General features: G+C 72.1%; 53 protein-coding genes and 1 pseudogene (1 of these 54 cut by a window edge). 29 read left to right on the plus strand and 25 right to left on the minus strand.

Annotated features, from left to right (window positions below; genetic code table 11):
* The 4 genes and pseudogenes from AB0D85_RS18320 to AB0D85_RS18335 all read right to left on the minus strand — a co-directional run.
* A pseudogene (locus AB0D85_RS18320) lies at window positions 1-412 on the minus strand (hypothetical protein); the annotation flags it as partial.
* Window positions 409-1,134 (minus strand): hypothetical protein, encoded by a 726-nt coding sequence (locus AB0D85_RS18325; protein ID WP_362321043.1) that lies wholly within the window; start codon window positions 1,132-1,134, stop codon window positions 409-411. The gene AB0D85_RS18325 and the pseudogene AB0D85_RS18320, both read right to left, overlap by 4 nt.
* A gap of 5 nt (window positions 1,135-1,139) precedes the next feature.
* A complete protein-coding gene (locus tag AB0D85_RS18330) occupies window positions 1,140-1,667 on the minus strand; it encodes a phage tail protein (RefSeq protein ID WP_362321046.1) in 528 nt (175 codons plus the stop codon).
* A 27-nt stretch (window positions 1,668-1,694) separates the two neighbouring features.
* Window positions 1,695-3,308, minus strand: coding sequence for a phage tail sheath subtilisin-like domain-containing protein (locus tag AB0D85_RS18335; protein ID WP_362321049.1), 1,614 nt, complete (start codon window positions 3,306-3,308; stop codon window positions 1,695-1,697).
* Window positions 3,309-3,543: 235 nt separating this feature from the next.
* Here AB0D85_RS18335 and AB0D85_RS18340 point away from each other — a divergent pair, with 235 nt between their 5' ends.
* Together AB0D85_RS18340 and AB0D85_RS18345 are read left to right on the plus strand one after the other, a co-directional pair.
* Window positions 3,544-4,449 carry a BTAD domain-containing putative transcriptional regulator gene (locus tag AB0D85_RS18340; protein WP_362321052.1) on the plus strand — a complete coding sequence of 302 codons (906 nt, stop codon included), beginning with the start codon at window positions 3,544-3,546 and terminating at the stop codon, window positions 4,447-4,449.
* A gap of 416 nt (window positions 4,450-4,865) precedes the next feature.
* Entirely contained in the window at window positions 4,866-5,789 is a 924-nt protein-coding gene (locus AB0D85_RS18345; protein ID WP_362321055.1) for an undecaprenyl-diphosphate phosphatase, read from the plus strand.
* Between the two features lie 54 nt (window positions 5,790-5,843).
* On the opposite strand, the gene AB0D85_RS18350 is transcribed toward AB0D85_RS18345, so the two are convergent.
* Window positions 5,844-7,277 (minus strand): FtsW/RodA/SpoVE family cell cycle protein, encoded by a 1,434-nt coding sequence (locus AB0D85_RS18350; protein ID WP_362321058.1) that lies wholly within the window; start codon window positions 7,275-7,277, stop codon window positions 5,844-5,846.
* Between the two features lie 121 nt (window positions 7,278-7,398).
* Here AB0D85_RS18350 and AB0D85_RS18355 point away from each other — a divergent pair, with 121 nt between their 5' ends.
* The 4 genes from AB0D85_RS18355 (at window position 7,399) to AB0D85_RS18370 (ending at window position 15,379) form a co-directional block, all read left to right on the plus strand.
* The gene (locus AB0D85_RS18355) at window positions 7,399-8,358 is read left to right on the plus strand and encodes a heavy metal transporter (RefSeq protein ID WP_362321061.1); all 960 of its coding nucleotides are present in this window, start codon (window positions 7,399-7,401) and stop codon (window positions 8,356-8,358) included.
* Window positions 8,359-8,482: 124 nt separating this feature from the next.
* The gene (rodA, locus tag AB0D85_RS18360) at window positions 8,483-9,679 is read left to right on the plus strand and encodes a rod shape-determining protein RodA (RefSeq protein ID WP_362321064.1); all 1,197 of its coding nucleotides are present in this window, start codon (window positions 8,483-8,485) and stop codon (window positions 9,677-9,679) included.
* A 325-nt stretch (window positions 9,680-10,004) separates the two neighbouring features.
* Window positions 10,005-13,976: a Pls/PosA family non-ribosomal peptide synthetase gene (locus AB0D85_RS18365; RefSeq protein ID WP_362321067.1), complete on the plus strand. Its 3,972-nt coding sequence runs from the start codon at window positions 10,005-10,007 to the stop codon at window positions 13,974-13,976.
* The gene (locus AB0D85_RS18370) at window positions 13,973-15,379 is read left to right on the plus strand and encodes a M1 family metallopeptidase (RefSeq protein ID WP_362321070.1); all 1,407 of its coding nucleotides are present in this window, start codon (window positions 13,973-13,975) and stop codon (window positions 15,377-15,379) included. The genes AB0D85_RS18365 and AB0D85_RS18370 overlap by 4 nt, the downstream gene beginning before the upstream one ends.
* A gap of 55 nt (window positions 15,380-15,434) precedes the next feature.
* On the opposite strand, the gene AB0D85_RS18375 is transcribed toward AB0D85_RS18370, so the two are convergent.
* Together AB0D85_RS18375 and AB0D85_RS18380 are read right to left on the minus strand one after the other, a co-directional pair.
* A complete protein-coding gene (locus AB0D85_RS18375; protein ID WP_362321073.1) occupies window positions 15,435-15,662 on the minus strand; it encodes a hypothetical protein in 228 nt (75 codons plus the stop codon).
* 201 nt (window positions 15,663-15,863) lie between these two features.
* Window positions 15,864-16,253, minus strand: a complete 390-nt coding sequence (locus tag AB0D85_RS18380; protein WP_362321076.1) for a helix-turn-helix transcriptional regulator — start codon at window positions 16,251-16,253, stop codon at window positions 15,864-15,866.
* A 229-nt stretch (window positions 16,254-16,482) separates the two neighbouring features.
* On the opposite strand from AB0D85_RS18380, the gene AB0D85_RS18385 reads away from it, so the two are divergent.
* The 6 genes from AB0D85_RS18385 (at window position 16,483) to AB0D85_RS18410 (ending at window position 22,214) form a co-directional block, all read left to right on the plus strand.
* Entirely contained in the window at window positions 16,483-16,698 is a 216-nt protein-coding gene (locus AB0D85_RS18385) for a hypothetical protein (protein ID WP_362321079.1), read from the plus strand.
* A 78-nt stretch (window positions 16,699-16,776) separates the two neighbouring features.
* A complete protein-coding gene (locus AB0D85_RS18390) occupies window positions 16,777-16,995 on the plus strand; it encodes a hypothetical protein (protein WP_362321082.1) in 219 nt (72 codons plus the stop codon).
* Between the two features lie 124 nt (window positions 16,996-17,119).
* Window positions 17,120-19,027, plus strand: a complete 1,908-nt coding sequence (locus AB0D85_RS18395) for a hypothetical protein (RefSeq protein WP_362321084.1) — start codon at window positions 17,120-17,122, stop codon at window positions 19,025-19,027.
* Window positions 19,028-19,120: 93 nt separating this feature from the next.
* Entirely contained in the window at window positions 19,121-19,795 is a 675-nt protein-coding gene (locus tag AB0D85_RS18400) for a hypothetical protein (protein WP_362321087.1), read from the plus strand.
* A 181-nt stretch (window positions 19,796-19,976) separates the two neighbouring features.
* Window positions 19,977-21,155 (plus strand): 4-hydroxybenzoate 3-monooxygenase, encoded by a 1,179-nt coding sequence (locus AB0D85_RS18405; protein ID WP_362321089.1) that lies wholly within the window; start codon window positions 19,977-19,979, stop codon window positions 21,153-21,155.
* Between the two features lie 195 nt (window positions 21,156-21,350).
* Window positions 21,351-22,214 carry a Bax inhibitor-1/YccA family protein gene (locus AB0D85_RS18410; protein ID WP_362321092.1) on the plus strand — a complete coding sequence of 288 codons (864 nt, stop codon included), beginning with the start codon at window positions 21,351-21,353 and terminating at the stop codon, window positions 22,212-22,214.
* A gap of 87 nt (window positions 22,215-22,301) precedes the next feature.
* On the opposite strand, the gene AB0D85_RS18415 is transcribed toward AB0D85_RS18410, so the two are convergent.
* Window positions 22,302-22,532 carry a DUF4287 domain-containing protein gene (locus tag AB0D85_RS18415; RefSeq protein ID WP_362321094.1) on the minus strand — a complete coding sequence of 77 codons (231 nt, stop codon included), beginning with the start codon at window positions 22,530-22,532 and terminating at the stop codon, window positions 22,302-22,304.
* 137 nt (window positions 22,533-22,669) lie between these two features.
* On the opposite strand from AB0D85_RS18415, the gene AB0D85_RS18420 reads away from it, so the two are divergent.
* Complete coding sequence (locus tag AB0D85_RS18420; protein ID WP_362321097.1) at window positions 22,670-22,981, plus strand: hypothetical protein; 312 nt, start codon at window positions 22,670-22,672, stop codon at window positions 22,979-22,981.
* A gap of 134 nt (window positions 22,982-23,115) precedes the next feature.
* Here the strand turns inward: AB0D85_RS18420 and AB0D85_RS18425 are convergent, their stop codons facing one another.
* Both AB0D85_RS18425 and AB0D85_RS18430 read right to left on the minus strand, forming a co-directional pair.
* Window positions 23,116-23,913: a hypothetical protein gene (locus tag AB0D85_RS18425; protein ID WP_362321100.1), complete on the minus strand. Its 798-nt coding sequence runs from the start codon at window positions 23,911-23,913 to the stop codon at window positions 23,116-23,118.
* Window positions 23,914-24,207: 294 nt separating this feature from the next.
* The gene (locus AB0D85_RS18430) at window positions 24,208-25,428 is read right to left on the minus strand and encodes an acetyl-CoA C-acetyltransferase (protein WP_362321102.1); all 1,221 of its coding nucleotides are present in this window, start codon (window positions 25,426-25,428) and stop codon (window positions 24,208-24,210) included.
* A gap of 411 nt (window positions 25,429-25,839) precedes the next feature.
* Here AB0D85_RS18430 and AB0D85_RS18435 point away from each other — a divergent pair, with 411 nt between their 5' ends.
* On the plus strand, window positions 25,840-26,949 hold the full coding sequence (locus AB0D85_RS18435; protein ID WP_362321105.1) for a C1 family peptidase: 1,110 nt from the start codon (window positions 25,840-25,842) through the stop codon (window positions 26,947-26,949).
* Window positions 26,950-26,995: 46 nt separating this feature from the next.
* Complete coding sequence (locus AB0D85_RS18440; protein WP_362321107.1) at window positions 26,996-27,514, plus strand: hypothetical protein; 519 nt, start codon at window positions 26,996-26,998, stop codon at window positions 27,512-27,514.
* A 55-nt stretch (window positions 27,515-27,569) separates the two neighbouring features.
* Here the strand turns inward: AB0D85_RS18440 and AB0D85_RS18445 are convergent, their stop codons facing one another.
* Both AB0D85_RS18445 and AB0D85_RS18450 read right to left on the minus strand, forming a co-directional pair.
* Entirely contained in the window at window positions 27,570-27,914 is a 345-nt protein-coding gene (locus tag AB0D85_RS18445) for a protease inhibitor I42 family protein (protein WP_362321110.1), read from the minus strand.
* Window positions 27,915-27,929: 15 nt separating this feature from the next.
* Window positions 27,930-28,994 (minus strand): SGNH/GDSL hydrolase family protein, encoded by a 1,065-nt coding sequence (locus AB0D85_RS18450; RefSeq protein WP_362321113.1) that lies wholly within the window; start codon window positions 28,992-28,994, stop codon window positions 27,930-27,932.
* 149 nt (window positions 28,995-29,143) lie between these two features.
* Here AB0D85_RS18450 and AB0D85_RS18455 point away from each other — a divergent pair, with 149 nt between their 5' ends.
* Window positions 29,144-30,535 carry a cystathionine beta-synthase gene (locus AB0D85_RS18455; protein WP_362321117.1) on the plus strand — a complete coding sequence of 464 codons (1,392 nt, stop codon included), beginning with the start codon at window positions 29,144-29,146 and terminating at the stop codon, window positions 30,533-30,535.
* Window positions 30,536-30,893: 358 nt separating this feature from the next.
* On the opposite strand, the gene AB0D85_RS18460 is transcribed toward AB0D85_RS18455, so the two are convergent.
* From AB0D85_RS18460 to AB0D85_RS18485, 6 genes are all read right to left on the minus strand, one after another.
* Window positions 30,894-31,307, minus strand: coding sequence for a hypothetical protein (locus AB0D85_RS18460; RefSeq protein WP_362321120.1), 414 nt, complete (start codon window positions 31,305-31,307; stop codon window positions 30,894-30,896).
* 112 nt (window positions 31,308-31,419) lie between these two features.
* A complete protein-coding gene (locus AB0D85_RS18465) occupies window positions 31,420-32,043 on the minus strand; it encodes a carbonic anhydrase (RefSeq protein ID WP_362321123.1) in 624 nt (207 codons plus the stop codon).
* 127 nt (window positions 32,044-32,170) lie between these two features.
* Window positions 32,171-33,100: an ABC transporter substrate-binding protein gene (locus AB0D85_RS18470; protein ID WP_362321126.1), complete on the minus strand. Its 930-nt coding sequence runs from the start codon at window positions 33,098-33,100 to the stop codon at window positions 32,171-32,173.
* Window positions 33,101-33,111: 11 nt separating this feature from the next.
* Window positions 33,112-33,774 (minus strand): ABC transporter permease, encoded by a 663-nt coding sequence (locus tag AB0D85_RS18475; RefSeq protein WP_362321129.1) that lies wholly within the window; start codon window positions 33,772-33,774, stop codon window positions 33,112-33,114.
* A gap of 1 nt (window position 33,775) precedes the next feature.
* Entirely contained in the window at window positions 33,776-34,417 is a 642-nt protein-coding gene (locus AB0D85_RS18480; protein WP_355717305.1) for an ABC transporter permease, read from the minus strand.
* The gene (locus AB0D85_RS18485; protein ID WP_362321133.1) at window positions 34,414-35,451 is read right to left on the minus strand and encodes an ABC transporter ATP-binding protein; all 1,038 of its coding nucleotides are present in this window, start codon (window positions 35,449-35,451) and stop codon (window positions 34,414-34,416) included. Before AB0D85_RS18485 ends, AB0D85_RS18480 begins: the two co-directional genes overlap by 4 nt.
* Before the next feature lie 141 nt (window positions 35,452-35,592).
* On the opposite strand from AB0D85_RS18485, the gene AB0D85_RS18490 reads away from it, so the two are divergent.
* The 3 genes from AB0D85_RS18490 to AB0D85_RS18500 all read left to right on the plus strand — a co-directional run bounded on the left by AB0D85_RS18490 (window position 35,593) and on the right by AB0D85_RS18500 (window position 38,649).
* Complete coding sequence (locus tag AB0D85_RS18490; protein WP_362321136.1) at window positions 35,593-37,101, plus strand: aromatic amino acid ammonia-lyase; 1,509 nt, start codon at window positions 35,593-35,595, stop codon at window positions 37,099-37,101.
* A complete protein-coding gene (locus AB0D85_RS18495; protein ID WP_362321138.1) occupies window positions 37,098-37,940 on the plus strand; it encodes a MurR/RpiR family transcriptional regulator in 843 nt (280 codons plus the stop codon). Before AB0D85_RS18490 ends, AB0D85_RS18495 begins: the two co-directional genes overlap by 4 nt.
* Before the next feature lie 97 nt (window positions 37,941-38,037).
* Window positions 38,038-38,649, plus strand: coding sequence for a hypothetical protein (locus AB0D85_RS18500; RefSeq protein ID WP_362321141.1), 612 nt, complete (start codon window positions 38,038-38,040; stop codon window positions 38,647-38,649).
* Window positions 38,650-38,658: 9 nt separating this feature from the next.
* Here the strand turns inward: AB0D85_RS18500 and AB0D85_RS18505 are convergent, their stop codons facing one another.
* The 5 genes from AB0D85_RS18505 to AB0D85_RS18525 form a co-directional block, all read right to left on the minus strand.
* Window positions 38,659-39,033 carry a hypothetical protein gene (locus AB0D85_RS18505; protein WP_362321144.1) on the minus strand — a complete coding sequence of 125 codons (375 nt, stop codon included), beginning with the start codon at window positions 39,031-39,033 and terminating at the stop codon, window positions 38,659-38,661.
* A gap of 16 nt (window positions 39,034-39,049) precedes the next feature.
* Window positions 39,050-39,550, minus strand: a complete 501-nt coding sequence (locus tag AB0D85_RS18510; RefSeq protein ID WP_362321147.1) for a roadblock/LC7 domain-containing protein — start codon at window positions 39,548-39,550, stop codon at window positions 39,050-39,052.
* 34 nt (window positions 39,551-39,584) lie between these two features.
* Window positions 39,585-40,376 carry a transcriptional regulator gene (locus AB0D85_RS18515; RefSeq protein ID WP_362321150.1) on the minus strand — a complete coding sequence of 264 codons (792 nt, stop codon included), beginning with the start codon at window positions 40,374-40,376 and terminating at the stop codon, window positions 39,585-39,587.
* Window positions 40,373-40,762 (minus strand): hypothetical protein, encoded by a 390-nt coding sequence (locus tag AB0D85_RS18520; RefSeq protein WP_362321153.1) that lies wholly within the window; start codon window positions 40,760-40,762, stop codon window positions 40,373-40,375. Before AB0D85_RS18520 ends, AB0D85_RS18515 begins: the two co-directional genes overlap by 4 nt.
* 182 nt (window positions 40,763-40,944) lie before the next feature.
* The gene (locus AB0D85_RS18525; RefSeq protein WP_362321355.1) at window positions 40,945-42,354 is read right to left on the minus strand and encodes a diaminopimelate decarboxylase; all 1,410 of its coding nucleotides are present in this window, start codon (window positions 42,352-42,354) and stop codon (window positions 40,945-40,947) included.
* A gap of 152 nt (window positions 42,355-42,506) precedes the next feature.
* Between AB0D85_RS18525 and hutU the strand changes: the two genes are divergently transcribed.
* From hutU to hutI, 4 genes are all read left to right on the plus strand, one after another.
* The gene (gene hutU, locus AB0D85_RS18530; protein ID WP_362321156.1) at window positions 42,507-44,171 is read left to right on the plus strand and encodes a urocanate hydratase; all 1,665 of its coding nucleotides are present in this window, start codon (window positions 42,507-42,509) and stop codon (window positions 44,169-44,171) included.
* 206 nt (window positions 44,172-44,377) lie between these two features.
* Window positions 44,378-45,580, plus strand: a complete 1,203-nt coding sequence (locus tag AB0D85_RS18535) for an allantoate amidohydrolase (RefSeq protein ID WP_362321159.1) — start codon at window positions 44,378-44,380, stop codon at window positions 45,578-45,580.
* Window positions 45,571-46,920 carry a formimidoylglutamate deiminase gene (locus AB0D85_RS18540; protein WP_362321358.1) on the plus strand — a complete coding sequence of 450 codons (1,350 nt, stop codon included), beginning with the start codon at window positions 45,571-45,573 and terminating at the stop codon, window positions 46,918-46,920. Before AB0D85_RS18535 ends, AB0D85_RS18540 begins: the two co-directional genes overlap by 10 nt.
* A gap of 20 nt (window positions 46,921-46,940) precedes the next feature.
* Complete coding sequence (gene hutI / locus AB0D85_RS18545) at window positions 46,941-48,128, plus strand: imidazolonepropionase (protein WP_362321162.1); 1,188 nt, start codon at window positions 46,941-46,943, stop codon at window positions 48,126-48,128.
* Between the two features lies 1 nt (window position 48,129).
* On the opposite strand, the gene AB0D85_RS18550 is transcribed toward hutI, so the two are convergent.
* Both AB0D85_RS18550 and AB0D85_RS18555 read right to left on the minus strand, forming a co-directional pair.
* Complete coding sequence (locus AB0D85_RS18550) at window positions 48,130-49,614, minus strand: RICIN domain-containing protein (RefSeq protein WP_362321165.1); 1,485 nt, start codon at window positions 49,612-49,614, stop codon at window positions 48,130-48,132.
* Between the two features lie 172 nt (window positions 49,615-49,786).
* Window positions 49,787-50,680 (minus strand): RNA polymerase sigma factor SigF, encoded by an 894-nt coding sequence (locus AB0D85_RS18555; protein ID WP_362321168.1) that lies wholly within the window; start codon window positions 50,678-50,680, stop codon window positions 49,787-49,789.
* 306 nt (window positions 50,681-50,986) lie between these two features.
* Here AB0D85_RS18555 and AB0D85_RS18560 point away from each other — a divergent pair, with 306 nt between their 5' ends.
* The 6 genes from AB0D85_RS18560 to AB0D85_RS18585 all read left to right on the plus strand — a co-directional run.
* Window positions 50,987-51,385 (plus strand): STAS domain-containing protein, encoded by a 399-nt coding sequence (locus tag AB0D85_RS18560; RefSeq protein WP_362321171.1) that lies wholly within the window; start codon window positions 50,987-50,989, stop codon window positions 51,383-51,385.
* A 182-nt stretch (window positions 51,386-51,567) separates the two neighbouring features.
* Window positions 51,568-52,086 carry an ATP-binding protein gene (locus AB0D85_RS18565; RefSeq protein WP_362321174.1) on the plus strand — a complete coding sequence of 173 codons (519 nt, stop codon included), beginning with the start codon at window positions 51,568-51,570 and terminating at the stop codon, window positions 52,084-52,086.
* Between the two features lie 234 nt (window positions 52,087-52,320).
* Window positions 52,321-53,022 carry an LPXTG cell wall anchor domain-containing protein gene (locus tag AB0D85_RS18570; protein WP_362321177.1) on the plus strand — a complete coding sequence of 234 codons (702 nt, stop codon included), beginning with the start codon at window positions 52,321-52,323 and terminating at the stop codon, window positions 53,020-53,022.
* Window positions 53,023-53,579: 557 nt separating this feature from the next.
* Complete coding sequence (locus AB0D85_RS18575) at window positions 53,580-53,933, plus strand: hypothetical protein (RefSeq protein ID WP_362321180.1); 354 nt, start codon at window positions 53,580-53,582, stop codon at window positions 53,931-53,933.
* Between the two features lie 47 nt (window positions 53,934-53,980).
* On the plus strand, window positions 53,981-55,003 hold the full coding sequence (locus AB0D85_RS18580; protein WP_362321361.1) for a hypothetical protein: 1,023 nt from the start codon (window positions 53,981-53,983) through the stop codon (window positions 55,001-55,003).
* Between the two features lie 2 nt (window positions 55,004-55,005).
* A protein-coding gene (locus AB0D85_RS18585; protein WP_362321182.1) for a hypothetical protein crosses the window boundary here: on the plus strand, window positions 55,006-55,672 show its 5' portion. The gene runs 626 nt beyond the window's last position; the window shows 667 of its 1,293 coding nt (coding positions 1-667); the start codon lies at window positions 55,006-55,008; the stop codon falls past the right edge of the window.

Consider the following 55,672-nt stretch of genomic DNA (forward strand, 5'->3'; position numbering starts at 1 on the left):
GACGCTCGGCCTGTTGTGCCGGCTGTGGGGTGTGCGCGGGTGTTGCGTCGTCGTCGGGGGTTCCCCGTACCGGCAGGATCCCCGGTACGGGTCGCTCGGCCTGTTGTGCCGGCTGTGGGGTGTGCGCGGGTGTTGCGTCGTCGTCGGGGGTTCCCCGTACCGGCAGGATCCCCGGTACGGGTCGCTCCGCCTGCTGTCCCCGCTGCGGCGCCTGCACGGATGCCGCGTCGGCGCCGGGCGGGCGCGTGTCCAGGGGCGCCCTGTCCGCCCGCGGGAGGCCGTCCACGGGCTTGGGCGCCACAACCTCGAAACCGTCCTCTGCCACGGGTTCGAACCGCGATCTCGGCCGCGGTTCCAGCACCGGTACGAGGCCCAGGGTGCGCTCGACGAGGTCCGTCAGGAGCCCGCTCATCCGCCCGCCAGTTCCAGGTACGCGGCGCGCCGCGCCGGGCTGAGGGCGAGGACGTCCGGCTCGGTCCAGCCGTAGGCGCGGGCCAGCACATGCACCTCGTGGAGCAGTGCCAGAGCCCGGGTCTGGACCTGGTCCCACAGCAGAGCGGGGACGTCCAGGGCCGCGACGGTCGACGCCGCGCACACCGGGCAGTCCACGGCGAGGGTCACCGCGGCGCCCGGCGAAGCATCCTCCATCGCGGCCTCGATCAGCGCCGCGGCCTCCTCGTCGACGCCGTCCGCGCCGTCCGGCAGGCAGCGCGCGAGCAGCAGCCACCGGCCGGCCCCCGGATCGTCGGTGCCGGCCAGCGCCCGCAGGTCACCGGTGTCGGGCAGCCGGAAGGCGATCCGGACGCCGGCGACCTCCACCTCCAGCGGCCGCGCCGGGTCGTACCGCGGCCCGCGGGGCAGGGCCGCCGGATGGACCGGCACGTCGAGCTGCTCGCCGCACCCGACGCAGTGCACGCAGCCCCATACGGCGGTACCCGCGGCGAGCCGCTCCAGTGCCGTCGCCAAGACCGCGTCCCGGTCACCCAGTTCGGTGTGCTCGGCCTCCTCGCGCCCCAGCCCGGCGACCGCGGACAGCAGCGTCACGGCCCGGTCCAGCGGACCTTCGCGCAGCCCGCGCTCCCAGGCCGCGAGCGTCCACGACGGGTCCGCCGCGTCGACCGCTCGCCGAGTCACGGGCGTCACGCGCCGGGCGGGGTGAAGCTGGGCTCGGTCGGCTCGGGCACGTCGAGGTCGCGTTCCCAGCCCTCGTTCTCCAGCTTGAGGTGCTGGATGGCGACCGCGTTGGCGTTGGCGTCGAGCTCGGGCAGCGCCTGGTACTCCGAGACCCAGCAGCGGAACACCTTGTAGGCGAGGGCGAGTTGGCCGGCCTCGTTGTAGATCTCGATCACGATGTCCTTGCGGAAGTCGCGCAGGGAGACCTCGGAGCCGAGACCGGAACCGTGCGTCCAGACCTTGTTCGCCCACGTCTCGAAGTCCGTGTCGTGGGTGACGCCCCGCTCCAGCGTGATGGCCTGGTACTCGGTCCTGCCCGGCGACTTGCGGCTGCTGCTGGGATCCCCGCCGTCCCGGTGGGTGACCACCTCGGTGGTGCGGTTGAGCGCTCCGACCTTGCTGACGCCCGCGACGTAGCGGCCGTCCCAACGCACCCGGAACTTGAAGTTCTTGTACGGATCGAAGCGCTGTGCGTTCACGCTGAACTGGGCCATTGGTCTGCTCCTCGCGCCCGGTGCGGCCTACGCCTGGGCGATCTGCTGGATCTGCAGGATCACGAACTCCGCCGGGCGCAGCGGCGCGAAGCCGACGACGATGTTGACGCGCCCGAGGTTCACGTCGTCCGCCGTGGTGGTCTCGCGGTCGCACTTGACGAAGTAGGCGTCAGGGGCGGTGGTGCCCTGGAAGGCCCCCTGCCGGAACAGGCCCTGCATGAACGCCCCCAGGTTGAGCCGGATCTGCGCCCACAGCGGCTCGTCGTTGGGCTCGAAGACCGCCCACTGCGTGCCCCGGTACAGGCTCTCCTCGATGTGGAGGGCCAGCCGTCGCACGGGCAGGTACTTGTACTCGTCGGCCAGCTGGTCCGCACCCCGCAGTGTCCGCGCGCCCCAGACCACCAGCCCGGCGCCGGGGAACGACCGCAGGCAGTTGACGCCCAGCGGATTGAGCTCGCCGGTCTCCGCGTCGGTGAGGCCGACCGCGAGATCGGCCGTTCCGGCGAGGGACGCGTCCAGCCCGGCGGGAGCCTTCCACACTCCGCGCGAGGCGTCGGTACGGGCGATGACCCCGGCGATCGCCCCGCACGCGGGGAACGTGCCGAGCCGCCCGCCGGCTGCCGGGTCGGCCTGGAGGATGCGGGGGTAGTACAGCGCCGCGTTGCGCGCGTCCGGGCCGGTGAGCTGGAGGCCGGACAGAGTTGTGGCGGCGGTCGCCACGGTCATCCCGCCCGGCGGGTCGACGATGAGCACCGCCCGGCGCCGCACGCAGTAGGCGAGCGCCGCCTGGTAGACGCCCGGCGGGGTGTCGCCTCCGGGGACGGGCGGCGGGATGCACAGCAGGTTGAACAGGTCGGCCTGGTCCAGGGCGTACAGTCCGCCGTGGGTGGCCTGCAACGCGGGGGCGGTGTAGTCGTCCTCCGTCAGATCGCCGCCGTCCGTGCCGGCGTCGGCCTCGGCCACGGCCAGCGGCTGACCGGCGGCCGTCTCCCGGGGGCGCTGCGTGGGCAGGCCCGCCGGGTCGGGCACGCGCACCAGCCGCGACTCGGCCTGCAGCACCTGGTCCAGCCGCCGAGCGCTGGCGGTGACGGTGACGTTGCGGATGGTCTCCTGCTGCCCGGTGGCGCCGTCCGTGACGGCGAGGTTGAACAGTTCGTCGGGCGTCGTGCCGAGCCTCGTGGCCACCTCGGTCAGGTCCACTGTGCTGTCGTAGACGACGGCGGCGGTCAACTGGTTGGCCCACGAACCGGGCTCGGCGGCCACCAGCACCAGGCCCGTGCTGACGGCGATGTCATTGCCGGTGTCATTGCCGGTGTCCTTGCCGCCCAGCGTCGCCGCCGGGCGGGTGAGACGGGCGAAGGTCGCCTTGACGGTGCCGGGAGTCACCCGGACCACCAGAGCCTGACCGCCGCCGTTGGCGAAGAAGTCGCGTACCGCGGAGCTCACCGTACTGTCCGGCGACAGCCCGCCGAAGATCCGCTGGTAATCGGCGAAGCTGTTGACGACCGTGGCCTGGTCCACCGGGCCACGGCGGGTCCTGCCGAGGAACGCCGTGATGGAGGTCGCGACGCCGGTGATGGTCCGCACCCCGCTGGCGACCTCCTGGACGTAGACGCCGGGGTAGGGAGTGCTGGTGGTCACGGTGCTCCCTTCTGGGGCCCGTCGGCGCGGCGGGCCGCGCGCGAAGGCCGGACGGTCAGGCGGCCGGTGGCTCGCCGGTCGCGAGGCTACGACCGCCTCCGTCACAGGACCGTCACGTTCGTTGCACCAGGTGTTCGACACGTGATGAAGGCAGTGCGAAACCTGCACTCCGCCGACACACGCGTCTATATATTTCTTGCGCAATTAAACAAGTGACGAGGGGGGAGCAAGTGGCATGAGTGTCGTGCCCGAGCAGCCCGAGCCGCCGATGACCACGCGCGGACACCTGAAGCTGTTCGACGGTTTCCGTCTGGAGATAGGGGATGACGGGGTTCACCTGGCCGACAGCGCCCAGCGGCTGCTGGCCTATCTGGCCATCCAGGGGCCCGCGCCGCGCACGGTCGTCGCAGGCACTCTGTGGGGGGATGTGTCCGAGGAGCGTGCGCTCGGCAGTCTCCGGACGACTGTGTGGCGGATCAACCAGGTGGTTCCGGGGCTGGTCACCGGAGAGCACCGCCGGTTGGCGCTGGCGAGCTTCGTCAGCGCCGACGTGACCGAGTTCGCCCACCGGGTCGCCGCCCGGTCGGCCGACTCCGGCACCGCGGGGCCTGCCCTGCTGAATCTGCGGATACGCGAGTTATTACCCGGATGGTACGAGGACTGGGTGGTCTTCGAGCGCGACCGGCTGCGTCAACTCCACCTCCACGCGCTGGAGGCAGCCGCCACCGCGCTGTGCACGGGCGGAGAGTACGCGGCTGCCTTGGACACGGCGCTCGCGGCCGTCCGCGGCGACCCGCTGCGGGAAAGCGCACGGCGTGCGGTCATCCTGGTGCACCTGGCGGAGGGCAACGTTGTCGAGGCGCACCGCGAGTACCAGCGCTTTCGCGTCCTGCTGGCCGGCGAACTCGGCCTGGAGCCCTCCGACCGCCTCTCCGGCCTGGTGACGGGGCGGAACGGCGACCGGCAGTACGGTGCGCCGGCACCCGCCGTTCCCGTACCGCTGTTGGGCCACCTTGGGGGAGGCGAGTACAACAGCGGTGTGCGGGACCAATGCGGTCAGGAAGGCCCGTTGCCTGCGGATTTCGACAGCGGCCTGCCCGCGCCGGGCCTCCGCCCGCACGGCACGCAGACGCGCCCCTGACAGCGCGACTCCCGCTTCGGCCGGGTGGGCCTCCATCAGGGCCTGCTCGGCCCTGCGGTGAACGCGGCGACCCTGTGGCTGGCTGGATTCGGTGAAATCCTTGAAGATCCGGGACCACCGATCCGGGGCGTGCAGTGGGCGGTGACCGAGGTGCGGCGCGGTCGGAGGGGCGGCGTCCGGTCGCGTATTACCTGCTTCTCACCGTAGCGCTTCCGCCGGTCCGCCGCGGGAGCCCGCCCGGCAGGGAACCAGTCGGGTGAAATCATCTCTTTCCCGGCATTCGGTGCCCCATTGGCTTCCTGGGGTCTGTCCGGATTCTTGCCCGCATGTTGTACCTTCCGCGGGCCGAGCCGCTCGCCGCGCGGGCGGGACCCTCGGCTCCGTACTGTCGCGCATCAGGAGGCGGAGGCCGGCCGATGTCCGTTCTGACCTATCCCGAAGCCGTGGGCGTCGGCCTGCTGCAAGGCGTCACCGAGCTGTTCCCGGTCTCCAGCCTGGGGCACAGCATCCTGATACCCGCACTCCTCGGCGGGCACTGGAAGCAGGACCTGAACGTCTCCGCCGACGGGTCCCTCTACCTCAACGAGCTGGTCGGCCTGCATCTGGCCACCGCGCTGGCGCTCGTCGTCTACTTCCGGCGCGACTGGGTCAGGGTGATCCGCGGCCTGGCGACGTCGATCACCCAGCGCCGGGTCGAGACCGTGGACCAGCGGCTCGCCTGGCTGATCGTCACCGCGTGCGTCCCGGTCGCGGTCGCCGGCGTCGCGCTCGACAAGGTGTTCCGTACGACGCTGGGGCGCCCGATCCCCACCGCGATCTTCCTCGCGCTCAACGGCATCGTGCTCTTCGTCACCGAGCAACTGCGCCGCGGCGGTACCGGCCGCAGGAGAGCCGGGACCGCCGCCGTCGCCCCCGACGAGGAGCATCTGTCGCCGGAGGAGCGGTCGGACCTGCGGATCACCCGGATGACGACCCGGCAGGCCGTGACGATCGGCCTGGCCCAGATCCTCGCCCTCTTCCCCGGCATCAGCCGCTCCGGCTCCACCATCAGCGCGGGCATCTTCAAGGGCCTCAACCACGAGGACTCCGCCCGCTTCGCCTTCCTGCTCGCCACCCCCGTGATCGGCGGAGCCGCGCTGCTCAAGCTGCCGCCGCTGCTCGGGGCCCAGGGCAACGGCCTGCGCGGCCCGCTGCTGGCCGGCAGCGTGGCCGCGTTCGTGGCGGCGTACCTCGCCACCCGCTTCCTGGTCCGGTACTTCGAGAACCGCACCCTCATCCCGTTCGCCGTCTACTGCTCGGTGGCCGGGCTGGGCAGCCTCGCGTACTTCACGCTGGCGTGACGCGGTGACCCCGCCCTGCCGACGCGACGAGAAGCGCCGGCGGGGACGGCGGGATCAGGGCCGTACGAGCTGGGTCTCGGCGGCGCTGATGTCCGCGGCCGGGACGGGCAGGGGCCGGCGCGCGGTGTCGCTGACCTTGATCAGGACGGCGATCAGCATCCAGTTGGCCACCATGGACGAGCCGCCCTGGGCGAGGAACGGCAGAGCCTTTCCGGTGAGCGGGATGAGCCCGGTGACCCCGCCCGCGACGACGAAGACCTGCAGCACGAGCGCCGTGGACAGACCGGCGGCGAGCAGCTTGCCGAACGGGTCGGTGACGGCCAGGGCGGTGCGCAGGCCGCGTTCGGCGAGCAGGGTGTACAGGAGGATGACGACCGTCACGCCGGTCAGTCCGAGTTCCTCGCCGACGGTGGTGAGGATGAAGTCGCTGCGCCCGGCGAAGCCGATGAGTTCCGGGTGGCCCTGGCCGAGGCCGGTGCCGAGGACGCCGCCCGAGCCGAAGCTGAACAGGGCCTGGGCGGCCTGGTCCGAGACGAGTCCCGCCGGGCGCTTGTCGGGCGGCAGGAAGATGTCCATGGGGTGCAGCCAGGCGACGACACGGCCGTGGACGTGTGGTTCGAAGGAGCCGACGACGAAGGCTCCGACGGCGAACATGACGACACCGAACGCCACCCAGCTGGTCCGCTCGGTGGCGATGTACAGCATGATCACGAACAGGCCGAAGAAGATCAGCGAGGTGCCGAGGTCCCGCTCGAAGACGAGGACGAGCAAGCTGAGGATCCACACGGCCGCGACCGGGCCCAACTGCCGCCCCCGCGGGAGGTACATCCCCATCAGGCGCCGCCCGGCGAGCGCGAGGGCGTCCCTGCGCAGCGTCAGGTATCCGGCGAAGAACACCACGATGACGATCTTCACGAACTCGCCCGGCTGGAAGGACAGCGGCCCGATGAAGATCCACCGCTTCGCGCCGTAGACGTCGCCGGGATAGAACGCGGGCGCCATCAGCAGGACCAGGCCCACGGTGATCGTGACGTACGGATAGCGCTGGAGCCTGCGGTGATCCCTGAGCAGCACCACCACCGCCGCGAACACCACCACGGCGATGCCGCACCACATCAGCTGCCCCGGCGCCGAGGGCGCCGAGTGGTAGGCGCTGCGGTAGGCGAGGTCGAGGCGGTGGATGAGGACGAGACCGAGGCCGCTGAGCAGGGTGGCGAGCGGCAGGATCAGCGGATCGGCGTACGGCGCGAACCGGCGTACGAGGCCGTGGCACACCATCGGCAGCACGGCCGCGACCGCGCAGGTCGTCCCCATGCCGGGGGTGAGCTTCCCGGTGACGGCGAGGGCCGTCTCGGCATAGCCGTACACGCAGATGAGGACCGCGCCGAGGAGCAGGACCAGCTCCAGGTTCCGGTCGCTCAGCCGTCCCGGCCGCCTTGGCCGTCCTGGCCGCACTTCCGGTGCCGCCGGTCCCCGCCGACCCGTCATGCCGTCCCCCTCGATCGGATCCGCCGACGGTATCCCGCGCCGGGCCGCCGCCGGAAGATTCACTCACTTGCGCAACAATGCAACTGAACTGTAGCCGAGGGCGGGTAAGAGGAGGGTCGGCGTGGCAACAGCACGCAGGCGGGGGAACCGTGGCCTGTGGCCGGTGTTGATCGGGGTGGGTGTGGTCCTCGCACTCGTGGGCTATCTCGCCGTCCGGTTCGTCCACTCGGCGGTGTCCGACGTGTGCACGGCGCGCGGCGCGGACGGCACGACCGTCACCCTCGATCCGGACCAGGCGTCCGACGCCGCGACCATAGCGGCGGTGGCCCATGCACGCGGTCTGCCGGAACAGGCCGTCATCATCGCCCTGGCGACCGCGATCCAGGAGTCCAAACTGCGCAATCTCGCGCACGGGGACCGGGATTCGCTCGGCCTGTTCCAGCAGCGCCCGTCCCAGGGCTGGGGCAGCGCCGCCCAGATCCGCGACCCGGTCTACGCGGCGGGCAGGTTCTTCGACGCGCTGGTCAAGGTGCCGGACTACACCGGTCTGCCGGTCACCGTCGCCGCACAGAACGTCCAGCACAGTGGCTACCCGACGGCTTACGCGCGGCACGAGGTCATGGCGGCGACGCTGGCCAACGTGCTGACGGGGCAGGACGGGCCCGCGCTGAGCTGCACGCTGCGCGCGGCGGGGGAGGGCGGCACGAACGCCGTTCCTGCCGACGGAGGGAGCGGTACCGGCGGCGTCGAGGCGGATCGGGGCCGCGGTGCGGCGGGGGTTGTGCACGAGGGCGGCCATGACGCCGGTGGTGTCGCCGCGGAGGTCCGGCGCGAGTTCGGCGCGGTGCCGGCCGCCGTCGCAACGGCCGGCGACAGCGTCACCTACCCGGTCACCGAGACGGCCACGGGCTGGTCCCTCGCCCTGTGGCTGGTCTGTCACGCCGGCACGCTGCACTCCGCGTCCGTCACGTCCGTCACGTTCGACCACCGCGGGTGGAGCAGCGCCGCGTCCGGCCGGGGCTGGACGCACATCCAGCCCGCGTCGGCGGAGTCCCCGGCGGCGGCCGTGGGGGTGGGCTAGGCGAAGTCCGGTGGCTGCGCGAAGTCCATGAGGGGTGTTCGACGTGTTGTTGCTCTATTGCGCAACTGAGCATCTAAGATGGCCGACGTGACGGCCCAGCAGGCGCGGAAGCCGGAGGACGCACATGACCGGTGCGAACAGCTTCACCGTCCCGGGCTACGGCCCCGGGCGTCCCGTCTGGACGCGGCTCCTCGCGCGCGACTCCGTGCTCCGCCGGCTGGACTGGCCGATACTGCTGGCGGCCCTGGCCCTGTCGTTCATCGGCTCACTCCTGGTGTACTCCGCGACCCGCAACCGCACCGCGATCAACCACAGCGACCCGTACTACTTCCTCGTCCGGCATCTGATGAACCTCGGCATCGGGTTCGCCCTGATGGCCGGCACGGTCTGGCTGGGGCACCGCACCCTGCGCAACGCGGTGCCGGTTCTCTACGGCCTGTCGGTGCTCGGGGTGCTGCTGGTGCTCACCCCGCTCGGTGCGACCATCAACGGCAACCGCAACTGGATCGTCCTGGGCGGCGGGTTCTCGCTGCAGCCCTCGGAGTTCGTCAAGGTCGCCATCGTGCTGGGCATGGCGCTGGTCCTAGCGGCGCAGGTCGACGCGGGTGACAGGGAGTACCCGGACGGCCGTACCGTGCTCCAGGCCCTGGGGCTGGCCGCCGTGCCGATGGCGGTCGTCATGCTGATGCCCGACCTCGGCTCGACGATGGTCATGACGGTCACCGTCCTCGGCGTCCTGCTCGCTTCCGGCGCCGCCGGCCGATGGATCCTCGGCCTGCTCGGCATCGGGGTCCTGGGTGCCGTCGCCGTGTGGCAGCTGCACCTTCTCGACCCGTACCAGATCAACCGCTTCGCCGCCTTCGCCGACCCGGGCCTGGACCCGTCCGGGGTCGGCTACAACACCGACCAGGCCCGGATCGCCATCGGATCCGGCGGCCTGACGGGCGAAGGCCTCTTCCACGGTGCGCAGACCACCGGCCAGTTCGTCCCGGAGCAGCAGACCGACTTCGTGTTCACGGTCGCGGGGGAGGAACTCGGCTTCGTGGGCGGCCTGCTGATCATCGCCCTGATGGGAGTGATCCTGTGGCGCTCCTGCCGTATCGCCCGCGAGACGACCGAGTTGTACGGCACGATCATCGCCGCCGGCATCGTCGCCTGGTTCTCCTTCCAGTCCTTCGAGAACATCGGAATGTCGCTCGGCATCATGCCGGTGGCCGGAATTCCGCTGCCGTTCGTCTCCTACGGCGGTTCGTCGATGTTCGCGGTGTGGGTCGCGATCGGTTTGCTGCAGTCCATCCGGGTGCGGCGCACCAGGCCGTGAAACCCGCGTTCGAATATGGTCGGAGCCACCAGGAAGGATCACCTGAAGCACCCCTCCCACCTGCGGCGGAGGCGTCTGTTCCGTCGTCACGACGGGGCTCTCACGGAAAACATGTGCCACTTTCTCGTTGGATTCTTTCCGGAATCTAAATGAGCGTGCGAAAGGTGATGGAATCGGATCGCCAGGGTCTACGGTTCGTCAATTTCGTCCCATGGATGGGCGCTTATTCAATTGCTCGGAGTTGGCGAACTTCCCCACGCACACAGCCATCTGACAGGTCATAAGAAGCTCCAAGCCCGTAGGACCGAAAGTCAGAGGCACTGCTGTGACATCGACCGCACTCGATGCCCCGCCCCCGTCCGCCGAACCCCCCGGGGATCGGGCCCTCTTCCGCTCCGCGCCGGCCGCGTCGCCGCGTACCCTCGTCGACATCCTGGAAGCCACCGCCGCCCTGAATCCGGACGCACCCGCCCTGGACACGGGCGCCGAGGTGCGGTCCTACCGTGACCTGTGCGCCGAGACCCGCCGACGCAGTCGCCGGCTCACCGAACAGGGGATCGGCCCCGGCGACCGGGTCGGCGTACGGGTGCCGTCGGGCACCGCCGAGCTGTACCTGTCGATCCTCGCCGTACTGCACTGCGGCGCGGCCTATGTCCCGGTCGACGCCGACGATCCCGAGGAGCGCGCCGCCACGGTGTTCCGCGAGGCCGGGGTGTGCCACGTCATGGGGCCGCACCCGCAGCCCGCCGGCCTAGCCGCGCCGTCCGGGGCGGCGGTGCGCTCCGGGCCCGCTCCCGGGGACGACGCGTGGATCATCTTCACGTCCGGTTCGACCGGTGCGCCCAAGGGCGTGTCCGTCACCCACCGGTCCGCCGCCGCCTTCGTGGACGCCGAGGCCGGGCTGTTCCTGGGCGACCGTCCGCTCGGCCCCGGCGACCGGGTGCTGGCGGGACTGTCCGTCGCCTTCGACGCCTCCTGCGAGGAGATGTGGCTGGCGTGGCGTTCCGGCGCCTGCCTGGTGCCGGCCGAACGGGCCCTGGTACGGGCCGGCCACGAACTGGGCCCCTGGCTCGACGAACGTGCCATCACCGTCGTCTCCGCCGTCCCCACGCTGCTGGCCATGTGGCCCCCGGACGCGCTCAGCCGGGTGCGGTTGCTGATCCTGGGCGGCGAGGCCTGCCCGCCCGGCCTCGTCGAACGGTTCGCCCGCCCCGGCCGGGAGATGTGGAACACCTACGGCCCCACGGAGACCACCGTCGTGGCCTGCGCCGCCCCGCTGGAGCCCGGCCGGCCGGTGCGCATCGGACTGCCGCTGGCCGGCTGGGAGTTGGCGGTGGTGGACGAGGCCGGGCACCCGGTGGCGTACGGCGAGCCGGGCGAACTGGTCATCGCCGGCGCCGGCACCGCACGCTACCTCGACCCCGTCAAGGACGCGGAGCGCTTCCGGCCGTGCCCCGCGCTGGACTCACCGCGCGCCTACCGCTCGGGCGACCTGGTGCGCGCCGACGCCGAGGGACTGGTCTTCCTCGGACGCGTCGACGACCAGATCAAGCTCGGCGGACGCCGGGTCGAACTCGGCGAGATCGACGCGGCCCTGCTCGCCCTGCCGGGCGTGCGCGGGGCGGCCGTGGCCGTGCAGTCCACCGCGGCCGGTGCCCAGGTGCTGGTCGGCTACGTCGTCCCGCAGCGGGCGGCCGACGGACGCTCCGTCTTCGAGGCCGCCAAGGCCAGGGCACGGCTGGGCGAGCGGCTGCCCGCGCCGCTGGTACCGGTCCTGGCCGAGGTGGCGGACCTGCCCACGCGCGCGTCCGGCAAGGTCGACCGGAAGGCGCTGCCCTGGCCGGTGCCCCTGGCCGGCGGCGACCCCGGTGGCGAAACGGCGCACCGGCTGCACGGGACGGCCGCCCGGCTGGCGGACGTCTGGGAGCGGCTGCTGGGCCTGCGGCCCGGCCCCGACAGCCATTTCGTGGACCTCGGCGGCAGCAGCCTGACCGCCGCCCGGATGGCCTCGATCCTGCGCGAGGACCATCCGGGTCTCTCCGTCGCCGACCTGTACCGGCACCCCGTGCTCCGGGACATGGCCGGCCATCTCGACTCCCTGGCCGGCTCCGTGCGGGCGGCACGCCCCGTCCGGCCGGTGCCCCGGGGGACCGCCGTCGTCCAGTTCCTCGTCGTCCTGGCCGGTTACGGGATCACCGGGCTGCGCGGTCTGGTCGGCCTGGCGGCGGCGGACGACGTGCTCGGCTGGATCGCCCCGCACCGCTGGGCCCCGCACACCTCCTGGTGGCTCGTCCTGGTGGGCTGGGCGGTGCTGTTCAGCGCTCCGGTGCGCTGCCTGACCGGCGCGGTCCTCGCCCGTACGCTGGCCGGTTCGATCACCCCGGGCGCGTATCCGCGCGGCGGACGCGTCCATCTGCGGCTGTGGACCGCGGAACGGGCGGTGGCCGCGTTCGGCGTTCCCACGCTGCTCGGCACCCCGTGGGCCGCGCTGTACGCCCGGACCCTCGGCTGCCGGACCGGACGCGAGGTACGGCTGCACACCATGCCCCCGGTGACGGGCCTGGCCGACCTGGGCGACGGATGCAGCGTCGAGCCCGAGGCGGACATCGCGGGCTGGTGGCTCGACGGCGACCGGCTGCACGTCGGCACCGTCACCGTCGGCGCGGGCGCCCGGGTGGGCCACCGCAGCACCCTGCTGCCGGGCGCGGTGGTGGGACGCGGTGCGGAACTGGCCGCCGGCGGCTGCCTCGACGGCCGGATCCCCGACGGCCAGGTGTGGACCGGTTCCCCCGCCCGGCCGGCCGAGCCCGCCGAACGCCTCGCGGGCGTCGGCTGGCCCGCGCGGCCCGCGCCCCGCTCGCGCGGCCGGCACCTGGCCTACGCGCTCTGCCTCGGCCTGCTGCCCCTGCTGTCGCTGCTCGCGGCGGTCCCGGCGCTGTTCGTCACCTGGCTGCTGGTGCGCCGCACGCCGACGCTGCCGGGCGCGGCCGGGCATCTGCTCGCGGCCGCACCGCTGTTCACGGTCCTGACCACGGTGTGCGGGATGCTGGTCACCGCGGGCACCGTGCGTCTGCTGGGCCGGTCGGTCAAGCCCGGCCTGCACCACGCGGACGGGGGCGTGGCCCTGCGGGCCTGGCTGGTGACCCGGCTGCTCGACGGGGCCCGCGGCAGCCTGTTCCCGCTCTACGCGAGTCTGGCCACGCCGTACTGGCTGCGGCTGCTCGGCGCCCGCGTCGGCCGCGGCACCGAGATCTCCACCGTGCTGCCGCTGCCCTCCCTGCTCCACGTGGACGACGGGGCGTTCCTGGCCGACGACACGCTCGTCGCGCCGTTCGAACTGCGCGACGGCTGGATGCGGCTGGGGTCCGTGCGGATCGGGGCGCGCGCGTTCGTGGGGAACTCGGGCATCGTCGCACCCGGCCGCGAGGTCCCCGACCGGGCGCTCGTGGGCGTCCTGTCCGACGCGCCGGCCCACGGCGCGCCAGGCATGTCCTGGATCGGCCGGCCCGTGCTGCCGCTGCCGCGCGTGCCCGACAACGCGGACCCCGCGCGGACGTTCGCCCCGCGCCGGCGGCTGGTGGCGGCCCGCGCCGCCGTGGAACTGTGCCGTCTGCTGCCCGTGATCCTGGGCACGCTCCTGGCCGAGGGCCTGTTCCTCACCGAACAGGAGGCCCTGGACCGCGGCGGACTTCCGCTGGCCGCGCTCGTCGGCGCCCCCTTGCTCCTGCTCGCCTCCGTGCTGGCCTGTCTGACCACGACCGGCGCCAAGTGGCTGCTCGTGGGCCGCTTCCGGCCGGTCGAGCGGCCCCTGTGGTCGTCGTTCGTGTGGCGCAACGAGCTGTTCGACACGTTCGTGGAGGTGCTGGCCGTGCCCTGGGGCGCGGGAGCGCATCTCGGCACGCCCGCGCTGAACTGGTGGCTGCGCAGCCTCGGCGCGCGCGTCGGGCGCGGGGTGTGGTGCGAGAGCTACTGGCTGCCGGAGACCGATCTGGTCAGCCTCGGCGACGGGGTCAGCGTCAACCGCGGATGCGTCCTGCAGACCCACCTGTTCCACGACCGGATCATGCGGATGGACACCGTGCGGCTGGCCGCCGGCGCCTCCCTCGGCCCGCACAGCATCGCCCTGCCCGGCACCACCATCGGCGCGGGCGCGTCCGTCGCCGCGGCCTCCCTCGTGATGCGCGGCGAGAGCGTGCCCGACGGCACCCGCTGGGCCGGCAACCCCATCGCCGGTGTCCCCGCGACCGGCACCGCGACCGGCACCACGGCCGGCTTCGGCGAAGGCGAGGCGGCATGACCTGGTGCAGCCGGCGCGCGCTGCTCCGCGGCGCGGCACTCGCCCCGCTGGCGGTGACGGCCATGGACGGCCTGCCCCGGCAGGCCGAACGCTACTTCGCGAGCCACGGCACCCACGACCACCGCACCCTCGCCTACGACCTGCACCTGGCGTACGACCCGGCCGCCGCCACCCTCGACGGCCGGGCGCACATCCGCGCGGTGGCCGAGCGGACGCTGCGCCAGGTCCACCTCGACCTCGCCGGGCTGAGCGTGCGCGACGCCCGGGTCGACGGGGTCCCGGTGCGCCCGGGCCGGAAGGGGCACAAGCTGATCCTGCCGGCACCGCGCCCGGTCACGGCGGGCACGCCGTTCACCCTGGAGATCGGCTACGGCGGCCGGCCCGGCCCGGTGCGCACACCGTTCGGGCGGATCGGCTGGGACCGCACCGGCGACCCGCACGACGGCACGCTGGTGGCCTCCCAGCCGCTCGGCGCCCCGTCGTGGTTCCCGTGCAACGACCGGCCGGACGACAAGGCCGAGTTCACCTTCCGGGTGACCGTGCCCCGCGGCCACCGCGCGCTTGCCAACGGCACCCTCCGGGAGCACAGCGGCACGGGCTCCACCGAGCGCTGGACGTACCACCACCCGGGCCCCATGGCCCCCTACCTCGCCGCGCTGTACACCGGCCGCTTCGCCGAGCGGACCTGGCGGGCCCGCGACACCGCGACCGGCCGCCCGGTCACCGGCCGCGACGCGTACCCCGCCCGCCTCTCCCGGCAGGCCGAGCACGACCTGGCCCGCCAGCCCGAGATGTTCGAGACGTTCACCGGCTGGTTCGGTCCGTATCCCTTCGAGACGTACGGCGCGGTCGTGGTGGACGCCGACCTCGACGAACCCGTCGAGAACCAGACCGCGTCCGTCTTCGGCCGCAACCACGTCGACGGCGCCCGGACCTGGGAGACGCTCGTCGCCCACGAACTGGTCCACCAGTGGTACGGCAACAGCGTGAGCCTGCGGGACTGGCGGGACATCTGGCTCAACGAGGGCTTCGCCACCTACGGGGAGTGGCTGTGGTCGGAGCACATCGGCGAGGACTCCGCCGACACCATCGCCAGGGCGGCCTGGCGCACGCTGGCGCGGAGACAGGACGGCCTGCGGATCGCCGACCCCGGACCGGACCGGATGTTCGACGACCGCGTCTACACCCGCGGCGCGTGTACCTTGCACGCGCTGCGTCTGACAGCGGGTGACGAGCGGTTCTTCGCGATGCTGCGCGGCTGGCACCACGCCCACCGCGGCAGGAGCGCCGACACCGCGGCCTTCATCGCCCACGCCGGACGCTCCATGCCCGCGACGGTCGAGCCGCTGCTGTACGCCTGGCTCTACGGCGGACACCTCCCGCCCCTGCCCCCGCCGTCATGACCTGACACCACGTGACGCCGGGCCTCTGCCGCGCCCTTCGCGGGCGCGGCGGGGCTCACCCCTCGTACACCGTCAGGACCGCGCCGTCGACCTCGATACGGCGGCCCGCGCGCATTCCGTTGCGGCGCAGGGCGTCCAGGCACTCCTCGAACAGGATGAGTTCGCCGGCGTCCAGGATGGCCGCGGCCAGGTCCAGGAGTTCGGCGACCGACGCGTCGGTGAGCACCTCGGGCAGTTCCCCGGACAGCAGGACGACCGACTTGCCGTCGGGGTTTCGGACCACGGCTGTCGCGGGTCCGCCGTGCACGAACAACACATCTTCCCCCTGAGAGCCCGTGGTCGTGCGGCTCTCGCGTCCCGGGCAGAACGAGAGACTAGCCCTGGATCTTCCCGCTTTCGTGCGGAGTCGGATTCTTTTTCCGACTTGACGGAAGCGCGTACGAAAGTTGTTCGGTGGCGATCCGCCGGGGGCGGTCCGGTGCGGTCACTTCTCCCGTGGGGCGCGGTCCAGCAGGGACTCGACCAGCGCGGCGACATGGCGGCGGTCGTCGGACGACAGCTTCTGGACGCTCGCGATGAGCAGCGCGACCTCGGGGTCGGCGGCGGGGGTGTTCGGATCCGCGTCCGGCGAGGTGTCGTACACATGGATCCCGCAGGCCTCGGCGGCGGCGCGGCGCACCGTCTCCAGCGGGATCTCCAGGCCCTTGGCCAGGCCCTCCAGGGTGGTCGTCTGGGGCATGCGGACCACGCGGTCGGTGGTGGCCAGGTGGTGGACGGTGGAGCGGGGGATGGAGCCGCGGCGCGCCACGTCACCGTAGGACCAGCCCTTGCGGTCGAGGTGCTCACGGATCAACTGCTGCAGTGCGTTGGCCACTGACCGTCACTTCCTGCTCGCCGCCGGCGGAGTCCGCCATGTCGGGCCCGATTCTACGGTCGGGTAGCCGATAGGCCGAGGGGGTGATTTCCGGAAGGGGTTGCGCGAGGGGTTCCCGAGCCCGTAGTGTCCAATCTCGTTGGACAGCTCGTCCGACCAGATTGGACAGAGTCCGGGGGGAACCTGACTCGTTCCGATCGGAAATGTCTATCCCTGAGGGGGAAAAATCATGATGGACGCCCATGAGCTCGAGGCCGAGTCCGCGGAGCTGCTGCCGGGTCGTGAGGCCCTGGGCCGGCTGAAGTTCGGCTTCGGCAAGACGGTCAACGTCACCAAGCACGTCGCGAACATCAGCGCCCACAACGAGTCCGCCGCGCTGAACGACCACTCGTCGTGGTCGGTGGCCGACTCCGGCGCCGCCCAGAGCATCAGCGTCACCCAGTAACACCGTCCCGGCGCACGGCGCCGGGGCCGTCGGGAACGACCTCGACCTCACCGCACACGAAACGAAAGGACATCCGTCATGAGCATGGACATGAACGAGCTGGAGAACGAGTCCGCCGAGCTGCTGCCGGGCCGCGAGGCCCTCGGCCGCCTGAAGTTCAGCTTCGGCAAGACGGTCAACGTCACCAAGCACATCGCGAACATCGACGCGTCCAACCAGTCCGCCGCGCTGAACGACCACTCGGCCTGGTCGTCCGCCGAGTCGCAGGCCGTGCAGTCGATCAGCGTCAACCAGTAGTACCCGGGAGCGCCGCCGCCGTCGCCCCGGCGGTGGCGCTCCTCCGGCCGTGAGGGCCACAGGGGCCAGGGGGGCCATCGGGGCCTGGGGGGAACTGCATGGGGGATCCGGGGGGAGACCACACATGACGGTGCTCGGAGACGGGACCGCCGCACTGTACGACACGGGCCCGGTGCCCGGACCCGGCGGCTGGCCGGTGACCTACGAGCAGGTGGCGACGGGCAACCTGCCGGTGGTCGACCCGCCGTCGCCGGTCCCGAGGCTCAGCGCGGGACTGCGGCTGCACGGCGAGTACCAGGGGTCGGGTTTCACCGAGCCCAAGTACATCGCCCGTCGGGGGGACGGGCAGGTCGTGCAGCTGTCCAGGCTGCTGTACCTGGTGGCGTCGTCGGTCGACGGCGTCCGCGATGCCGAGGCCATCGCACACCGGGTCAGCGCCCGCTTCGGCCGCGAGGTCAGCGGGGAGAACATCCGCTTCCTCGTCGAGAAGAAGCTTCAGCCGCTGGGTGTGACGGTCCCGGAGGGCCAGGAGGACGACGAGGTCGACGCCCCGCGCTCCGACCTGCTGCTGGCCCTCAAGGGCCACCGGGTGATCTTCAACGAGAAGCGGACGACGAAGATCGCGCGTTCGCTGGCGTGGCTGCACCGGCCGGCCGTGGTCGCGCTGGTGCTGGGCTCGGCCGTCGCCATGGACGTCTGGCTGTTCGGGTTCTTCGGGGCGATCGAACCGGTCCTGGAGGTGCTCGACCAGCCGGTCCTGATCCTCGTCGTCTTCGTGCTCACCGTGGCCTCCCTCGTCTTCCACGAGTTCGGCCACGCCTCCGCGTGCAGATACGGAGGGGCCCGGCCCGGCTGCATCGGGTGCGGGCTCTTCCTCATCTGGCCCTCGATGTACACCGACGTCACCGACGTCTACCGGATCGGACGGGCCGGCCGGCTCCGCACCGACCTGGGCGGCGTCTACTTCAACGTCGTCTTCATGCTGGCCATGGCCGGCGCCTACTTCGCCACCGGGGCCCAGTTCTTCCTGGCCACGGTGTACCTCGGGCACTTCGAGATCATGGAGCAGCTGATGCCGGCCGTACGGCTGGACGGCTACTACATCCTCGGCGACCTGGCCGGGGTCCCGGACCTGTACGGCAAGATCAAGCCGATCCTGCTGGGCCTGGTGCCGGGGCCGAAGGGGGACAAGGCCCGCCAGGAGGTCGCCGGGCTGAAGAAGTCGGCCCGCGCGATCGTCGCCACCTGGGTGCTGACGATGGTCCCGCTGATCATCGGCGAACTCGGCTACGCCCTGTGGAACCTGCCGCGGATCCTCACCACGATGACCCGCTCGCTGACCGAGCAACTCCTGGGCACCGGCTCGGCGTTCGTGGACGGGAAGATCGTCGAGGGGCTGGTCGGGACCATCGGCTGCGTGATGCTGCTGTGCCCGATGGCCGGTGTCGTCTATCTGTCCGTGAAGATCGGCGGACGGATCATCCGGGCCGCGAAACGGTCGACGGCGGGCCGGCCCCGGCTCCGGCTGGTGGTCTGCGCCCTCGCCCTCGCCGGGCTCACCGGTCTCAGCTATGCCTGGGTGTCCGGGATGACCCCGAAGCCGCTGCCGAAGCAGCCGCCGATCGCACCGATCCTCCAGCCGGGGGTGCCGACCACGGCACCGCCGCCGCCGCGGCAGGCCTCGACCCCGGAGCCGACGGGTTCCGGTGCCCCGTCGGACACGGTGTCCGGGGTGCCGGGCGCCTCGCCCGGGGCGAGCGCCGGGCCCTCGGCCGAGGAGTCCGCACGCGGTGCGTCCGCCTCGGCGTCGCCGTCCGCCTCGGTGTCGGCCGCCCCCGGCAAGGGCGCCACCAAGTCGCCGGTGCCCTCCAGCGGGGGAACGGCCGCCGATCCGACGCCCACGCTGTCGGAGAGCGCCCCGGCGTCCCCGACGCCCACACCGTCGGAGAGCGTCCCGGCGTCCGAGACGCCCAGCTCGTCCGCGCCGCCGGCCAGCGCCTCGTCGAGCCCTCCGGCCCCGGCCACGTCCTGACGAGAGCCGGCGGGCCGTCGTACGCCTCGTGGGCACCGCGTACGACGGCCCACGGTCACCGAACCACCTACCGCAGGAACACAGGAGCAAGCCATGAGCAGTCACCGAAAACCACGCACCACCGCAGGCCCGCTCACCCGACGGGCCGTCCGGATCGGCCTGTTCGCCGCCGGGGTCGCCGGGGCGGCCACCGCCGTACCCGCGCAGGCGGCCACCCTGGCACCGCACGCCGCGTTCGCCTCCGACCATGTCTTCAGCCACGCCGACCGGGGGCACCACACCCAGACCAGGGACTCGTTCACGGTCCGTCAGTTCGGCACGGTGAACGCCGCCACCGCACGCAACCAGGCCAACGCCGTCGGGGCCGGCTGCTCGGTGGACGACCACTGCCGTTCGGTGGCGCTGTCCTTCCAGATCGTCACGATCGCCGGGGAGCACACGCACCTGAACGCGGTGAACCTGAGCGACGCCGCCAACAAGGAGTGCACGGGCTGCCAGACCCTGGCCGGTGCCTACCAGTTCGTCGTCTCCACGCCGACCGCGCTGCGCTTCGACGACGCCACCCGCGGCAAGCTCGACGACATCCACCGCCGGCTGGACGAGCTGACCCGCTCCACGCTGCCCGCCGCCGACCTGCGCACGAAGGTCGACGGGCTCGCCGCCGAGGTCACCACCGTCCTCCATGACGCGGTCGCGAACGCCCCGAAGGGCGATCCGAAGACCGATGTCACCCTGCACCGCCACCTGGACGGCTGGCCGGGCCACTGACCCCGCCCCGCCGTCCCGTGTTCCGGCCGTTCTGCCCCACCGCCTCCAGCGGGCCGGGCGGCCGGGCACGCGCGGCGGACATCGCGTGTGTCCATTGACAGGGGGTACATCCCGACGGAGACTCGGGGAAACTCGGTGAAGGAAATTTCACCAGGCGAACCGCAAGGGAAGGGAACGACCGATGCGCACCACCGTCGGCATCATCGGAGCCGGACCCGCCGGGCTCCTCCTCGCGCGGCTGCTGCACAACGCGGGCATCGACTCGGTCGTCCTGGAGAGCCGCGACCGCGCCTACGTCGAACACCGCCAGCGCGCCGGGATCCTGGAGCAGGGCACGGTGGACGTGCTGCGCACGGTCGGCGCCGGGGAGCGCATGGACCGCGAGGGCCTGCGCCACGACGGCATCGAGCTGCGGTTCGCGAAGAGGCGTCACCGCGTGGACTTCCCCGGCCTCACCGGCGGCCGGTCCGTGACGGTCTACGCCCAGACCGAGGTCTGCAAGGACCTGATCGCCCTCCAGCTCAAGGAGGGCGGCCCGCTGGTCTTCGAGGCGGAGGCGCTGGAGGTCGAGGGCGCCGAGAGCGAGCGGCCGCGGGTGCGGTTCCGGCACGAGGGCCGGGAGGACATCCTGGAGTGCGCGTACGTCGTCGGCTGCGACGGCTTCTGGGGAGTCGCCCGCAAGGCGTTCCCGGAGTCCCTCTCCCGGGTCTTCGAACGGACGTACCCCTACGCCTGGCTGGGCATCCTCGCGGACGTCGCCCCCTCCCACGACGAACTGGTCTACGCCCGTCACGACCGCGGCTTCGCCCTGCTCTCCATGCGCTCCCCGTCCGTCTCCCGCCTCTACCTCCAGGTCCCGGCCGACACGGACGCCGAGGCGTGGCGCGACGAGGAGATCTGGGACGAACTGGAGCGGCGCTTCGAGACCGACGACGACTGGCGCCTGGAGCGCGGGCCGATCACCCAGAAGTCGGTCACGCCCATGCGGTCGTACGTCCACGAGCCCATGCGGCACGGACGGCTCTTCCTGGCCGGGGACGCCGCCCACATCGTGCCGCCGACCGGCGCCAAGGGGCTGAACCTCGCCGTCGGCGACGTGGTCACCCTCGCCCGGGCCCTCGCCCACGAGCAGGAGACGGGCTCGCCCGAACTGCTGGAGACCTACTCGGAAACCTGCCTGCGCCGGATCTGGCAGGCCGAGCGGTTCTCGTACGACATGACGACCCTGCTCCACCCCGGCCCCGACGACACCCCCTTCGACGCCCGCCTCCAGCTGGCCCGCCTCGGCCGGATCGCCTCCTCCAGGGCGGCCGAGACCGACCTGGCGGAGGCCTACACCGGCTTCCCCCTGGACATCTGACCTGTCTCTGGCCGATTCCGGTCATGTAGCGGCTTCGTCATGGAATGAAGCCCTCCATGGCCGGGAATCAGGGGTCCGCGTAGCGTGTTGCGCAGCACGGTGAGGGAAAGATCCTCCGCAGGTAGTAGGGTCAGTCTTTTGCCAATCCATTACTCTTGACGCCAAGGCCACGCACGGTGGCCATGGAGGAGTGAAATGAGGAGCAGCAACCCGGTCTTCTCGCGACGGGGGTTCAGCCGCGACAACGGCTACGCGGGCTTCAACACCGCGCCGCAGGCCGGGTACGCACAGGGCGGCAACCCGTACGCGCAGAACCCGTACGCGAACAACCCGTACGCCCAGCAGGACGTCCAGCAGGGCGCCCCGCCGCAGGCCCCGGCCTCCACCGGCCGCATGACCATGGACGACGTCATCACGCGCTCCGCGATGACGCTCGGCACGGTCGCCGTCGGCGCGGCCCTCGCCTGGGCCCTGCTGCCGGTCTCCGCCACCAGCTACGGCCTGGCCTTCGGCTCCGCGATCGTCGCGATGGTCCTGGCGCTGATCCAGAGCTTCAAGCGCACCCCGGTACCCGCGCTGATCCTGGGCTACGCCGCCTTCGAGGGCGTCTTCCTCGGTGTCATCAGCGAGATGTACAACAGCCAGTGGAGCGGTGCCCCGTTCCAGGCGGTGCTCGGCACCATGGCGGTCTCGGGCGCGACGCTGCTGGTCTACAAGGCCGGCTGGATCCGCGTCACCGCCCGCTACGCCCGTATCGGCATGTCCATCGCCATCGCCTTCGTGGTGGTCATGGCGGTCAACCTGCTGCTGGTCGCGTTCGGCGTCGCCGAGAACGGCGGTCTGCGCAGCATGGGCCCGCTCGGTGCGCTCGTCGGCATCATCGCGATCCTGCTCGGCGCGTTCTTCCTGACCCTCGACTTCAAGCAGATCGAGGACGGCATCGCGTACGGCGCCCCGAAGAACGAGGCCTGGCTGGCCGCGTTCGGCCTCACCCTGACGCTGGTGTGGATCTACGTCGAGATGCTGCGCCTGGTGGCGATCTTCAGCAGTAACGACTAGCTCGACGGCACGCTTTCGCAAGTGAGCTGAGAAGGGCCCCGGGTCACCGCCCCAGGGCCCTTCGCCGTCTGTGGTGTCGTTGCGCGCCTAGAGCAGTTTGCGCGCGGCCCTCCTCAGGTCGTACTCGTGGACCAGTGCCTTCGCGTGGCCGTACGCGAGGTTGTATTCGTGGCGGAGCCAGCTGACCTTCTCCTCGAAGCGGAAGAGGGACGGGCCTTCGTCGACGGTACGCAGCCAGTCGGACACTTCACGACCGGTGCAGTGGGGGATGCGGGCGAGCATATTGCGATGGGTCTCCTCGGAGAAGACTTGGGACATCGGCGCCTCCGGTGCGCAAAGGGGGTTGTAGCCGGTCCTTCACGTCACCGTGCCTGAGTGTTGGCGTGTTGGCAACAGTCATGACAGGACAGCCGGGTCCTGCCGGGAGAGCCGACGGGAGGCGTTACGCTCGCCGCGTGGTTGATACGACGCCTCTTACCCGTGCAGTGGAGCACTTCGCCGACAAGTTGAGGGCGGCACCGCAGAGCCGGTTGCAGCGGGGGGCGGCCGCGGAGGCGCTGGCGCTGGCCAGGCAGTTGGCCAACTGGGCGCAGGCGGTCGAGGAACCGGGCGGTGAGGCTCGCGAGATGCCGGACGCGGGGATGTTCGCCGTCGCCGACCAAATCACCGTGGCCGGGAACGACTTGGCGGTGGTGCTGGAGAGCGACGCCGAGGTCGGCGACGCGGTGCGGATGGTGGAGGAGGCGCAGAAGAGGGCGGGGGTGTAGCGCCGGTGGCGGGTGCGGCGCCGTCGTGGCTGGTCGCGCAGTTCCCCGCGCCCCTAAAAGCCCCTTCAGGGGCGCGGGGAACTGCGCGAGCAACCCCCACGCACCCGCACCCGACAACGCACCTTCGCGCACCCTCAGAGCGACGCGATGACCCTGTCCGCCAGGATGTACACGTTCTCCGCCCCGCACGCGAACGTCAGCGTGTACGCGCCCGAGATCCCCGACCCGCCCAGCAGGTACGGCGTCTCACCGGCGCTCAGGGCGGCAGCCAACCGCTCCGCCGTCTCGCGGTGCCCCGGTGTCATGCACAGCGTCGTGCCGTCGGCGAAGACATAGACGTCCAGCGTGCCCAGCGGCCCCGGGCGCACATCGGAGAGTTCGACCTGCGACTCGGCCAGCTGCTCCAGCGTCGCGACCGTGCGCTCATGGTCGTTCACCACCGGCGACTGCACCGGTACGAAGTCGGGGTGGGACGGGTGGCGCCGGCGGGCCGCGGACAGTTCCGGCGACTCTCCCCCGGCGGCACCGCCGGTGAACTCGTCCGTCTCGGACGCCGGCTCGGCGACCGGCTCCAGGCCCACGAAGTCGCCCTGCCGGGGCAGGAACAGCTCGCTGTCCGCCAGGCCCAGCAGCGAAGGCGTGTCGGAGGCGTCACGCGCCTCCTGCGCGGCCCAGAAGGCGCGTGCCTCGGCCAGCTCCCGCTCCCGCTCCTCGGCCAGTGCCTCCGCCACCGCGGCGCGTATCTCCTCGGCGTCCATGTGGCTGCGGGCCGCCGGCATCAGCGCCCGCAGGGTCGCGGCCTGGTTCTGGGCGAGCTGGGTGTGCAGCTCGGCGACCTGGCGGCGCAGCTTCATCACGGTGCGCAGGACAGCGACGCCCACGGCGCCCGTGGCGGCCGTGGTGAGCAGCAAGGCGATCGGCATGGCGCTCACTGACGTACTCCCGGTTCAAAGTCGACCCCCGACTTCCTACATCAGCTTGAAGGGTGGACTATCAAGCTGTCAGTGCGTAACGTCACGAAACGGGCAGGGGATTGACCCTGGGGTTTGCTCGGACAGCCGCCCTGACCTGCGGAGATATATCCGCAGAGGGAGATAGGTCACATCCTGGGGGAGATTGGATCACAAATCGGCCCGGTGTTCGGGGTTTTCTCGAACACCGGGCCGTGGTGTCACGGTGGGTTCCGTGACGGTCACTCAGGGATCACTCGGGGGTCGTGCGGTGCCTCAGCTCAGGCGCTCGATGACCATCGCCATGCCCTGGCCGCCGCCGACGCACATCGTCTCCAGGCCGAACTGCTTGTCGTGGAACTGGAGGGAGTTGACGAGCGTGCCGGTGATGCGGGCGCCGGTCATGCCGAAGGGGTGGCCGACGGCGATGGCGCCGCCGTTCACGTTCAGCTTCTCCAGCGGGATGTCCAGGTCGCGGTAGGAGGGGATCACCTGGGCGGCGAACGCCTCGTTGATCTCGACCAGGTCGATGTCGTCGATGGTGAGGCCGGCGCGCCGCAGCGCCTGCTTGCTCGCCTCCACCGGGCCGAGGCCCATGATCTCGGGGGAGAGGCCGGTGACACCGGTCGACACGATGCGGGCGAGCGGGGTGAGGCCGAGCTCGCGGGCCTTGGTGTCGCTCATGATGACGACCGCGGCGGCGCCGTCGTTCAGCGGGCAGCAGTTGCCGGCCGTGACCAGGCCGTCGGGGCGGAAGACCGGCTTCAGACCGGCGACGCCCTCCAGGGTGACGCCGGCGCGCGGGCCGTCGTCCTTGCTGACGACCGTGCCGTCGGGCAGGGTCACCGGGGTGATCTCGCGCTCCCAGAAGCCGTTCTTGATGGCTTCCTCGGCGAGATTCTGCGAGCGGACCCCGAACTCGTCCATGTCCTGGCGCGTGACGCCCTTGATGCGGGCCAGGTTCTCGGCGGTCTGGCCCATCGCGATGTACGGGTCGGGGAGCAGGCCGTCCTCGCGCGGGTCGTGCCAGGTGGAGCCCTCGGACGCGGCCGTGGCGGCGGTACGGGCCTGCGCCTCGGCGAAGATCGGGTTCATGGTGTCCGGGAGACCGTCCGAGCTGCCCTTGGCGTAGCGGGAGACCATCTCGACACCGGCCGAGATGAAGACGTCGCCCTCGCCGGCCTTGATCGCGTGCAGGGCCATGCGGCTCGTCTGGAGCGACGAGGAGCAGTAGCGGGTGATCGTGGTGCCGGGCAGGTGGTCCATGCCCATCTGCACGGCGACGATCCGGCCGAGGTTGTAGCCCTGCTCGCCGCCGGGGAGACCGCAGCCGAGCATCAGGTCGTCGATGTCCCTCGGGTCCAGCCCGGGGACCTTCGCGAGGGCGGCCTGGATGATCGTCGCGGTGAGGTCGTCGGGGCGCAGGTCCTTCAGGGAGCCCTTGACGGCGCGGCCGATCGGGGAGCGGGCGGTCGAGACGATGACGGCTTCGGGCATCACGGCTCCATTGGCATGCGGGGATTGTGCTTGGGAAGTTACCCGTACGTATGTCATCGGTCACGGGGGTCCGGGTGTGACACTGGCCGCACTTTCTAAGCGCTTGCTTGGGGCGTCGGCGTCAAGGGACCGTGCCGTGGGCTGAGCGTGCCCGGGCCCTTCCAACGGCCGAACGGGCCCGCAGCACGCGTCCGGCACCCGGTGTGCGCCCGTGGCGCGGGTACCGCCGGGCGGGCCGCCGTACCCGCGTCTCCCCGCCGCGCGCTCCGAGTGGCGGACCCCACTGCCGGAGTGTCCACTGGGTCCGACGGCGAAGGTGCCGAGCCGCCCGCCGGGGCGGCCCTGGCCTGCCCGGTTCCCCTTCCGGCCCGCTTCGCCCCCGTCTCCCTTCCCTGCACGAGAGGCGTTCGCATGCCTGTGAACGAACCCATGGACCTGGCAGCCCTGAGGACGACGCTGGAAAGCGCCGGCAGCCCCTGGCGGTCGACCGGCAACTCCATCACCCGCCTGACCGAGGAGCAGCGCGTCCGGCGGCTCGGTGTCCCCTTCGACGGGGCCGAGCACGCCGAGATCATGGCGGCTCAGGACCAGCACCGAGAGGCCGCGCTGGCCGCCGCGTCCCAGGCGGCGGAGCTGCCCGCGGCGTTCGACCTCCGCTCCATCGGGGGCGTGGACTACACGACCCCCGTGAAGGACCAGGGGAACTGCGGTTCCTGTTGCGCCTTCGGCACCGTGGCGACCATGGAGCACGTGCTCCGCTACACCGACCGCGCGCCCTACCTGCCGGCCGACCTCTCCGAGGCCCACGCCTTCTACGGCTACGGGCGTGAGGCCGGGGCCAACTGCGACACCGGCTGGCTTCCGGAGCCGCTGCTGGAGAAGGCACGCTCCTCCGGCATCACCTTCGAGGACTACTTCCCCTACACGGCGGGGAACCAGGACTCCAGCAGGCTCAACGCGGACTGGCCCAACCGCCGCGCCAACGTCGTGAACTGGACGAACGACACCAACGACCCCGTGGCGATCAAGCGTGACATCGCCACCTACGGCTCCACCGTCGCCTGCATGTTCGTCTACCAGGACTTCTTCAGCTACGGCGGAGGCGTCTACCGGCGGCAGACCGACAAGGTCGCCGGCGGCCACTGCGTCTGCCTCGTCGGCTACGACGACGCGCAGTCCTGCTGGATCGCCAAGAACAGCTGGGGCCCCGACTGGGGCGAGCACGGCTTCTTCCGGATCGGCTACGGCGAGTGCGGCATCGAGAGCTGGCACAACTGCGGCGTCCAGGGCGTCACACTGCGCGCCTGGCTGGAGGACCAGCGCATCCTCGGCCTGTGGAGCAACGAGGCCGACGCCAACGTGTGGGCCTACGGCGAGCAGCGCGGCTGGCTGAGCCTGGGCAGCGACGTGGCCGCGACCGACGCGGCGATGCTCGCCGAACTCGCCGCCTCGAAGTCCGCCGGCGCCAAGGTGGGCCTGTTCGAGGACGACGGACACATCCAGCAGATCTACGCCTGGTGACAGCCCCCGTGAGCAACGAGACCGTACGCGACCGCAGGAGTACACGATGAGCCCGACGCAGACGAGCACGCTCGAAGCGCCCACCACCAGGACCCGCACCGGGTACAGCGCGACCACGGTCCCCGTGAACGGCAACGCCGGCCGTCCGGTCATGCCCCCGCCCGGTGTGGAGGTGGGGCTCTCGGCGATCCCGATCACCGAGTCCGGCAAGCCGAAGAGCGACGCCATGACGATCCGGTTCGCGGAGACGGTGATCGGCGAGGCCCGCCCCCTGGTGCACCCCGACGCCCGGGCCACCGAACAGGCCGTCCAGGCCATCGAGGCGGGCGGCTCCGCCACGGCCGTGTGGACCCAGAACGTCATGGTCGACGGCATGTGGTGCATGGACCAGCCCCGCAACGCGCACCTGCACGTCAAGGGCGGTGTGTGGAAGAAGATCTTCAACGGTTCCGACGCCGCGTTCACGGCGCTGACCACGCTGGCGTCCCAGGCCCGTGAGTCGGGCCGGCCGATCAGCTTCCGCGAGGAGCCCGACGGGATGGTCCACGAGATCTACCTCTGGTGAACCGTCCGGCACCGCCGGCAGGGCCGTCCCGTGAAGGGGCGGCCCTGTCCCGCGTTCAGCCGCCGGTGCCGGTGCCGGTGCCGGTGCCGGTGCCGGCGACCGTGATCCGGACGCTGACCCGGTCCTGGACCCGGTCCTCCCAGGGCCGCTTCAGCGCCAGCTCCACCACGGCCTCGCCGGCCCCCGTCGGACGGATGCGCACGAACCGTTGCCCTCCGGCCCCCGGCAGCGGCTCTCCGGGCGGCTCGTACGCGTCGTCGGCCACCCGCACGGGGCCGTCGACCCGCTCCACGGACCAGAGATAGCCGGTGGTGGCGTTCTCCGGGAGCTGGACGACGACCTCGTCACCGAGGGACACGCTGATCTCGGGGACCGGCGGTGAGACCCGTACCTCGCTCATGCACGCACCTTGCCTCTATCTGTCCTGGTTCGTCGTCGCGGGGCTCGACCGCGCCTCCCCGGCGACCGGGTCGGCCGGCGGGGCGGGCGGCTCGACGCGGTGCCGCCGGCGGCGCTTCAGCAGGGCCCACGGTCCCCGGGGCCCGGTCGGCATCGCCGCCGTGACCTCCGTGCCGGGCTCCGCCGCCGCCTCCGCCGCCGCGCGGGCGACCGGCAGGAAGCCCTCCCGGCGGCTGACGTCGGGCCGTTCCTCCTCCGCCGGCCACAGGCCCAGGGCCGCGCAGACCGTCGGCAGCACCGCCATCGCCGCCGTGGCGTAGCCCTCCGCCGAGGGGTGGTAGTTGTCGGGTCCGAACAGCTCGCGCGGGTTCTCCGCGAACTCGGGACCCAGCAGATCGCCCAGCGACACCGTGCGGCCGCCCTGCTCCACCGTCCCGATCGTCTGGGCCGCCGCCAGCTGCCGGGACGCCCGCCGGGCCAGCCAGCGCAACGGCTGTCGTACCGGCTCGATCGTGCCCAGGTCGGGACAGGTGCCGACCACCACCTCCGCGCCGGCCGTGCGCAGCCGCCGTACCGCCGCCGAGAGATGGCGCACCGAGCGGGTCGGCGGCATCCGGCGCGTGACGTCGTTCGCGCCGATCATGATCACGCACACGTCGGGGGCGGGCGCCGACGAGCCCAGGACCAGGGCGACCTGCCGGTCCAGGTCGTCGGACTGGGCGCCGGGCCGGGCCACGTTGCTGAGTACCACCGGGCGCTCCGCGACGGCCGCGAGGCCCGACGCCAGCAGCGCGCCCGGTGTCTGCGCCGCCCGGTGCACACCCTGGCCCGCCGCCGTGGAGTCGCCGAGCACCGTCAGCCGCAGGGGCGGCTCACCGATGCCGTACCCGTCGCCGTACCGGCCGTCCGCGGCCGGCACCCGGCCGCCGCTGTTCCCGTTGTTCACCCGGGTCCTGGCCATCCGCACCTCGGCCAGCACCAGCCCCACCGCGGCCGCGCCGACCAGCCCGATCCCGCCGCCGCCGTACGCCGCACCGGCCGCGATACGCCGGGCCACCCGCGCCCTCGACATGCTCGTCATGCGTCGCCGCCACCTCCTCGTTGCCGTACATCCACTCCTTGCCCCGTACGGACCGTCCGCCAATCTCAACGGGGAGTGAACCTCCGAGGTGCCCCGTAGTCTGGCGGCACCACCAAGACCACTTCTTTTGCAAGCAACCGGAGACAACGGTGCGATTCCACGACTCGATGATCAGTCTCGTCGGCAACACCCCGCTGGTGAGACTCAACAGCGTCACCCAGGGCATCCAGGCCACCGTCCTCGCCAAGGTCGAGTACTTCAACCCGGGCGGGTCCGTGAAGGACCGCATCGCCCTGCGGATGATCGAGGCCGCGGAGAAGAGCGGGGAGCTGCAGCCCGGGGGGACCATCGTCGAGCCGACCAGCGGGAACACCGGGGTGGGGCTGGCGATCGTGGCCCAGCAGAAGGGGTACAAGTGCATCTTCGTGTGCCCCGACAAGGTGAGCACCGACAAGATCAACGTACTGCGGGCGTACGGGGCCGAGGTCGTGGTCTGCCCCACCGCCGTGGACCCGGAGCACCCGGACTCCTACTACAACGTCTCCGACCGGCTGGTGCGGGAGACCCCCGGCGCCTGGAAGCCGGACCAGTACTCCAACCCGAACAACCCCCTGTCGCACTATCACTCGACCGGCCCCGAGCTGTGGGAGCAGACGGAGGGGCGGATCACCCATTTCGTCGCGGGCGTGGGGACCGGCGGCACCATCTCCGGCACCGGCCGCTATCTGAAGGACGCCAGTGAGGGGCGGGTCCAGGTGATCGGCGCGGACCCGGAGGGCTCCGTGTACTCCGGCGGTTCCGGGCGGCCGTACCTCGTCGAGGGCGTCGGCGAGGACTTCTGGCCGACCGCCTACGACCGGAGCGTCGCCGACGAGATCGTCGCCGTGTCCGACAAGGACTCCTTCCAGATGACCCGGCGCCTCGCGAAGGAGGAGGGGCTGCTGGTGGGCGGCTCCTGCGGGATGGCGGTCGTCGCCGCGCTGCGGGTGGCCGAGCGGCTCGGCCCGGACAATGTCGTGGTCGTCCTCCTCCCGGACAGCGGCCGGGGCTACCTCAGCAAGATCTTCAACGACGAGTGGATGGCCGACTACGGCTTCCTGGAGGACGAGGGCCCCAGCGCCCGCGTCGGCGACGTGCTCAGCGACAAGGCGGGCGGCTCCATCCCCTCCCTCGTCCACATGCACCCCGAGGAGACGGTCGGCCAGGCCATCGAGGTGCTGCGTGAGTACGGCGTCTCGCAGATGCCCGTCGTCAAGCCGGGCGCCGGCCACCCGGACGTGATGGCCGCCGAGGTCGTCGGCTCGGTCGTCGAACGCGAGCTGCTGGACGCGCTGTTCAGCAAGCGGGCCTCCCTGGAGGACCCGCTGGAGAAGCACATGTGCGCACCGCTGCCGCAGGTCGGTTCCGGCGAGCCGGTCGCGGACCTGATGTCGGTACTGGGCGCGGCGGACGCGGCCATCGTCCTCGTCGAGGGCAAGCCGACGGGCGTGGTCAGCCGGCAGGACCTGCTGGCGTTTCTCGCCAAGGGCGGCAAGCAGTAACGAACGTCCGGTGAACGAGCCGTGAACCGGGGGAACTTGCTGTTTCCCCACCCGGGTGACGGACTTCGCGGAAGTGGTACGAGCGTGTCACGTACACGCAGCACACGCTTAACACGGGTCCGGCACATTAGTGGGTGTCGGCAGGGCGGGAGCGGCTCCCCGCCCCAGCCGGCACCGAACGTCCAAGGACCTCCGGAGCGGCTCCCGGACCTCCATGGACGCCCGGACGTGAGACCCGGCCCTGACCCGGTCCATGTCCCTCGCGGGGACCGCCGTCGTCCCGCCCCCCGGTAACGGGGGTGCGGCGGTCCCCGCGCATTACTTTTCCCGCGCCTTCTCCTGTACGGCCGACCTGGGCTCAGTCCTCGTGGTCGCGGCCGGGGCGGCCGAACAGGCCGGGGTTGAGGCGGACGGCCTGGGCCATGTTGACGCCGACGATGCCGACCCACGTGGCGATCAGGCCCGTCATGCCCGCGAAGGCGCCGCCGATCGCCGACAGCGGGATCGCCAGCACCAGCGAGACGATCCCGAAGCCGAACCGCTCGCCCCAGGTGTCGCTGCCCTTCGGCCTCCGCGCACCCCGGGCCGCCTGCATCTGCTGCTCGGCCAGACCCCGGCGCAGCCGGCGCTCCACCGCGCCGTCGATGCGCTGGTCGAGCTTCTCCAGGAAGGAGTCGGCCAGTTCCGACTCGTACTCCGGCCCCAGTTCCCTGCGGGCGTGCAGGGTGGCGGCGAGGTCCTTCTTCAGGTCGGTGTCATGCGCGTCCGTCATGGCGTCCACGGTAGGGAGCCCGGGTGCCCGCCGCACTGGGGCAATCCCCCGCATCCGCCCGGGGGGCCGCCTTCGAGGCAGCCCCCCGGGGCCGCCAACTCAGGTCAGCCTCTCAGGGCAGCAGCGAGACCAGGCCGCTGTCCGGGTCGAACCGCGCCGCGACCACCGACGCCCCCGCGAACGCGGAGTCCGCCCGGATCGCGTCCCGCACCCACACCGTGTGCGCCCGCACGGTGTGCCCGGCCCAGTCGCCGGGCAGCCCCCTGGTGCGACGGGCGGCCGGGGCGATCTCGTCGACGAGGAGTTCCAGGTGGCCGGGGACCCGCGCGCCGGTGCGCAGAAGGCCGAGGGTGGCGGCGACGGCCCCGCAGCGCTCGTGGCCGAGCACCACGACCAGCGGGACGCGCAGCTCCTCCACGCCGTACTGGATCGAACCGAGCACCGCCTCGTCCAGCACCTGACCGGCGGTCCTTATGCACAGCAGGTCGCCGAGCCCCTGGTCGAAGACCAGCTCGGGGACGACCTGGGAGTCGATGCAGCCGAGGACGACGGCGAACGGACGCCGTCCGGCGGTCCCGTCGCGGCGGGCGCGGCCGGTGGCGAAACGCCGGTTGCCCTCGAGCAGTTCGTCGAGGGCGGCGCTCGCCGAGGAGGGGGCGACGGCCGCCGAGGAGAAGGCGGCGGTCGGCGCGCCGACCGCGGTGGCCGTCGGAAAGGCCCTGGGGGTGGAGGCCATGACGCTTCCTCAGGTGAGGGTGCCGGTACAGTCTGATCACTGTACGCGGCGGAAACGTTACACTCCGTATCGATTTAACGACCCTTGGCAGGATCATCGCCCGGGCGATACCCGGGGTGCGACCCGCTCAGGCCAGCCCGTGCTGCTTGGCGTACGCCGCCGCCACGTCCTCCGGGTCCTTCTTGTCGTTGTCGACCAGGCTGTTGAGCTGGGTGAGCTGCTCGGTGGTGAGGACGTTGCCGAGCCGGGCGAGGGCCTTGCGGACCGTGTCGTCGGCCTTGCGGTCGGCGATCAGCGGCACGATGTGCTGGCTGGGGATCAGGTTCTTCGGGTCGGCCAGCACCACCCAGCCGTTGGCCGCGATGTCCGTGTCCGTGGTGAAGAGGTTCGCCACGTCCACGTCGCCCTTCTTCAGCGCGCCCTTGACCAGCGGCCCGTCCGAGTCCAGCGACTTGAACTCCTTGAACTCGACGCCGTACACCTCCTGCAGCCCGATCGCGCCCACCCGGCGCTTCTTCACCTCGGGCGCGGCGCCGATGACCAGCTTGCCGTTCTGCTTGGCCAGGTCGGCCAGCGAGGTCAGGCCGTACTTCCGGGCGGTCGCCCGGGTGACCACGAAGCAGTCGGAGTCGGCGGCCTGTCCGTACGGCAGCACCTGGAGACCGCTGGGCAGCGCCATCGTCAGCGCGTTCTGCATGGTGCCCGGCTCAGCCGAGTCGTCCTTCGGGGCCAGGTAGTTGAGCAGGGCGCCCTGGTACTCGGGCAGCAGGTCGATGTCGCCCGCCCTGAGCGCGGGGATCACGATCTCCCGGGTGCCGAGGTTCGGGCGGACCTTCACCTTCACGCCGGCCTTCTGGAGCACGGCCGCGTAGAGGTAGCCGAGTACCTGGTTCTCGGTGAAGTTGGCGGTGCCGATGGTGATCCCGCCCTTGCTGGAGCCGCCGCCGGCGGTCGAGCCGCTGCTCTCGTTCAGCGAGGTGATGCCGCCGGAGCAGGCGGCGAGGGCGGGGACGGAGCCGGCGGCGAGCAGGCCACCGAGGAGGGTGCGACGGTTCATCTTCGGGTTCCCTAGGCAGTGCGGTGGCGGAAGAGGAAGCGCTGGAGGGTGCTGAGCAGCAGATCGAGTACGACGGCCACGACCGCGACCAGCACCGCGCCGCCGAGCACCTGGACGAGATCGCGCTGGGCGAGTCCGTCGAAGACGTAGCGGCCGAGACCGCCGAAGGAGACGTAGGCGGCGATGGTGGCGGTGGCGACGACCTGGATGAGCGCGAGGCGCAGGCCGGTCATGATGAGCGGCAGTGCGAGCGGCAACTCCACCTGGAACAGCACCTGGTGGCCGCGCATGCCCTGGCCGCGGGCCGCGTCGCGGACGTCCGGGTCGACGGCCGTCATCCCGGCGTAGGTGTTGGTGACGATCGCCGGGACCGCGAGGGCGACCAGCGCGACGTACACCGGCAGCATCGACAGCCCGCCCGCCAGGAAGACCAGGACCACCAGGCCGACGGTCGGCAGCGCGCGGCCGAAGGAGGCCAGGTTGATGGCGAGGAACGCGCCCTTGCCGGTATGGCCGATCAGCAGACCGACCGGGAGGCCGATCGCGGCCGCGATGAGGGTGGCGAGCAGCGAGTACTGCAGGTGCTCGCCGAGGCGGTGGGCGATACCGTCCTGACCGGCCCACTGGGAGCCGCTGGTCAGCCACTTGACGAGGTTCGTGAACAGCTCGTACATCTCAGGCCCGCCTCCTGCGCCACGGGGTCAGTACGTACTGGAGGGCCACCAGCAGGGCGTCCGCGACCACGGCGAGCAGGATCGTGAGGACCACGCCCACGATCACCGGGGTCGGGAAGTCGCGCTGGAAGCCGTCGGTGAAGAGCTGGCCGAGTCCGCCGTCGCCGATGTAGGTGGCGACGCTCACCAGCGAGATGGACATGACCGTCGCGATCCGGATGCCCGCGAAGATCACGGGGAGCGCGAGCGGGAGTTCGACCGTGAGGAGCGTGCGCAGCGGGCGCGTGCCCATCGCCTTGGCCGCCTCCTTGGTCTTCGCGGGGACCGAGTCCAGTCCCTCGACCGTGTTCCGCAGCAGCACGACCAGCGTGTACACGGTCAGGCCGATGACGGTCGTGGTCCGGGTCAGGCCGCTGATCGGCAGCAGCAGGACGAAGATCGCGATCGACGGGATCGTGAACAGGACGTTCGAGAGGCCGAGCAGGAAGCCGCGCAGCGGGCGGACCCGGTGGGCGAGAACCGCGAGCGGCAGCGAGATCAGCAGGCCGAAGAAGACGGCGGTCATGGCGGCCTGGAGGTGGGAGAGGGTGAGGCTGGTGAGGTCGTCGGTGTGGTCGCCGATCCACGACCAGTCGATGGTCATGCGGCCACCGCCCGGGCCTCGGAGTGGGCCTGGCCCGCGTGGACGTGGATGTCGTCGCGGGAGGAGACGCCGGTCAGCACGCCCTGCGCGTCGACGCGGGCGACCAGCCCGGTCGGGGAGGCGATCGACTCGTCGAGGGCCGAGAGCAGGGAGTCGCCGTCCTTCAGCGGCCGTACGGGGAGTTCGGCGTCCTTCGAGGCCCAGTGCAGGGGCTTGCGCCCGGCGTCGAGCACGAGGGTCCAGGCGCCGCCCTCGGGGGCCGGGCCCTGCGGGACCCCGGCGAGGGTCTTCAGGGAGAGCAGCTTCAGCCCGCGCTCGGCGCCGAGGAAGTCGGCCACGAACTCGTCGGCCGGACGGGCCAGGAGCTCCGCGGGCGGAGCGCACTGGACCAGGTACCCGCCGGTGCGGAAGACGGCGATACGGTCGCCGAGCCGGACGGCCTCGTCGATGTCGTGGGTGACGAAGACGATGGTCTTGTTCAGCTCCTTCTGGAGCCGCAGCAGTTCGTCCTGGAGCTGGGCGCGCACCACCGGGTCGACCGCGCCGAACGGCTCGTCCATCAGCAGGACGGGCGGGTCGGCGGCGAGCGCGCGGGCCACGCCGACGCGCTGCTGCTGGCCGCCGGAGAGCTGGTGCGGGTAGCGCTTGCCGGCGTCGGCGGCGAGACCGACGGTCTCCAGGAGCTCGGCGGCGCGGGCGCGGGCCTTCTTCCGGTTCCAGCCGAGCAGCAGCGGGACGGTGGCGATGTTGTCGAGGACCGTGCGGTGCGGGAAGAGCCCGGCCTGCTGGATGACGTACCCGATGGAACGACGCAGTTCGGCGGCGTCCTGTTCGGTGACATCCTTGCCGTTCACCTTGATCGTGCCGGAGGTCGGCTCGACCATCCGGTTGATCATCCGCAGGGTGGTGGTCTTGCCGCATCCTGAGGAGCCGACCAGGACGGTGACCCCGCCCTCCGGCATCTCCAGGGAGAGATCGTGGACTGCTGTCGTGCCGTTGGGGAAGCGCTTGTGGACCGCGTCGAACTGGATCATGAGATGTCCCTTGCCCGGCTGTATAACGTCATGCAGAGTTCTTGGTGTGTGAATAGCTTGTCAACGGTCTGGCGTTAATCCGAGGTAACGGATGACCGACAAGCAAGATCGAGTGTCCGGATTGAGGGGAGTTTGGGCGTGATGTCGTCTCACATAATGGACGCTGTCGGAATGACGCATTCCGGGCTGGTGGTCCTCGACGGCATCGGCATGGGTGTCGAGGACGTCGTACGCCTCGCCGACGGCACCGCACGGCCGGTCCCCGGCACGGACGCGATGCGCCGCGCGGAGGAGTCCTGGAACGCCGCCCGGCAGATCGCGGCCACCGGTCGCGTCTACGGCCGTTCCACCGGCGTCGGCGCCAACCGGAACGAGGACGTGCCCACCGAGGCCGCCGCCGGACACGGACTGCGCCTGCTGCGCAGCCACGCCGGGGCCATCGGCGACGAACTGCCCTCCCGGCAGGTCCGCGCGATGCTCGCGGTCCGCGCCAACCAGCTGCTGGCGGGCGGTGCCGGACTGCGCCCGAGTGTCGTCACGGCCCTGTGCGAGGCGCTGGAGTCGGGCGCGTATCCGGTGGTCAACGAGTTCGGCTCGGTCGGCACCGGGGACATCGCGGCACTGGCCCAGGTGGGGCTCGCGCTGGTGGGGGAGCACCCCTGGCGCGGCGCCCGGGCCCCCGAGGCCCAGCCCCTCGACAACAACGACGCCCTCGCCCTGATCAGCAGCAACGCCCTCACCCTCGGCCAGTCGGCGCTCGCCCTGCACGAGTTGCGCGCTCTGATCGAGGCCACCCAGGTCGTGGCGGCCCTCTCCCTACTGGCCGTCGACGGCTCGCACGAGGCGTTCGCGGCCCCCGTGCACGCGGCCCGTCCGCACCGGGGGAGCGTCGAAGTGGCCCGCCGGATGCGGGAGCTGATCGGCGCCGCCGACCGGCCGACCCCGCCGCTGGGCCGGATCCAGGACCCCTACGGCTTCCGCTGCCTGCCCCAGATCCACGGCCCGGCCCATGACGCGGCCGACGCCCTGGAAGGGGTGCTGGCGATCGAGATCAACGCGGCCGCCGAGAACCCCCTCATCTCCCCCGAGGACCTCGCCGCCTACCACCACGGCGGCTTCTACCAGGCCCAGCTCGCCCTCGCCCTGGACCACTTCCGGCTCGCCGTCACCCAGGTCGCCCGGCTGTCCACGTCCCGCCTCTCCTCCCTCAACGAGCCCGCCTTCACCCGCCTGCGCCCCTTCCTCGCCGACCAGGAGCCCGCCTCCTCCGGCGTGATGATCCTGGAGTACGCCGCCGGCGCCGCCCTCGGCGAGCTGCGCGCCTTCTCCGCGCCCGCCTCCCTGGGGCACGCTGTACTCTCCCGAGGCGTCGAGGAACAGGCCAGTTTCGCCTCGCTCGCCGCCCGTCAAACGCTGCGCGCCTGCCGTGCGTACCGTCTGGTGGTCGGCTGCGAACTCGTCGCCGCCGTACGGGCACTGCGTCAGCGCGAGCTCCGGCCCGAACCCGGGCTCGGGGCGGGCAGGGCGCTGGAGCTCGCCGAGGCGGTGCTGGAGGCGGACCCGGCCGACCGGCCGCTCACCGACGACGTCACGGCGGCGGCCGAGCTGCTCGACCGGTTCACGGACATCTGGAGGGGGAGCACGTCATGAGCGTGACCGACAGCCCTGCGACTCGCTTGCAGGCGCTCTTCGAGGGGCACCGGCTGACGCCGACCCAGCGGCGCATCGCGCACAGCATGGTGCGGCGCGCCGCCGACGTGCCCTTCCTGTCCAGCGTGGAGCTGGCCGACCTGGCCGGGGTCAGCCAGCCCTCCGTCACCCGCTTCGCGGTCGCCCTCGGCTTCGACGGCTACCCGGCGCTGCGCAAGCACCTGCGCGAGGTCGTGCCGCCCGAGCAGACGGCCGGCTCCGGGTCGTACAACGAGTACCAGCAGGCCGTCGAGGCCGAGATCGAGAACCTCCGGCATCTGGCCGAGGTGCTCGCCGACCCGCGTCCGGTGCAGCAGGCGGGACGGCTGCTGGCCGCGTCCCGGCCGCTGCCGGTGCTCGGGCTGCGCGCGGCCGCCTCGCAGGCGTACGGCTTCGCCTACTTCGCCGCCAAGGTGCACCCGGACGTCCGGCTGCTCAACGAGGGCGGCACGATGATCCACGACCGGATCGACGCGGCCGTCCTCGCCGGCGCCTCCACGCTGCTGTGCTTCGCGCTGCCCCGGCATCCGCGCGAGGTCGTGGACACCCTCGGCTACGCGAAGGAGGCCGGGCTGACGGTCGTGACCGTCGCCGACTCCGCGTTCGCGCCCGTGGCCAAGGTCTCCGACCTGCTGCTGCCCGCCGCCGTCGGTACCGGGCTCGCCTTCGACACCGCGTGCGCGCCGATGCTGCTCGGGCGGGTGCTCCTGGAGGCGATGTGCGACGACCTGCCGGACGCGCAGGCCCGCCTGGAGGAGTTCGACACGCGGGCGGCGGCGCGGGGCCTGTTCGTGGAGTGAGTTCCCTCCCCGGGCCCGGCTTTAAGGCTCGTCTCACGTTCGCTGGCTACCGTCCCGCCCTACGGACTGGACCGACACCGGCGAGGAGGCTGGGGACATGGCGCGTGGGGGCCGCGGAGAGCACGGAGGACGTGGCGGGCAGGGACTGGCCCGGGTGGCCGTCGTCGTACGGGCCGGGGCCGCGCCCCTGTGGTGGGCCGGGGTGTTCGCGGCGGGCGTCGGGGTGCTGCCCCCGGGGATCACCGGGCGGCGGATCGGGGTGCTGGCCGGGGCCGCGCTGTTCCTCGTCGGTGCCGCCGTCGTGGCGCTCACCCGCCGCAAGCGGTACACCGCGCTGCTGCACGGGGCCGCCCGGGCGGGCAAGCACGACGTTCTCCAGGACCGGGCGGTGACCGTGCGGAACTGGCGCCTGGGGCATCGGTGGTGGCTGCTGCTGGCCTTCGCCGTCGCGCTCGGCAGCTCCTTCGCGGTGCCCGCGGCGGGCGGCATGCTGCTCGCCGGGACCGGTACCGGACTGCGGCTGAAGGCGGCCTGGCTGGGCCGCCGGGAGAAGGCCGGGGAGCAGCTGGTCTGGCTGCGCGTCGACTGGCTCGACCAGCGCGGCGGCCGCCCGGCCGGGAAGGCCGCCAAGGCGTACCGGGGCACCGGCATCGCGGCGGGCGACGCGGCCCCCGGCGGGGCCCGCCGCCGCACCGCGCAGCTGGTCTGAGGCCGGCGGTCAGACCTCCAGGTCCTCCTCGATCCTCTTCAGCTGGTGCCGGGCCATCGCCAGGTTGGCGCGGGCCTGGTCGAGCACCAGGTAGAGGAAGAGGCCGTTGCCGCCCCGGCCCTTGAGCAGCCGGATCAGGTGGTACTGGTTGGAGAGCGTGATCAGGATGTCCTCGATGTCGCCCTTGAGGCCGAGGTGCTCCATGGTGCGCATCTTGGCGCGGATCACGTCGGTGTTGCCGGCCGCGGCCACGTTCAGGTCGAACGTCTTGCTGCCGCCCATCGTGCCCAGCGCCATCCCGCTGGTGTAGTCGACGAGCGCGACGCCGGTGGCGCCCTCGATGGAGGTGAGGGCCTCTTTCAGCGCGGTTTCGGTGTTGGCCATGACTCTCTGGTTCCTTTCAACTGTCGGTTGCTGTGCGCGCGTCGGTGGTGGTGCTGGTGCGTGGCGTGCGCGTGGTTCTGGTCCGTGTGGTGGTGGCGCGGGCGGGCCGCAGGGCCTTGGCGGCGGCCTCGGCCGCGTCGACCAGCTCCCCGATGCGGGCGGCGGCGCGGCGGCCCTCCAGGTGCAGCCGGCCGACGTTCACCCGGTCCTCGGTGAGCAGGGTGAGCACGGCGCTGCGGCCCGCGGCATAGGTGGCGACATAGCCGTCCTCGCCGCGCACCAGCAGTTCCCTGAGCTCGCCCTTGCCGGTGGCGTCGGAGACCCGGACGGCGACGCCGAGCTCGGCCGCGGTGAGCGCGGCCAGGCCCTCCGGGTCGACGCCGGGCAGATCATGGGCGATGACCAGGCCGTCGACGCCGGCCGCCAGGGCGCCGGTGAGCTGGGGCATCCGGGTGCGCAGCCGGCGCAACTCGTCGAGGACGGCCTCTCTGTCGGAGCTGCCGGGTTCTGCCGCCATCAGCTGTTGTCTCCTCTCGGCGGGGCGGTGCCGTTCAAAGGGCCTCCAGCGCATCCCTGAGCCTCTTCAGCAGCGCGATGTCGGGATCGGTGACCTGGGGGAGTACCGGTGGGGCGGCCGCGGTGGTCCCCGGGGCGAGGAGTCCGGCCGCCGCCAGCCGGCGTACGTCCACCAGCGTGTGGAAGGCCGGCCGGCCCAGCTCCCGGGCGATCTCCGGGGCCGTGCGGACGCCGTCCACCCGGTTCAGGACCGCCCGCTGCCGGGGGGTGACCGGCGGTGGCGCGACCGGGTCGGCGCGGATCAGCGGGGCGCTGTCCGCCGACGGGTCGGGCCAGATGCGGTGCAGCAGCTCGCGGCGGCGCAGGGTCTCGCGTTCGAGTGCGGTGACAAGGACCGCCGGGAACGGTTCTTCGGCGGCCGGGGTGCCGTAGCGGAACCGGCCCGGGGTGCTGCTGGGCGCCAGTGCGAAGTACCCGGCGTCGTACAGCGCGCCGAGCCGGCACAGCTCCAGGGCGCCTCTGGGCAGCAGCCCGGCGGAGAGCAGCCGGTGGGCTGCGGCCGGTATGTCGTCGGTCCACGGCCAGACCGCCGCGTCGAGCGTGCCGTGGGCCGTGAGGAGCACGTCGAGACCGGGGGCGAGCGGGCTCTCGGCGTGCACCACGCGGCCCTCGGCCAGGTGCAGGCTGCCGTACTCGCGGACCAGGACACCGGTGGCCCGCTCCTCGGCCAGGCGTATCAGCATCGGAGAGAGCGCGCCGGCCGCCGGGTCGCGCAGGGCCGCCCGGTCCCGGACCGGAAGCGGCGGAGGCGTTTCGACCACGGTCATCCCAGCACCAGCCGCTCGGCCATCTCGCCGAGCCGGATCCGGGCGAGGGCGAGATTGCCGTCCTCGCGGGCCAGCCACAGATGCAGGAACACAGTGGCGTCGAAGGACGTGACCACGAACCGCAGCAGGTGGTAGCTGTCCCGGTTGCTGACGATCAGGTCCTCCACCGGGGGACTCACATCGATGTCGTCCCCCGTGCTGAACGCCCCGTGCTCGGCGGCCAGCCGCGCCAGCTCGGCCGCCTCCGCCGCGGTGGTCTCGTGGTCACCGCCGGGCGCCTCCCCGACCGCGCCCAGGGCCAGCCCGCTCGTCCAGTCCACCAGCGCGGCCCCCCGCGCACCGGGCAGGCGCATCGCTTCCAGTAAGCACTCGTCGATTCCGGGCACCGTGGCTCCCCTCCCGCCGCCTGGGACTCCGGTTGAGTGACGCAGACACTACGCAACGTGTGCGGGAAGGGAGAGTCGTTTGGCATTTTCCTTTGGAACATGCCCTCGGCAGACTAGAGTTGGTCAACTGAGCTGCTTTTCGTACCAGTTGATCCCTGTGTCCCACGTGCCTCAGGGGTGCCTCAACGGCTCCCGGGTGCAAACAGGGTGGTGAGCGCGTCGGCGTGCGCCCCGCCGGATTCGGCCACGATCTCCGCGACGGTCTGCGGCTCCCGTACGACGGCGAACGCCACGCCCCCGCCGCCGTCCGGTGCGAAGCCGTAAACTCCGGGCCGAGCAAGGGAGTTGTAGGAGTAGTGGGTGCCGAAGTAGTACGCCCCGGTGTCCAGCGCGGCCGCGAAGTCGCCCTGCTCCAGCGGCGGCAGGGCGCGTCCCTCGGCGAGCAGGTCACCCGAGAAACAGGCGGGCCCGGCCACGTCCTGCACCACCGGCGGGCCTTCCTTCGGCCGCCCCTTCGTGTCGTACGCGGCGATCCTGACCGGCCACGTCTGCGGCACGTACACCGTCCGCGACGCCACCTGCACGCCCGCGTGCGTCACCGCGATCCGCCGCCCGCCGCTGCTCTTGGCGTACTCCACCCGGGCCACCACCGTGCCGTGCCGGGCCAGCAGCGACCGCCCGAACTCCGTCACCAGCCCGTACCGCCCGTCGAACAGCCCCGGCACCGCCTCCGCGAGCAGCCGCGCGTACTGCGCGAACGTCGGCTCCGTCTTCTCCGACCCCAGGTTGACCGAAAGCCCGCCGCCGATGTCGAGGGTGTCCACCTGCCGCCGCCCGACCCGTGCGTTGATCTCCTCGGCCAGCGCGTGCGTCTCCGCCACGCCCCGCGCCAGCAGCGACAGCGGGATCCCCTGCGACCCGATGTGCGCATGCAGCCGCGTCAGCCACGGCCGCTCCGCGAACGCCTGTACGACCCACTCCCGCGCCCCCTCGTCCCGCAGCCCCACCCCGAACTTCGAGGTCGCCGTCGCGGTGGAGGTGGCCCCGATGGTCCCGGCGCCGATCTGCGGATTGACCCTGAGCCCGAGGGGCGAGCCGGTGGGGCCGACGGCGTGCCGGATCGCGTCGATCCTGGTGAGCTCCTGCGGGTTGTCCGCGTTCACGGCGACGCCCAGCGTCAGCGCCTCGCGCAGCTCCGCCTCCGTCTTCGCGGGCGCGTCGAACACCGTCCGCGCCACCGGCACCCCGGCCGCCCGCGCCAGCGCCAGCTCGCCCGCGCTGGCCACCTCGGCGCCGATCCCCTCCCCGGCCAGCAGCCGCACCACCGGCACCAGCGGGTTCGCCTTCACGGCGAAGGCGTGCAGTATCTCCGTCCCCGGCGCCGCCACCGCCGCGAACGCCCGGTGCAGCGCCGCCGCCGAGGCGCGGATGCCGGTCACGTCCAGCAGGCCCGCGATCGGCGCGTCCGGCCTCAGCAGCCCCTGCTCCACCGCCGCCCGCACGGCGTCGTCCCGCCGTACGACCCGCTCGCCGTCGTCCCCGCACCCGTCCCTGTCGTCGTCCACGACGTCCCCCGACTTGTCGCCGTCCATACCTTTGAGGCCCATAAGTCCAGCCAAACATCCGGAGCGCGCCCACGCTGGCGGACCGATGTATTGACTAGTTCTATTCAGAGAGTCAGGATGTGAATAACCGCAGGAACACTTCACCGGCTGTTGATCCCTGAACCGCTAGGAGGCAGACCATGTCAGGACCCCGCCCCGTACGAGCGCCGCGCGGTACGGAACTGAGCGCCCTGGGATGGCAGCAGGAGGCCGCCCTGCGGATGCTGCAGAACAACCTCGACCCCGAGGTCGCCGAACACCCCGACAAGCTCGTCGTCTACGGCGGCACCGGCAAGGCCGCCCGCGACTGGCGCTCCTTCGACGCGATGGTGCGGACCCTCAAGGGGCTGAAGCAGGACGAGACCATGCTGGTCCAGTCCGGCCGCCCGGTCGGCGTGATGCAGACCCACGAGTGGGCCCCCCGCGTCCTCATCGCCAACTCCAACCTCGTCGGCGACTGGGCCAACTGGGAGGAGTTCCGCCGTCTGGAGGCCCTCGGCCTGACCATGTACGGCCAGATGACCGCCGGTTCCTGGATCTACATCGGCACCCAGGGCATCCTCCAGGGCACCTACGAGACCTTCGCCGCGGTCGCCGCGAAGAAGTTCAACGGCACCCTCGCCGGCACGATCACCCTCACCGCCGGCCTCGGCGGCATGGGCGGCGCCCAGCCCCTCGCCGTCACCATGAACGACGGTGTCGCCATCTGCATCGACTGCGACCCGCGCGCGATCGAGCGCCGCATCGAGCACCGCTACCTCGACGTCAGGGCCGACTCCCTCGACCACGCCCTCCAGCTGGCCACCGAGGCCCGTGACGCCCGCCGTCCGCTGTCCATCGGCGTCCTCGGCAACGCGGCCGAACTGGTGCCGCAGCTGCTCGCCATGAACGCCCCCATCGACATCGTCACCGACCAGACCTCGGCACACGACCCGCTGGCGTACCTGCCGGTGGGCGTCGCCTTCGAGGACATGGCCGACGCCGCCGCCAAGGACCCGGCCGGGTTCACCACCCGTGCCCGTGAGGCGATGGCCAAGCACGTCGAGGCCATGGTCGGCTTCATGGACGCCGGCGCCGAGGTCTTCGACTACGGCAACTCCATCCGCGGCGAGGCGCAGCTGGCGGGCTACGAGCGGGCGTTCGCGTTCCCCGGCTTCGTCCCGGCGTACATCCGCCCCCTCTTCTGCGAGGGCAAGGGCCCCTTCCGCTGGGCCGCCCTGTCCGGCGACCCCGCCGACATCGCCAAGACCGACAAGGCGATCCTCGACCTCTTCCCGGAGAACGAGTCCCTCGCCCGCTGGATCAAGATGGCCGGCGAGCGGGTCCACTTCCAGGGCCTGCCCGCGCGCATCTGCTGGCTCGGCTACGGCGAGCGGGACAAGGCCGGCGAGCGGTTCAACGACATGGTCGCGAGCGGCGAGCTGGCGGCACCGCTGGCGATCGGCCGCGACCATCTCGACTGCGGCTCCGTGGCCTCCCCGTACCGCGAGACCGAGGCCATGCTCGACGGCTCCGACGCGATCGCCGACTGGCCGCTGCTGAACGCGATGGTCAACGTGGCGTCGGGCGCGTCCTGGGTCTCCATCCACCACGGTGGCGGCGTCGGCATGGGCCGGTCCATCCACGCCGGGCAGGTGACGGTCGCCGACGGCACGAAGCTGGCCGGCGAGAAGATCCGCCGCGTTCTCACCAACGACCCCGGCATGGGCGTCATCCGGCACGTGGACGCCGGCTACGACATCGCGGAGTCGGTCGCCGACGAGCGGGGCGTGCGCGTGCCGATGCGTGAAGGTGAGTCGGCGTGACGGAGAGCGGCAACTCTCCGGTGGGGGCCGGCCTCTCGTCGCCGTCCGCGGCTTCGGCTGTGCCCACCCGTTCCGCCCTGCGGAACGACTGCCCACAGCCTGTATCGACTACGGCCGACGGTGGGCCGGAGCCTGTGCTGAGCGGCCGCTCGCAGCCTGCGGGGGGCGGCGGCTCGCGGCCCGGTGGTGGTTCCTCGTTCCACGAGATGTGGCGTGAGCTGCTCCCCGTCGGCCGTCATCCCGACTCCCGCGGCTACCGCCGCTTCGCCTGGACCGGGGCCGATGCCGAGTGCCGGGCCTGGTTCAAGGGGCAGGCCGAGGCGCGCGGGCTCGTCGTCGAGGTCGACCGGAACGGCAACCAGTGGGCCTGGCTCGGGGATCCCGCCGCCGGTGACGCCGTCGTCACGGGGTCGCATCTGGACTCCGTGCCGGACGGCGGTGCCTTCGACGGCCCCCTCGGCGTCGTGTCCTCCTTCGCCGCGCTCGACGAACTCCGGGGGAGGGGAGCGGAGTTCACCAAGCCCCTCGCCGTCGTCAACTTCGGTGACGAGGAGGGCGCCCGGTTCGGGCTCGCCTGTGTCGGGTCCCGGCTGACGGCGGGTCACCTGACCGTCGAGCAGGCGCACCGGCTGACCGACGGTGACGGGGTCAGCCTCCCGCGGGCCATGGAGGCCGCCGGGTACGACCCCGACGCCATCGGGCCCGACCCGGAGCGGCTCGCGCGCATCGGCGCCTTCGTCGAACTGCATGTCGAGCAGGGGCGGGCGCTGGACCTGTCCGGGGACCGGGTCGGCATCGCCAGTGCCATCTGGCCGCACGGACGCTGGCGGTTCGACTTCCGGGGCGAGGCCAACCACGCCGGCACGACGCGGCTGGTGGACCGGCGCGACCCCATGCTGTCGTACGCCGAGACCGTGCTCGCCGCCCGCCGTGAGGCCGAACTCGCCGGTGCCGTCGCCACCTTCGGCAAGATCGCCGTCGAGCCGAACGGCGTCAACGCCATCCCCTCCCTGGTGCGCGGCTGGCTCGACTCCCGCGCCGCCGACCAGGCCACCCTCGACACCGTCGTCGGCGGCATCGAGAAGGCGGCCCGGGAGTACGCGGAGGCGCACGGCATCGACCTGGACGTGGTTCGCGAGTCGTTCACGCCGGTCGTGGAGTTCGACCACGCCCTGCGCGACGAGCTGGGGCGCATTCTCGGCCGGGACACCGGTCTCACCGTGCCCGTCCTGGGCACCGGTGCGGGACACGACGCCGGGATCCTCTCGGGGAGCATCCCGACCGCCATGCTGTTCGTGCGCAACCCCACCGGCGTCTCGCACTCCCCGGCCGAGTTCGCGGCCGAGGACGACTGCGTGGCCGGGGTGAGCGCGCTCGCCGACGTACTGGAAGGGCTGGCCTGCGAGTGACGACGACACCGACGACGTACTGGCTGGAGCACGCCTGGCTGGACACGCATGTCGAGCCGGGCGTCGCCGTGGCCGTGGCGGGCGGCCGGATCACGGCGGTGCGGACCGAGGTGCCCGCGCCGCCTCCCGGCGCCGAGGTCCTCCGCGGCCTCACCCTCCCCGGCCTGGCGAACGCCCACTCGCACGCCTTCCACCGCGCCCTGCGCGGCACGGTCCAGGTCGGCTCCGGGACCTTCTGGACCTGGCGCGAGCTGATGTACTCCTTCGCCGACCGGCTGACCCCGGAGACCTATCTCGCGCTCGCCCGCGCGGCGTACGCCGAGATGGCGCTGGCGGGCGTCACCTGCGTCGGCGAGTTCCACTACGTCCATCACACCCCCGACGGCACCCCGTACGCCGACCCCAACGCCATGGGCGAGGCGCTGATCGCGGCGGCCGCCGAAGCCGGCATCCGCATCACCCTCCTCGACACCGCCTATCTCTCCGCGGGCTTCGGCGAGCCGCCCAACGCGCACCAGCGCCGCTTCTCCGACGGCAGCGCGGAGGCCTGGGCCGAACGCTGTTCAGTTCTCAAGGAACGGGATCACGCACGGATCGGGGCGGCGATCCACTCCGTACGGGCCGTGCCCGCCGCCCAGTTGGCGACCGTGGCCCGCTGGGCCGAGGAGCGGCGGGCCCCGCTGCATGTGCACCTGTCCGAGCAGACGGCGGAGAACGACGCCTGCCTGGCCGCCCACGGCCGCACCCCCACCCGCCTGCTCGCCGACCACGGCGTCCTCGGCCCGCGCACCACCGGCGTCCACAACACGCACCTCACCGACGAGGACATCGCCCTGCTCGGCGGCTCCGGCACCGGCACCTGCATGTGCCCGACGACCGAGCGGGACCTGGCCGACGGCATCGGCCCCGCCGTCGCCCTCCAGCGCGCGGGCTCCCCGCTCTCCCTCGGCTCCGACAGCCACGCCGTCATCGACCTGCTCGAAGAGGCGCGCGCGATGGAGCTGAACGAGCGGCTGCGCACCCGCACCCGGGGCCACTGGACGGCCGCCGCCCTGCTGCGCGCCGCCTCCGCCGACGGCCACGCCGCCCTCGGCTGGGACGACGCGGGCACCATCGAGAACGGCATGCTCGCCGACCTGACGACGATCGCGCTCGACTCCGTCAGAACGGCAGGGCCGGTACCGCGGCTCGGCGCCGAGACGGCCGTATTCGCCGCGACGGCAGCGGACGTACGGCATACGGTCGTCGCGGGCCGCCATGTCGTACGCGACGGCGCGCACACGCTCGTACCGGACGTGCCGTCGGCACTGGCGGACGCGATCGAAGCCCTCCGCGGCTGACGACGACCCACGAGGACACCATGAGCAGCAGCACCGGCAGCACCGCCATCACCAACATCGCCACGCTGGTCACCAACGACCCCTCCCTCGGTGACAACTCCCCTCTCGGTCTGATCCAGGACGCGGCCGTCGTCATCGACGGCGACCGTGTCGTGTGGACCGGTGAATCCAGCAAAGCACCCGCCACTGACAATCGGGTCGACGCGGGCGGCCGGGCGGTGCTGCCGGGCTTCGTGGACTCCCACTCCCACCTGGTCTTCGCGGGCGACCGCACCCAGGAGTTCAACGCCCGCATGTCCGGCCGCTCCTACACGGCCGGCGGCATCCGCACCACGGTCGCGGCCACCCGCGCCGCGACGGACGCGGAACTGGAGTCGAACCTCACGCACTACCTCGCCGAGGCCCTCCGCCAGGGCACGACCACCTTCGAGACGAAGTCGGGCTACGGCCTGACGGTCGAGGACGAGGCGAGGGCCCTGCGCATCGCGGCCCGGCACACCGACGAAGTCACCTACCTGGGCGCCCACATCGTCTCCCCGGACTACGCCGACGACCCGGCCGCGTACGTGTCCCTCGTCACCGGCGAGATGCTGGACGCCTGCGCCCCGTACGCCCGTTGGATCGACGTCTTCTGCGAGAAGGGCGCGTTCGACGGCGACCAGGCCCGCGCGATCCTCACGGCGGGCCGGGCGAAGGGCCTGACCCCGCGCGTCCACGCCAACCAGCTCTCCTACGGCCCGGGCGTCCAGCTGGCCGTCGAACTGGACGCGGCGAGCGCCGACCACTGCACCCACCTGACGGACGCGGACGTGGACGCCCTCGCGAGCGGCGACACGGTCGCCACGCTCCTGCCCGGCGCCGAGTTCTCCACCCGCGCCGAATGGCCCGACGCCCGCCGCCTCCTCGACGCGGGCGTGACGGTCGCCCTCTCCACGGACTGCAACCCGGGCTCCTCCTTCACCTCCTCCGTCCCCTTCTGCATCGCCCTCGCCGTCCGGGACATGCACATGACCCCGGACGAGGCGGTGTGGTCGGCGACGGCGGGCGGCGCGGCGGCCCTGCGCAGGACCGACATCGGCCGCCTGACCCCGGGCGCGTACGCCGACCTGACCCTGCTGGACGCCCCGAGCCACGTCCACCTGGCCTACCGGCCGGGGGTGCCGCTGGTCAGTGGGGTGTGGCGGAGGGGCGAGCGGGTCGTCGGCTGAGTCAGCTCGCCCCCGCCCGCCAGCGCTGGTCCGTGCCGTTGTTCGCCGGGTCCAGGGCCAGTTGGTCGTCGCCGTTCGGGGCGAGGGCCGTTTCGACGGCGATGGCCGGGCGGATCTCGCCGTCCGCGGTCACGGCGAAGCGGAGGTTGGTGCCGTGGTCGCCGTCCACCGAGGCGCACTGCCAGATGCCGACGCCCTTGTCGACCGAACCCCGGCTGTCCAGGCAGAAGTCGGGGTCCGCGGCGGATTGCAGGACGCCCCGGGACGTGTCGACGCGCCAGCGCTGGGTGGCGGAGCCGGAGCAGGCGGCGGTGACGACGTCGGTTCCGTTGTCGAGGTCGGCGTCGCGGATGTCCAGGCAGCGGGCGGTGGCGAGGTTCACGACCTGGGCGTAGGCGCTGCCCGGTGGGTCGGGGGTGGGGGACGGAGTCGGGGACGCCGACGGGGTTGCGCTGTGTGACGCGCCGCTGGGCGTGGGGGACACCGGCGTCCGGGACGGCGTCGGGGAGACGGTCGTCGTCGCCGTCACGGTCACCCGGGGGCTCGGGGGCGGCGGTGTCGCGGCCGTCGCGGTGCCGGTGGGGGCGTCCGGGCGGGTCAGGACGTAGAGGAGCAGCGGTACCAGGGCCACGCCCAGGGCCGTCGAGGTCAGGAGGAGACGGCGGGACCGGGGCCCGCGCCCGTGCGGCGGCCGGGGGTCGGCGGGCGGTGCCGGTGGGGTGTCGTGTCGTACGTACGCCGTTCCGGCCCAGGGCAGCAGACCCTCCGCCAGCGCCTCGCGCGGGGTGTCCCGGAGCGCGGTGAGGTCCTCGAACGCCGCCGAGCAGTGGGGGCAGTGGGCCATGTGCGCGTGCAGGTCGGCACTGTGGCGCGGGCTCTCCGGGAGCACCGACTCCTCGATCAGACGGCGGAAGTCCGCGCAGCGGGGGTCGTCCGAGGCGGCCAGGCGGGTGCGGAGGCAGGCCTGGGCGAGGGCGTGGAGGGCGGGCGGGGTGCCGTAGCCGACGTCCTCGGGGGTCAGGCCGAGGAGGGTGGCGGTTCGGGCGGGGGACTCCTGCTCCAGTACGCCGTACCAGATCAGGCCCTGGGTGCGGGACGGGAGGGACTGGAACGCCGTGAGGAGGGGCGGGGCGGGCGGCTCGGGGGTGCCCGTCGAGTTCAGGACCAGGAGGAGGGTGGGGTCCAGGGCGGCGGAGCGCTCGTCGTGCGACCAGTCGGCGGCCAGGCGGGCGGTCAGCAGGAGCAGGTGGTGACGGATCGGGACGACCGGCTCGGCGCCGCGCGCGATGTCGCGGGCGGCGGTGGTGAAGGTCTGCGCGCCGAGCCGGCCGGCCGCCGTGTCGCCGGTCGTGCAGAGACGGGCGTAGGCGAGCACGGCGGGGTGGTGGCGGGCGCGGAGTTCCTGGAGCGCGGGGTACGCGGTGGCGGTGGGGGTGCGCAGGAGTTCGGTCAGGCGCGCGTCCGAGGGCGGGCTGTCCTGGATCATCGTGCACCCCTTGTCGCCGGGCGTCCTTCCTGACGTACCGGCCAGTTTGGGGTGTGGGTGACGGTGCGGGGGGAGCTTTGGCCAAAGACGCAGTCGGCTGGGGGGCCAAGGCCGCAGTGGGCCGGGGCGCGGGAATCCCCGTCGCCCCAGCGGCGCGCCCTTGCGGCCGTGCTCATTCCTCCAGGGTCAGTGCCTTGCGCAGGTGTACGAGTGTGCGGGAGAGCAGGCGGGACACGTGCATCTGGGAGATGCCGAGTTCGTCGCCGATCTCCGACTGGGTCATGCCCGCGACGAAGCGGAGGGAGAGGATCTTGCGGTCCCTGGACGGGAGCTCGGCGATCAGCGGTTTCAGGGACTCGACGTACTCGATGCCTTCGAGGCCGTGGTCCTCGTAGCCGATGCGGTCCGCCAGGGCGCCCTCGGAATCGTCCTCCTCCGGCTGTGCGTCCAGCGAGGAGGCCGTGTAGGCGTTGGAGGCCGCCATGCCCTCGACCACCTCGTCGTTCGAGAGGCCGAGGCGTTCCGCGAGCTCCGTGACCGTGGGGGCGCGGTCCAGCTTCTGGGCCAGCTCGTCGCCCGCCTTGGCGAGGTCGAGGCGGAGCTCCTGGAGGCGGCGCGGGACGCGCACCGACCACGACGTGTCACGGAAGAACCGCTTGATCTCGCCGATGATCGTCGGCATCGCGAAGGTGGGGAACTCGACACCGCGGGACAGCTCGAAGCGGTCGATCGCCTTGATCAGGCCGATCGTGCCGACCTGGATGATGTCCTCCATCGGCTCGCTGCGGGACCGGAAGCGGGAGGCGGCGAACTTGACCAGCGCGAGGTTCAGCTCGACCAGGGTGTTGCGGACGTACGAATAGTCGTGCGTGCCTTCCTCCAGCGACTCCAGCCGCTCGAAGAGGGTCTTGGACAACGCGCGCGCGTCGACCGCGTCGACCTCGTCGTAAGGGGGGATCTCGGGGAGGCCGAGTCCCGCGAGCTGTCCCTCGATGGCATCCAGTTGTTCCGGTGGGGGTGTCGACGTCGCCGTCGGGGGGTGCGAGGCGTCGAGCCGGGGTGACATGGTGTCCTCCATCGTTCTCGGCATAAGGCTGCCGAAGCCGTGCGTGCACGTGCGGTGTGCGGCGCCTCCAAAGCCGGCCGTGTCGGTTGTGTGTCCCTACTAGCCCTATCGGCTCGACGGAGACCATCGCAAGTCCGTTCTAATAGCATTTGTCCAGTTCTGGGCGGTTGTTCGGGTATCGGGTTGCGTGCAGAAGGCGTAATGTTCGAGGGCGTCGCCGAGGCGTTCGGCGGACATCGACGGGCATCGTCAGACATCGGTCGGACGGTGGCGAAAAGCGGTCACGACCTCGGGAGAGAGACGGCAATGGACCACGGGACGGTCGGCAGCGCACAGTCGGGCCGGCTGCTGGTGGAGGTGCGGGAAGTGGGCTCCAGCGCCGTCGTGACTCCGGCGGGTGAGCTCGATCACCACACCGCCGATCTGCTGCGCGAGCCGCTCGACGATCTCCTCGACAAAGGCTTCTCACGCCTTGTCGTCGACTGCTCGCGTCTTGAGTTCTGCGACTCCACCGGGCTGAACGTGCTGCTCGGCGCCCGGCTGCGCGCCGAGGCCGCCGGTGGCGGGGTGCATCTCGCAGGGATGCTGCCCGTCGTCGCCCGGGTCTTCGAGATCACGGGAGCCGAAGCGGTCTTCACCGTCCACGACTCCGTCGGGGCCGCCCTGGCCGACGAGCCCGGCGCCGGGACCGACGCCGAGGGCTGAGCCCCGGCCCGCCGTCCGGAACCGGGGGGTGTTCCCGCGGATCGGTCGGGCAGGAGAGATTCTGGATCTGTCGGAGCCCGGCCGGGCCGCGTTTGAGTGGATCATGCCGACGGGTCCGTACGAAACTGCAGCAACGCGAACTTTTGACTCGTGAAACGCCGAAACGGTGAGGTGAAGCGCTGATGAGCACCACCCGGCCTTACCCGCCGGGCGACCGCGGCCCGGAGCCCAGCGGCGCATCCGGGGCGTCCGAGGGGACGGCGGCCGACGCGCCGTCCGGCTCGCCGGAGGGGCGCCAGGTCCGCAGACTGCGCCTCCACGGCGAGAGCGGGGTCGTCCCGCTCGCCCGTGACTTCGCACGCCAGGCGCTGTACGCGTGGGGGTGGCTGCCGGCGGCGTCCGCGGATCGCCGGGCCGCCGCCGAGGACGTGCTGCTCGTCGTGTCCGAGCTCGTCACCAACGCGTGTCTGCATGCCGAGGGGCCGGACGAGCTGTTCCTCGCCTGCGACAGCAAGGTGATCCGGGTGGAGGTGTCCGACCGGGGGGCCGGGCAGCCGGCGCCGCGGACCCCGCACCGGGCGGGGCGGCCGGGGGGACACGGGATGTTCATCGTGCAACGGCTGTGTCTGGACTGGGGGGTCGTACGGACGCCGGGGGCGGCCGGTAAGACCGTTTGGGCGGAGCTGGGGGCGCCCGCGTAGGGGGAAGGCCGAAGCGCCCGAGGGGCAGCCGCCTTGTGCCGGTTCGCGGCTGCGGGTTGTCAGTGGCTTGTCGCGCCCACGCGGCGGTAGCCGCATATTGAATGCAGCCCCGCGCCCCCAAGGGGCGCCTTCGCATCCCCACACTTCCGCCACGCCCTTTCTCTTCCCTCCTCATTGCCCCCGGCGTACCTTGACGGCCCATCTGATATGCCGTCAGGAACGAGGTGGACCGTCGTGTCGTACCCCAAACGAACCGCCGCGCTCGCGTCCGCCGCCGCGCTGGCCGGATCGGCGGTGCTGCTCGCCGCCCCGGCGGCGCACGCCACCGTCGTCGACGTCAACTACACGTGTAAGACGCCGATCGGCACCAAGAGCGCGGTCTCCCCGATCGACATCGCCGGCGTCAAGAGCGGCAGCGGCTACAAGATCACGATGTCCTGGCAGAAGGGCGTCTCCTCCAGCCCCGTCGAGCTCGGCAAGGGCGCGATGAACCCGAGCGCCACCATCAAGCTGGGCGGCGCGGAGACCGGGACCCTGAACGTGACCGGCTCTCCCAACCAGGCCGCGATCCCCGCCAACACCCCCATCAAGATCAATGACTTGAGCGGCACCTACACGCCGAAGAAGACCGGCAAGGTGACGTTCACACCGGGCACGCTCACCATCAAGGCGCTCGGTACGACGACGACCTGCAACCCCACCAACAACCCCGGCCCCGCCCTGACGCTGGACGTGACGGCGGCGGGCGGCGGTTCGACCAGCTCCGGCTCGTCGTCCGGCAGCACCGGCACCGGCACCGACTCCGGAGGGACCCTCCCGAAGACCGGCCCCGAGGACTCGTTCGTCGCGCTCGGCACCCTCGGCGGCACCGTGCTGCTCGCGGGCGCGGCCGGCACCCTCTGGCTGACCCGGCGGAACCAGACCGCACGCCGCTGACCCTCCGGGCCCGACCGCTGGAGCCGCCCATGCCGTCCGCCCAGTCCGTCGCCCAAGCGCTGGGACTGTCCCTGCTGACCCTGCTCGCCGCCGCACCCCGGGCCGCGGCGGCCGAGGGCTGGTCCCTCACGCCCTCGGGCGGAGGCCGCCCCGCCTTTCACGCCGAGTGCTCCCTCGGCGTGAAAGGCGGGGCGGCCCTCCAGGACACCGTGTCGGTGACCAACCGTTCCTGTGGACTGAGCGGGTGTGAGCCGACTCGGCCGCACGCCCCGAACGGTCTTGAGCGCACTGGTCCCCGGCGTACTCGACCCCGGGGCAGCGACACGGATCCTGTCCGTGGTCCGATCCCAGGAGGCCGGTTCCCTCACGACCTGGCCATGTGGGTACGGCCAGAAGGCGACGGGGAGGCCCCGAACCATCACTCCGGTGGAGCGGGGGCCCCGCACGCTGGCGCCGTGCCCGGCGTCCCAGATCGCGTGATCACCGTAGCCCGAACGGCCCAGGCCACCGCAAGCTCGGAAGCCGACCATCACACGATCGAGTTAAACCGCACGTCTATGGCCTCGCCGGAAGGCACCTCGACACCCGGCGGGCGCCTGGTCACGGTACGGCTGTCCGGCACCCGCACTGGACTCAGCGAACCCTGGCCCGGTCACCCGGCCCTGGACGCGGCCGACGTCCGCCTGACGGCGACGGCGGCGGGCGGCGCGCACGACACGGTGAGCACGCAGGCCCGGTTCGTGCCCTGGGGCGCGGTGGCGGGGTTCGCGGGCGCGCTGACGGCGGGGGCCGCCGGGACGGTCGTACGACTGCGCAGGCGGCGGCGCGGCGACCGGCCGGCCGAACCCGTGCCCACGGACACGAACACGGACACGGACACGGACGTCGAGTTGACGGGAGCGACGAGGTGAGGGTGCGTGCGGTCCTGATACTGACGGCGGTGTTCTCGCTGCTGCTGATGCCCATGGCGGCGACAGCGGCCGGCGGCCCGACCGTCCAGGTCTCCAAATCCCAGGCGGGAACCGGCAGTTCGATCACCGTCAGCGGTACCGGCTGGCGCCCGCACACCCTGCTGATGATGCTGATCTGCGGACAGTCCAGCCCGTCCCGGGGCGTGATCGGCGGCACCAACTCCTGCGCCAACGCCGACGGACGGGCCGTCACCACCGACGCGAACGGCCACTTCAGCAAGCAACTCCCGGTCGCCGAACCGCCGGCGCCCTGCCCCTGCGTGGTGCACGTGGCCACCGTGACCGGCGCGACCGCCGACGCGGACGCCGTCTTCCAGGTCGCCGGGCACCCCGTGAAGGCGCTGCCGGCCGAGGCCACCGGCGGCCGTCTCTCGATGCTCACCGACACCCGGCTCGAAGGCTCCTCGGGCCTGCTGACCTGGTTCGGCGCACCCGCGTCCCGCAGCCTCGTCTTCACCATCGGCAACGCGGGGTCGAGCACCCTCAAGGACCCCGTCTTCCAAGTGGGCACCTCGCACAGCGTGTTCGCCCCGCAGTGGGACGAGCAGCAGTGGCGCGGCACCCTCGCACCCGGCAAGAAGGCGCAGGTCAAACTGCCCGTAGAACTCTCGGCGGGTGCGCACGGCGACTACAGCGTCTCCCTCAAGTACGACGGCAAGGTCCTCGCCGAACAGCCCTGGGGCGTCGGCCGCCCCTGGGGCGTGACCCTGTTCTGGATCCTGCTCTGCGTGGTCGTACCGGCCGCCGTCTTCCGTATCGGCATGGCGGTGGTGGACCGGGTACGGCCGCCCCGCGCGGGCGGTATCCGGCACCGCGGGGTCCACAAGCTGCCCCGCCCGACCCTCCGGCTGCCGCTCCTGCGTCCACCGGAGCCGGCCCCCTCCACGACCTCGACCCTGCCGTGGTTCACCCCGGACAACGATCCGGGCGCGGCGGCCGGTCGGCTCTCCGCACCGCACGACGACAGCCCGACGAGTCCTACGACTCCCATCACGAAGGGACCCACGTGATCATGCGAAGGAGAGTGACACCGGTCAGAGCGGGTGCGGCGGCGACCGCGCTGGTCCTCGGCGGGGCGGGCCTCCTGCTCGGTGCCGCCGCCGGGACCGCGCAGGCGGCGGAGGTGTCGTTCGCGACCCACTGCGTACCGCCCGCCGGGGTCGCCGACCCCGTGGACGGGACCACGAAGGTCGAGATCACCGCACCCGCCACCGCGAAGGTCGGCGACACGGTCGACATCACCTGGAAGTTCGTGCAGGCCGCGTCCAAGAACCCGGACATCATCGACCTGCCCGCCAACACGGTCCAGCCGTCCGGCACGCTCAAGGCGGCCGGCGCGCAGACCGCCGACATCGCCATGCAGGGGCCGCGCGAGAACCCGGCGATCCCCAAGGGCGGCGACATGGTGCTGTCCGACATGACGGGCAGCCTGAAACTGACGTCACCCGGAGAGGTGACGCTGACCCCGGACACGTACACGGTCAACGCGTACAGCACGAACACCGTGTGCACCCCGACGGGAACGGTGCCGAAGGCGGCGACGATCGAGGTGAGCGGAAGCGACTCCAGCGGGTCGGCGACCCCGACGGACACCACGTCGGCCTCGTCCTCCGCCTCCCCGTCGGATTCCGCGAGCCCGTCCGACTCGGCGTCCGCGTCGGCCTCGGCGTCCGCGTCCG

It is taken from the genome of Streptomyces sp. NPDC048277, from assembly GCF_040652235.1.
In the GTDB taxonomy this organism is placed as follows: Bacteria; Actinomycetota; Actinomycetes; order Streptomycetales; family Streptomycetaceae; genus Streptomyces.

Excerpts from the sequence above, each read along its gene's own strand:
- AB0D85_RS18515 (WP_362321150.1), bottom strand. The coding sequence starts at position 40,376 with ATGACCGTGGTCGAAACGCCTCCGCCGCTTCCGGTCCGGGACCGGGCG.
- AB0D85_RS18460 (WP_362321120.1), bottom strand. The coding sequence starts at position 31,307 with ATGACGGACGCGCATGACACCGACCTGAAGAAGGACCTCGCCGCCACC.
- AB0D85_RS18475 (WP_362321129.1), bottom strand. The coding sequence starts at position 33,774 with ATGTACGAGCTGTTCACGAACCTCGTCAAGTGGCTGACCAGCGGCTCC.
- AB0D85_RS18470 (WP_362321126.1), bottom strand. The coding sequence starts at position 33,100 with ATGAACCGTCGCACCCTCCTCGGTGGCCTGCTCGCCGCCGGCTCCGTC.
- AB0D85_RS18350 (WP_362321058.1), bottom strand. The coding sequence starts at position 7,277 with ATGACGGGTCGGCGGGGACCGGCGGCACCGGAAGTGCGGCCAGGACGG.
- AB0D85_RS18525 (WP_362321355.1), bottom strand. The coding sequence starts at position 42,354 with ATGGACGGCGACAAGTCGGGGGACGTCGTGGACGACGACAGGGACGGG.
- AB0D85_RS18500 (WP_362321141.1), top strand. The coding sequence starts at position 38,038 with ATGGCGCGTGGGGGCCGCGGAGAGCACGGAGGACGTGGCGGGCAGGGA.
- AB0D85_RS18505 (WP_362321144.1), bottom strand. The coding sequence starts at position 39,033 with ATGGCCAACACCGAAACCGCGCTGAAAGAGGCCCTCACCTCCATCGAG.
- AB0D85_RS18370 (WP_362321070.1), top strand. The coding sequence starts at position 13,973 with ATGACCTGGTGCAGCCGGCGCGCGCTGCTCCGCGGCGCGGCACTCGCC.
- AB0D85_RS18465 (WP_362321123.1), bottom strand. The coding sequence starts at position 32,043 with ATGGCCTCCACCCCCAGGGCCTTTCCGACGGCCACCGCGGTCGGCGCG.
- AB0D85_RS18565 (WP_362321174.1), top strand. The coding sequence starts at position 51,568 with ATGAGCACCACCCGGCCTTACCCGCCGGGCGACCGCGGCCCGGAGCCC.
- AB0D85_RS18430 (WP_362321102.1), bottom strand. The coding sequence starts at position 25,428 with ATGCCCGAAGCCGTCATCGTCTCGACCGCCCGCTCCCCGATCGGCCGC.
- AB0D85_RS18415 (WP_362321094.1), bottom strand. The coding sequence starts at position 22,532 with ATGTCCCAAGTCTTCTCCGAGGAGACCCATCGCAATATGCTCGCCCGC.
- AB0D85_RS18400 (WP_362321087.1), top strand. The coding sequence starts at position 19,121 with ATGAGCAGTCACCGAAAACCACGCACCACCGCAGGCCCGCTCACCCGA.
- AB0D85_RS18395 (WP_362321084.1), top strand. The coding sequence starts at position 17,120 with ATGACGGTGCTCGGAGACGGGACCGCCGCACTGTACGACACGGGCCCG.
- AB0D85_RS18385 (WP_362321079.1), top strand. The coding sequence starts at position 16,483 with ATGATGGACGCCCATGAGCTCGAGGCCGAGTCCGCGGAGCTGCTGCCG.
- AB0D85_RS18450 (WP_362321113.1), bottom strand. The coding sequence starts at position 28,994 with ATGACGAGCATGTCGAGGGCGCGGGTGGCCCGGCGTATCGCGGCCGGT.
- AB0D85_RS18410 (WP_362321092.1), top strand. The coding sequence starts at position 21,351 with ATGAGGAGCAGCAACCCGGTCTTCTCGCGACGGGGGTTCAGCCGCGAC.
- AB0D85_RS18480 (WP_355717305.1), bottom strand. The coding sequence starts at position 34,417 with ATGACCATCGACTGGTCGTGGATCGGCGACCACACCGACGACCTCACC.
- AB0D85_RS18340 (WP_362321052.1), top strand. The coding sequence starts at position 3,544 with ATGAGTGTCGTGCCCGAGCAGCCCGAGCCGCCGATGACCACGCGCGGA.
- hutI (WP_362321162.1), top strand. The coding sequence starts at position 46,941 with ATGAGCAGCAGCACCGGCAGCACCGCCATCACCAACATCGCCACGCTG.
- AB0D85_RS18435 (WP_362321105.1), top strand. The coding sequence starts at position 25,840 with ATGCCTGTGAACGAACCCATGGACCTGGCAGCCCTGAGGACGACGCTG.
- AB0D85_RS18535 (WP_362321159.1), top strand. The coding sequence starts at position 44,378 with ATGTGGCGTGAGCTGCTCCCCGTCGGCCGTCATCCCGACTCCCGCGGC.
- AB0D85_RS18550 (WP_362321165.1), bottom strand. The coding sequence starts at position 49,614 with ATGATCCAGGACAGCCCGCCCTCGGACGCGCGCCTGACCGAACTCCTG.
- AB0D85_RS18580 (WP_362321361.1), top strand. The coding sequence starts at position 53,981 with ATGCCCATGGCGGCGACAGCGGCCGGCGGCCCGACCGTCCAGGTCTCC.
- AB0D85_RS18485 (WP_362321133.1), bottom strand. The coding sequence starts at position 35,451 with ATGATCCAGTTCGACGCGGTCCACAAGCGCTTCCCCAACGGCACGACA.
- AB0D85_RS18330 (WP_362321046.1), bottom strand. The coding sequence starts at position 1,667 with ATGGCCCAGTTCAGCGTGAACGCACAGCGCTTCGATCCGTACAAGAAC.
- AB0D85_RS18495 (WP_362321138.1), top strand. The coding sequence starts at position 37,098 with ATGAGCGTGACCGACAGCCCTGCGACTCGCTTGCAGGCGCTCTTCGAG.
- AB0D85_RS18575 (WP_362321180.1), top strand. The coding sequence starts at position 53,580 with ATGGCCTCGCCGGAAGGCACCTCGACACCCGGCGGGCGCCTGGTCACG.
- AB0D85_RS18390 (WP_362321082.1), top strand. The coding sequence starts at position 16,777 with ATGAGCATGGACATGAACGAGCTGGAGAACGAGTCCGCCGAGCTGCTG.
- AB0D85_RS18490 (WP_362321136.1), top strand. The coding sequence starts at position 35,593 with ATGTCGTCTCACATAATGGACGCTGTCGGAATGACGCATTCCGGGCTG.
- AB0D85_RS18560 (WP_362321171.1), top strand. The coding sequence starts at position 50,987 with ATGGACCACGGGACGGTCGGCAGCGCACAGTCGGGCCGGCTGCTGGTG.
- AB0D85_RS18510 (WP_362321147.1), bottom strand. The coding sequence starts at position 39,550 with ATGGCGGCAGAACCCGGCAGCTCCGACAGAGAGGCCGTCCTCGACGAG.
- rodA (WP_362321064.1), top strand. The coding sequence starts at position 8,483 with ATGACCGGTGCGAACAGCTTCACCGTCCCGGGCTACGGCCCCGGGCGT.
- AB0D85_RS18555 (WP_362321168.1), bottom strand. The coding sequence starts at position 50,680 with ATGTCACCCCGGCTCGACGCCTCGCACCCCCCGACGGCGACGTCGACA.
- AB0D85_RS18445 (WP_362321110.1), bottom strand. The coding sequence starts at position 27,914 with ATGAGCGAGGTACGGGTCTCACCGCCGGTCCCCGAGATCAGCGTGTCC.
- AB0D85_RS18345 (WP_362321055.1), top strand. The coding sequence starts at position 4,866 with ATGTCCGTTCTGACCTATCCCGAAGCCGTGGGCGTCGGCCTGCTGCAA.
- hutU (WP_362321156.1), top strand. The coding sequence starts at position 42,507 with ATGTCAGGACCCCGCCCCGTACGAGCGCCGCGCGGTACGGAACTGAGC.
- AB0D85_RS18405 (WP_362321089.1), top strand. The coding sequence starts at position 19,977 with ATGCGCACCACCGTCGGCATCATCGGAGCCGGACCCGCCGGGCTCCTC.
- AB0D85_RS18440 (WP_362321107.1), top strand. The coding sequence starts at position 26,996 with ATGAGCCCGACGCAGACGAGCACGCTCGAAGCGCCCACCACCAGGACC.